Genomic DNA, 56186 nt, shown 5'->3' with positions numbered 1-56186 from the left:
TTGGGATTTGTCTGAAGGACCCTGGGTATCCATACGATCTGTAGTGAGCGGGCTTGCCCCGCGCTGGGTGGCGAAGCCGCCCCAATACAGTCGCCGCCGATTTACAGATAAAACCGAGTCGCCTGGTTTGGGGCGGCTTCGCCCCCCAGCGCGGGGCAAGCCCGCTCACTACACCACGATGTGTCCGGTCCATACACGCGGTGTAAAAGGCACGCGGCGTTGGTGTAGGCTCAGCGGCCCGAACGCCGCTGAAAGCACAAGGAATGCCCATGACATTGACCGTCAAAACCCTGCTCGACCTGGCCATGGCCAACCCGATCAACGCCCAAATCACCGCGCGTTTGCCGGACCTCGGCGTGGACCAGTGCTTTCTCACGGCGGGCTGTCTGTTCCAGGCGGTGTGGAATCATCAGTCGAACCTGCCGGCCGCCCATGACGTCAAGGACTACGACGTTTTCTACTTCGATACCGACCTGTCCTACGAGGCTGAGGACGCCGTGATCCGCGCAGCCGATGCACTGTTCCAAGACCTGGGCGTCAACGTCGAAGTGAAGAACCAGGCGCGGGTCCACCTCTGGTATGGCGAGCGGTTTGGCCGTCCGTATCCGCAGTTGCATACGGCCAAGCAGGGGATTGATCGTTACCTGGTAGCGGGTACGTGCATCGGCTTGGAGATTGCCACGGGTGAACTGTATGCGCCGTATGGCTTGGAGGATGTGGCGCAGGGCGTGCTGCGCATCAACCCGCTGCATGCGGAGCCTGCGTTGTTTGCGCAAAAGGCGCGCAGTTACCAGGCGCGTTGGCCTTGGCTGAAGATCATCGAGCCGGGTTCAGCCCAGTAACCCTCCCACTGCGCCGCAGCCGGCCACGACCAGCCAGGGCGGCAGCCGCCCAACGGTCAACGCTGCCAGGGCGATCAGCGCCAGGGCGAAGTCCGCCACGCTAAAAATCGCGCTGGTCCACACCGGCTGGTACAACGCCGCGAGCAAGAGCCCCACCACCGCCGCGTTGACCCCGGCCAGTGCGGCTTGGGTGCGTGGGCTGCGGCGCAGGGTAGCCCAGAAGGGCAGCGCGCCCATCACCAGCAGAAACGACGGGGCAAAGATCGCCAACAGGCCAATCACGCCCCCCAGCCAGCCCGTCGGCGCATGATTCATCGACGCGCCGAGGAAGGCGGCGAAGGTGAACAGCGGGCCCGGCACGGCTTGCGTGGCGCCATAGCCGGCGACGAATACATCATTGCTCACCCACTGCGGTGTCACCACTTCGGTTTGCAGCAGTGGCAACACCACATGGCCGCCGCCGAATACCAGCGAACCGGTGCGATAGAAAGCATCCACCAAGGCCAGGGTCGGGTTGGGCAGCCAACCGGCCAGGATCGGCAGGCCCGCCAGCAACAGCGCAAACAGCCCCAACCACAAGGCGCCTGCGCGGCGGCTGATGGCGATCGGCAGCGCGTCATGCTCGGTACTTGGCGCTGGCTTAAACAGCAGCAGACCGGCGAGGCCCGCAAGGGCGATTACCCCGACCTGGCCCCAGGCGGACGGTTCCAGCAGCGCCGCGCAGGCCGCGATCAGCATCAGCGTAATACGCACCACGCCCCGGCACAGGTTGCGCGCCATGCCCCAAACGGCCTGGGCTACCACCGCCACGGCCACGACTTTAAGACCGTGCAGCACGCCGGAGGGAATAGCGTTGCCGTAATGGGAAAGGCCCGTGGCGAACAGGATCAAGGCAATGGCTGACGGCAGTGTAAACCCGGCCCAGGCAGCAGCCGCACCACCGTAACCCGCGCGGGACAGGCCCAGTGCAATGCCCACCTGGCTGCTGGCCGGGCCGGGCAAGAATTGGCACAGCGCGACCAGGTCCGCGTAGCTGCGTTCGCTGAGCCAGCGCCGCCGGGTCACGAACTCGGCGCGAAAGTAGCCCAAATGGGCGATGGGCCCGCCGAACGAGGTGAGGCCCAGACGCAGGAAGATAAGGAACACCGACCAAGGGCTGTTGGAGGAGGAGGCGAGCGGGTTGGCCAAGGTTGGATCTCGGGTAGAGGGCTAAGCTGTGGGAGGGCTTCCCGGCACCATAACCAATTTTGATGACGCGCAGAAGAGATGGCATTTTTTCGGCCTTCATTGAATTTTTGCGCTCGGGTTCGAGTCATTCAAGCAGAGCGTTGCTTTCTAACTACTTCACCTCAAGGACTGACGATGACCTTTTTTATCTTCCTGCTCGCCTGCGCCGCCGCCGCCAGCACCGGCATTATCTTCAAGCCGGGTGCCTGGTATGAATCGTTGGCCAAGCCCAGCTTCACCCCGCCCAATTGGCTGTTCCCGGTGGCCTGGACGATCATCTACTTGCTGCTGGCCTGGGCCGGTTATCGCCTCAGCCTGATCCCGGGCAGCCAGATCGTGTTGGCCTTGTGGGCGGCGCAGATCGCCTTGAACACACTGTGGACGCCGGTGTTCTTCGGCGCTCATCGCGTCCTCGCGGGGATGGTGATTATTACCGTACTGTGGCTTACCGTGGCGGCGATGGTGGTGTTGGCGGTGCGCCTGGACCTGATCACCGGTTTGATCCTGTTTCCTTACCTGGCGTGGTTGTGCGTTGCGGCGGCGCTGAATTTCTCGATCCTGCGAAATAACCGTTAATGGCCTTCACGCCCTGGCCCGCCAGTGAGCCCGAACTGGCCCAGATGCGCCGCTTCAACCAGACACTTGCCTGGTTGCCGCGCTTCAAGATCCGCAATCGCGTCACGCCGCGTTTGATCCAGGCGCTGTTGCGTGCCAGCCAAACCATCAAGCGCGCACCTGCGGTGGAAATAAAGCGGGTGAACGGGGTTCCGGTGCGGATCCTGCGGCCGGGTGGCAGGCCCAAGGGGGTTGTGCTGGACATCCACGGCGGCGGCTGGGTGATTGGCAATGCGCAGATGGATGACGACCTCAACCTGGGCATGGTCAACGCATGCGATGTAGCGGTGGTGTCGGTGGATTATCGGCTGGCGGTCGACACGCCGGTCGAAGGGTTGATGGAAGACTGCCTGGCGGCCGCGCGGTGGTTGCTGACCGCCGATGAGTTCGCCGACCTGCCGGTGTTCGTTGTTGGCGAATCGGCTGGCGGGCACCTGGCGGCGGCGACCTTGCTGGCCTTGAAACAATGGCCCGAACTGCTCAAACGGGTAAGCGGGGCGGTGTTGTATTACGGCGTCTACGATCTGACCGGCACACCCAGCGTGCGCACGGCGGGGCCGCAGACGCTGATGCTGGATGGGCCGGGCATGGTCGAGGCGCTGCGGATGCTGACGCCGGGGTTGAGTGACGACGAGCGTCGCCAGCCGCCGTTGTCGCCGCTGTATGGCGATTTTTGCGGGTTGCCGCCGGCGTTGATGTTTGTGGGTGAACTGGATCCGCTGAAGGATGACACGCTGTTGATCGCCGAACATTGGCCAGAGGCAGAGGCGCATCTGTTGCCGGAGTCGGCGCATGGGTTCATCCATTTTCCGGTGGCGATGGCAGCCAGTGTGCTCGCCTGCAGCCACACATGGATAGCGCAGCGGATGCTCCTGATAAACGTGTAGTGAGCGGGCTTGTCCCGCGCTGGGCGTGAAGCGGCCCCAAAACCAGGCGCCATAATTTTACCTGACACACAGCGGCGGTCCGATTGGGGCGGCTTCGCCACCCAGCGCGGGGCAAGCCCGCTCACTACAGGGAGATTTGTCAGCCCTTGACGAAGGTATAACCGCAGGAATCGGATAGCCGCAGGTGTCCGGGATCCCGCCTTATAGCGGCTCGCCAAGCGTGGGTGTTTCTCGGGCCGGGTAGACCGGGCATAGGGCAATTGAACTTAAAAGTTGATCACTTGGTCAGCTAATTAAGCAGCTCCGTTTCCCTTATCAGGACTTTTCCATGCGCGATTACACGCTCAACTACCTGTTCAACGGCGAACCCCGTACCCACACATTCGGGCTCAAGCAACCCGAGTTGCCCGTGCATGAGGCGGCGTTGCACTTGCTGCAATTGCATTTGGGCGATGCGGAGAATGGATTGGTCCTGCCTCCTGCGGATGCGACGCCGGAGGAAGTTTTGCAGCAGGCGCGGGTGATGGGGATAACCGAGATCGAGGTGCTATAACGAAAGGCCCAGCACCTGCTGCAGATATCAAGGCAACAGCGATCAAATGTCGGAGCGGGCTTGCTCGCGAATGCGGTGTATCAGTCAATAATTAATCAACTGATCGACCGCTTTCGCGAGCAAGCCCGCTCCCACATTGGATTTTTGGTGTTTTCGTAAGCGTGCGCTAGTTAGGGCGCAACCGCAGTATCTGCGCCCCATCGAACGGGTCTGTGAGGTAGTGAGCCTGCACGCCAAACGTCTGCTGCAGCCGTTGCGGCGTCAGCACCTCCAGCGGCTGACCCAGCGCCACCAGCCGGCCGTGATCCAAGACTGCCAGCCGGTCACAGGTCAGCGCCTGGTTCAGATCATGCAGCGCAACCAAGGTGGTCACCGGCAACCCCTGTATCCCCTTCAATATCCCCAGTTGATGTTGGATATCCAGATGATTGGTCGGCTCATCCAGCAGCAGGATCTGCGGGCGTTGCGCCAGCGCGCGGGCGATGTGCACGCGCTGGCGTTCGCCGCCGGAGAGGCTGCGCCAGGCGCGCTGGCTCAGGTGGGTGGCGTCGACGTCATGCAGGGCCTGGTTGACGATGGCGTCGTCCTCGCTGGACCACGGGCTCAGCGCCGACAGCCACGGCGTGCGCCCCAGTGCCACGGCATCAAAGACACGGATCGCATCGTCGGTGTCGGCCTGTTGCTCCACCACCGCCAGTGTCTGCGCGATGGCGCGACGGGACAGCTCGCCCAATCGCGCACCGCCCAGCCGCACCTCACCGCAGGCCGGCGTACGCAAGCCGGCGAGCAGTTTGAGCAGGGTGGATTTGCCGGAGCCGTTCGGCCCGACGATGCCCAGGGTTTCACCCAAGTGCACGTCCAGGTGAATATCACGCAGTAGTTGGGCTTCACGCACCTTGAAGCCCAGCCCGCTGCAACTGAGTACCGTCATCGCGCGTTCCTCCGGCCGATCAGGATCAGCGCGAACACCGGTGCGCCGACCAGTGCCGTGACCACACCGACCGGAATCACTTGGCCCTTGATCAGCGTGCGCGACAGCACATCCGCCGCGATCAAAAACAGCGCGCCACCCAACGCACTGGCCGGCAGCAGGCGCGAATGCCCGGTGCCGAGCAACAGGCGCACGGCGTGGGGAATGACCAGCCCGACAAAACCGATGGAGCCGACAATCGACACCATCACCGCCGTCACCAGGGCCGCGCAACCCACCAGCACGAACTGCACGCGCCGCACGGGAATACCGAGGGACGCCGCCGAGTCGCTGCCGAAGGTAAACGCGTCCAACGCCCGACGGTGCCACAGGCACACCGCCAACCCTGCGACCGCCACCGGCACCGCCAGCCACACCGAGGGCCAGCGCACGCCGCTGAGGTTGCCCAGCAGCCAGAACAGGATGCCGCGCGCCTGTTCGGAACTGGCGGACTTGGTGATCAGGAACGCGGTGAGCGCATTGAACAGCTGCGAACCGGCAATGCCGGCGAGGATGATCTGGCCGGTGCCGCTGGAGGAACCGCTGGCGCGCGCGAGCAGGATCACCAGGGCGAATGCCGCCATTGCCCCGGCAAACGCACCGGCCGACAGCGACACCAGCCCGCCACCGACGCCCATCAATGCCACCAGCACCGCGCCGGTCGAGGCGCCGGCGCTGATGCCCAGCAGGTACGGATCGGCCAGCGGGTTGCGCAACAACGACTGCAGGATCACCCCGCACGTCGCCAGCCCGGCACCGCAGGCGGCGGCGACCAGCGTGCGCGTCAGCCGATAGTTCCACACCACGCCTTCATCGATGGGGTCCAGCACATAACCGGCAGCCCATAGTTTGTTGGCGAGTACCTGCAGCACCACTTGCGGCGAGATGGCGGTTTCGCCGATGGCCACGCCGGCGAGCACAGCGATCAGCAGCAAGGCCAGGGCGAGTAGGGCGCGGATCATTTGCGCAGGTCGTAGCCGTCGATGGCGGCCGCCAATTGTTCAAGGCCGTCGAACGTGCGAATGCTGGCCTGCAACGCCATGGCGTCGAGAATGATGATGCGGTTGTTTTTAACCGCGTCCATGTTGCGCGTCACCGGATCGCTGCGCAAAAAAGCGAGTTTCTTTTCATGATCGTCAGCGGGGTAGCGGCGGCGGTCCATGCGTGCGATCACCAGGAAGGTCGGGTTGGCCTTGGCAATGGTTTCCCAGCCGACGGCGGGCCACTCTTCATCGGACTGCACCACGTTGTGCAAGCCCAGCGTCTGCAGCATGAATTCGGGAACGCCTTTATGGCCGGCCACGTACGGGTCGCTGGCCATTTCGGAACTGGAGAACCACACCAGTGCGCTGGCGTGCTTGAGGCCTTTGTTTTGCACGGTGGCGATGGACTTGGCCAGACGCGCCTTGAGTTCGTCATTTAACTGCTGGCCGCGATCCTGTACGTCGAAGATCTGCGCCAGTTGGCTGATGCTTTTGTAAATGGTCTCGATGCGAAACGGCTGCAGTCGCGTGCCGTCGGCGCCCACCAGGTTGTCCTTGCCTTCGCAGTCGGAAGGCAACAGATAGGTCGGGATCTTCAGTTCATGGAATTGCTCGCGCGTACCCACTACACCGTGCGCGCCGACCACCCATTCCAGCTCGGCGGCTACCAGTTGCGGGCGCTTGGCGATCACCGCTTCGAAGCTCGGCTCGTTGTTGGCCAGGCGCTCGATGGTGTCGTTCTGCGTCTTGAACTGCGGCAATACGCTGTTGAACCACAGCGACGTGCCGACCACTTTGTCGCCCACGCCCAAGGCATACAGCATCTCGGTAGCTGCCTGGCCGATGGTCACGCTGCGGGCGGGCGCTTGCTGGAAGCTGAGGTGGCTGCCGCAGTTTTCCACGCTCAGCGGGTAGTGGGTGGGCGCGGCGTGGGCCAGGGCACAGAAGCCGATGCCGGCGAGCAGGGCGGTAACGCGTGGCAGCATGGAGCGATCTCCGGGTGAACCGTACGTGGAACTGGGGAGGTACGGTATTGGAAATAGACGCTCGAGCGCTGTGGTACAGGCAGGCAAGAATGTCCTTCCCGGACACCCCGCCGGTTAGTGATAGAGCTTGCGCCGGCAGGTCTCCTGACTGATGCGTCGTCGCCACGCTCCAGCCTTCCCGGACGGGTCCAGTGGCATCAAGGAGCAGGCTCGGCACCTACAGTTGCGGGGGCAGTTCCGATTGGCGCGGGTGTACCGCGCTTCGGATTCCCTATTAGTCCCGTTTGGGAACCGGCGCGGTATGGTAGTTGATTAGCGCCTGGCGAAATAGCCCAAGGCGCGTCCCGTCAGAGACGAATGTCGTCCGGGCCCTGGATCAGCGCTTCGATGCGCGTGCCGGTGGCGCGCTCTTCGTTGCTGAAGCCGTCGTAGTCGGCCAGGTTGGCGAAACGGATGCCGGTCAGGCGTTCGATCTGGATCACGCTGCGCTGGTAGGTCCTGAGCTGGCCGAACATCAGGTCGAGCTGGCCCAGTTCGCGGCTCTGGTCAATCATGTAGGCGCTGGCGGAGGGTTTGCCATCATCGCTGAGGTAAGCGACGACTTTCCAGAACGCCTTGGGGATCTTGACGCCCCGGTACACCCGGTCGTCGTCGCTGAACACCGGGCCGGTAAACACCGTTGCGCGGGCTTTCCAGCGTTGGGTGTTATCGAGGATGTAGTCCTCGAGTTCCAGCCAGGTCTTCTGGTTGAACCCGCTCATCTGCGGCGAGCAGTTGGTGAAGTGGAAGGTGTCGAAGTTGGCGGTCTTCGCCTCGTCGCCCCAATTGGGGTCTTGCCGGCGTACCAGGTGGCCGCGATCCAGACCGTTGCCAGCGTACAGGTCCTCGCCCACCTGTGCGTCGATCGGCAGGCGACCGTCGTAGGCCCAGGTGTCGTTGCTGCGGGCCACGTCCACATGCTGCGCGCCATCGATGTTGGCGCCTACATACAGCGCCAGCCGCCGCGAACGTGACATCGTTACCGAGAAGTGCGTGTAGTCCAGGCGTTCGCCGCCGTTTTTCTGCGTCTGTACATCGCTCGCAAGGCGTTGCTCGACCGTGGGCCAGGGCACCGCGAAGCCGCCGAGGAAATCCTCGGCATAGCCGCGCCGGTCCTTGAGGTCCTTGGCGGCGGTGACGCGGGGCGTCGCCGCCCTGGCCTCCAGCAGGGCAGGGCTGGGCGCGAGCAGCGGGTGCAGGTCGGCGAGCCTTGGGCGGTGCGAAAGATCAATCTTGGCTTTACGTGCTGGCATCGGTAAGTCCTCCTTGAATAAACACGACTGCAACATAGCTTAATGACAATTGATGAGGCGCATTGAACCCGGGAAGCTATCCTGAATCGATTACTTGGACGTTGTCACATGCCAAAGGGAGTCAGCCCATGTGTGTTCGCCAGCCTCACCGTCATCCGATTTTCTGCCTGATCCCGCCGTACATGCTCGACCAGATCGCGCGCAACGGCGATAAAACCCAACGCGACGTTGCATTACGCACCCGCGCCAAGGACAGCACGTTCCGCTCACTGCGCATGGTCGCGGTGCCGGCCAAAGGGCCCGCGCACATGGCCCTTGCGATGGGCGCCGGCAAGCGTCGCTCGATCTACAGCGCCGAGGGCACCGACAGCCTGCCGGGCACGCTGGTGCGTGGCGAAGGGCAGCCCGCCAGCGGTGACGCAGCGGTGGACGAGGCCTATGATGGCCTGGGCGCCACCTTTGATTTTTTCGAACAGGTCTTCGACCGCAACTCCATCGACGATGCCGGTATGGCGTTGGACGCCACGGTTCATTTTGGCCAGAACTATAACAACGCGTTCTGGAACTCCAGCCAGATGGTGTTCGGCGATGGCGATGAGCAACTGTTCAACCGCTTCACCATCGCCCTCGACGTGATTGGTCATGAATTGGCCCATGGCGTCACCGAGGACGAGGCCAAGCTGATGTATTTCAATCAGTCCGGGGCGCTGAACGAGTCGCTGTCGGACGTGTTCGGTTCACTGATCAAGCAATATGCGTTGCAGCAATCGGCGCAGGACGCCGACTGGTTGATCGGCAAGGGTCTGTTCACCAAAAAGATCAAAGGCACCGCGTTGCGTTCGATGAAAGCCCCCGGCACCGCGTTTGACGACAAGCTGCTGGGCAAGGACCCTCAGCCTGGGCACATGGATGATTTTGTCCAGACTTACGAGGACAATGGCGGGGTGCACATCAATTCGGGCATTCCCAACCATGCGTTTTACCAGGTGGCGACGAAGCTCGGCGGGTTCGCCTGGGAGCGCGCCGGGCGTATCTGGTACGACGCGTTGCGCGATGCGCGGCTGCGCCCGAACTCCGGGTTCCTGCGCTTTGCACGCATCACCTATGATATTGCCGGTCGACTCTACGGCGTGGGCAAGGAAGAGCAGCAGGCGGTCAAGGACGGTTGGCAAGCGGTCGGCATTACGGTCTGACGTGAGGAACAACCATGCAAATTTCGCTCAAGGAAAACGGCGGGCCTGGGTTTTTCCCAGGCTTGGCCAAGCCACGTACCCTGACGCTCGATGCACTACCGGAACCCGACCAGCAGGAGTTGCGGCAGCTGATAGAGGCGTCGGACTTCTTTCAGTTGCCGCAAAGTGAAGCGCCGGCTCCGGGTAACCCCGGCCAGGTGCATTACACCCTGACCGTGACGGAAGGCGAGCAGGCGCATACCGTTTGCGTGCTGGCGCCGGTGAAGTCCCAGGCGCTGGACGGGCTGGTGCAGTGTGTGCGGCGGCATGTGCGCTGCTGAGTCTGTTGGTGAGCGGGCTTATTGTGGCAAGCCCGCTCGCCACAGAGGCCCCCACAATTGATCTCCGGTGTTTTCAGTTCTTTTTTGGCTTACTTACGATCCAGCCACACGGTCTGCGCATTGCAGAATTCGCGTACGCCGAAGTGCGACAGCTCGCGCCCGAAACCGCTCTTTTTCACGCCACCAAACGCCACACGAGGGTCGGAAACGCTGAAGGCATTGACGAAGATCCCGCCGGTTTCCAGCTGATCGGCAATGTCGCGTGCCTTGGCCGGGTCTGTGGTGAAGATGCTTGCGGTGAGGCCGAACTCGCTGTCGTTCGCCAGGGCTACGGCGTGGTCGGCGTTGCGCGCGGTGATAATCGACGCCACGGGACCGAATAGTTCCTGTTTGAACGAGGTCATCTGGTCGGTGACGTTGGCCAGCACCGTAGGCTCGTAGTAGTTGCCGGCGCCGGGCACTTTGTTGCCACCCAGCAGCAGCGTCGCGCCTTCTTCCAGCGTGGCCTGGACCTGGCCGTGCAGTTCGTCGCGCAGGTCGAAGCGCGCCATCGGGCCGATGTAGGTGGAGGCTGAAGTCGGGTCGCCCATCACCAGGGCACGGCTGGCTTCAAGGAATTTGGCGGTAAAGGCTTCCACCACACCCGCTTCGATGATCAGGCGCTTGGCGGCTGCGCAGACCTGACCACTGTTCTGGAAACGGCCGATCAGCGCGGCTTGCACGGCGGCGTCGAGGTCGGCGTCGTTGAGCACGATGAACGGATCGGAGCCGCCCAGTTCCAGCACACATTTTTTCAGCGCGGCGCCGGCCTGGGAACCAATGGCAATGCCGGCACGGACGCTGCCGGTCAGGGTGACGGCGGCGATGCGCGGGTCGGCAATGGCCTTGGACACGCCGTCGTTGGCCACGTTGATCACTTCGAACAGGCCTTCGGCGAAGCCGGCTTTGTGGAATGCCTGCTGGATCAGGTAGGCGCTACCCATCACGTTCGGCGCATGCTTGAGCACGTAGGTGTTACCGGCCAGCAGGGTCGGCACGGCGCCGCGCAGCACTTGCCACACCGGGAAGTTCCACGGCATCACGGCGAGGATCGGGCCCAACGGGCGGTATTCGATGCGGGCGCTGCCGTTGTCCACCAGGGTTGGTTCCGAGGCGAGCATGGCCGGGCCGTGGGCTGCGTACCATTCGCTCAGTTGCGCGCATTTTTCGATTTCGGCACGGGCCTGGGCGATGGGCTTGCCCATTTCCAGGGTGATGGTCTGGGCCATTTCTTCTGCCTGCTCACGCAAGGCGCTGGCCAGGCTCAGCAGCAACTCGGCGCGCTGGCTGACCGGCTGGCGGCGCCAGGTGCGGAAGGCTTGGGTGGAACGCTCAAGGGCGGCGTCCAGTTGAGACGCGTTTTCGTAGGCGTAGCTGGCAACCGTTTCGCCATTGGCGGGGTTGATCGACAAGGCGTGGGTCTGGTGGGAAATAGCGTTCATGGCACCGTCCGGCTGAATGAATGAGATGGACCCAGCCTACGGGGCTGTATCTTTTCTGGAAACTGAATAATATTAAGCGATACATTCACGATTGGAGAATGACTTGGACCTGGTGCAGCTGGAAATCTTCAAGGCCGTTGCTGAGCAAGGCAGCATCAGCGCCGCCGCGCAGTTGATTCATCGCGTGCCGTCGAACCTGACCACGCGCATCAAGCAACTGGAGCAGGATCTGGGCGTGGAGTTGTTTATCCGCGAGAAAAGCCGCCTGCGCCTGTCACCGGCCGGCTGGAATTTCCTCGGCTATGCGCGGCGTATTCTCGACCTGGTGCAGGAAGCCCGAGCCACGGTGGCGGGGGAGGAGCCCCAGGGCGCGTTCGCCCTCGGTTCGCTGGAAAGCACGGCGGCCGTGCGCATTCCAGCCTTGCTGGCGGCGTACAATCAGAAGCACACCAAGGTCGAGCTGGACCTGAGCACCGGGCCTTCTGGCACGATGATCGAAGGCGTGCTGTCGGGACGCCTGACCGCGGCCTTTGTCGATGGCCCGGTGCTGCACTCGACGCTGGAGGGCGTGGCCGTGTTCGAGGAGGAAATGGTGGTGGTCGCGCCGCTGCACCACGCGCCGATCACGCGCGGGCAGGACGTGAATGGCGAGAATATCTATACGTTTCGCTCGAACTGCTCATACCGGCACCACTTTGAACGCTGGTTTTCACAGGATGGCGCGGCGCCTGGCAGGATTTTCGAGATCGAGTCCTACCACGGCATGCTCGCCTGTGTCAGCGCCGGGGCGGGTTTGGCCTTGATGCCGCGCAGCATGCTGGAAAACATGCCGGGCTTTGCGGCGGTGAGTGTGTGGCCGTTGGCCGACAGTTACCGCGTGTTGAACACTTGGCTGATCTGGCGCCGGGGCACGGTGTCGCAGAGTTTGAACAGCTTCGTGAAACTCCTGGAGGAGCGCGATCTGGTAGCGCCATAGATCCAATGTGGGAGCTGGCTTGCCTGCGATAGCATCAGCCGGGTTTGCCTGATACACCGAGGTGCTGGCATCGCAGGCAAGCCAGCTCCCACAGTTTGTGGCCTTATCAGCCGCCGAATTGCAGGGTGCCCATGGCTAACTTGGCCATGATCGCCGTCGCGCCCAGTTGCACCAACCACAGCGCCAACCCACCCAAAAACACCCCCAGCGCCACTTGCAGCACCAGGCTTTTCTGGCGCTTGGCTTGCGGCGCGCGTGGGGTGAAGTGGTCCAGTTCGTCGCGGTCGGCACGCAGGTCCAGGTCGTCGTTTCTCATAGGGTTCTCACAGCAAAGGGGCGGTCGAGGTTCAGTCTAGGGGCTGGACACGAAAAAGGGGAAGCCATCGGCTTCCCCTCCTTGTGCCACCGCTACCGTTTACAGCACCTGAACGATTGCCTGTGTGACCGCATTGATGTTCGACTGGTTCAACGCCGCCACGCAGATACGTCCGGTATCCAAGGCGTAGATGCCGAATTCGCTGCGCAAGCGGGTGACTTGCTCAACGGTCAGGCCGGAGTAGGAGAACATCCCGCGCTGGCGGCCGACAAAGCTGAAGTCGTGGCCCGGCGCAGCCTTGGCCAATTCGGCGACCATCTGCTCACGCATGGCACGGATGCGCAGGCGCATCTCGGCCAGCTCGGCTTCCCACTGGGCACGCAGCTCTGGGCTGTTGAGCACCGCCGCGACGATGGCCGCGCCGTGGGTCGGCGGGTTGGAGTAGTTGGTGCGGATCACACGCTTGACCTGGGACAGGATGCGCGCGCTTTCTTCCTTGGAGTCGCCGACGATGGACAGCGCACCGACGCGTTCGCCGTACAGGGAGAACGACTTGGAGAACGAGCTGGACACAAAGAAGGTCAGGCCGGACTCAGCGAACAGGCGCACCGCAGCGGCGTCCTCGTGGATACCGTCGCCAAAACCCTGGTAGGCCATGTCGAGGAACGGCACGAGGTTTTTGGCCTTGACCACGTCCAGCACGTTTTGCCAGTCGGCCGGGCTCAGGTCGACGCCGGTCGGGTTGTGGCAGCACGCGTGCAACACCACGATGGACTGTGGCGGCAGGGCGTTGAGGTCTTCGAGCAGGCCGGCACGGTTTACGTCGTGGGTGGCGGCGTCGTAGTAGCGGTAGTTCTGCACCGGGAAACCGGCGGTTTCGAACAGGGCGCGGTGGTTTTCCCAGCTCGGGTCGCTGATGGCGACGACGGCGTCTGGCAGCAGTTGCTTGAGGAAGTCGGCGCCCAGCTTCAGCGCGCCGGTGCCGCCAACGGCTTGCACGGTGACGACGCGGCCGGCTTCGAGCAGGGGCGATTGCGCGCCGAACAGCAGGGTTTGCACAGCCTTGTCGTAGGCCGCGATGCCGTCGATCGGCAAGTAGCCCCGGGCGGCGTGTTGCGCTACGCGAATGGCTTCCGCTTCGGCAACGGCACGCAAGAGTGGAATCTTCCCCTCCTCGTTGCAATAAACGCCCACGCCAAGGTTGACCTTGGTGGTTCGTGTGTCGGCGTTGAATGCTTCGTTGAGGCCCAGGATTGGATCGCGTGGTGCCATTTCGACAGCGGAGAACAGGCTCATTTTTGCGGCAGCTCTATGGGGGAAGGGAGGGACGTGTCGCGCTCCAGCCGAATGCACTAGAGCGGTGCACAAACGGGGAGCTAGTATAGAGGCCATCACCGCCGAGGGCGACAGCCTAAACGGCTTTTCGGCCAAGTTTTTCGGTTTATTTGCCGACCGTTAGTCTTATTGCAATAGAGATCGGACAGGGCACGTAGGACGATTACCTTGAAACCCGACACATCCGCCACCACTTCTATGGCTATCATGGTTTTTTCCTACTGCCCGCTTTGGATTTTCGCGGGCGGTGGTCTATTTCGTCCTCGACGGGTTTACAGTCCGGGGGTGATTACACGAGGTACGTTATGTCGGATTTCCAACTCGTCACCCGCTTTGAACCCGCTGGCGATCAGCCGGAAGCCATTCGCCAGATGGTCGAAGGCATCGAGGCCGGCCTGGCCCACCAGACGCTGCTCGGGGTGACCGGTTCGGGCAAGACCTTCAGCATCGCCAACGTGATCGCGCAGATCAACCGTCCCACGCTGGTGCTGGCACCGAACAAGACCCTGGCCGCGCAGCTGTACGGCGAGTTCAAGGCGTTCTTCCCGAACAACGCGGTGGAATACTTCGTTTCCTATTACGACTACTACCAGCCCGAAGCCTACGTGCCGTCCTCCGATACCTTTATCGAGAAGGATGCGTCGATCAACGACCACATCGAGCAGATGCGGCTGTCGGCGACCAAAGCGTTGCTGGAGCGCAAGGACGCGATCATCGTCACCACGGTGTCGTGCATCTACGGCCTGGGCAGCCCGGAAACCTATCTGAAGATGGTGCTGCACGTCGACCGCGGCGACAAACTCGACCAGCGCGAGCTGCTGCGCCGCCTGACCAGCCTGCAATACACGCGCAACGACATGGACTTTGCCCGCGCCACGTTCCGCGTGCGGGGCGATGTGATCGACATTTACCCGGCCGAATCCGACCTGGAAGCGATCCGCATCGAGCTGTTCGACGATGAAGTCGAGAGCCTGTCGGCCTTCGACCCGTTGACCGGTGAGGTGATCCGCAAACTGCCGCGCTTCACCTTTTATCCGAAAAGCCACTACGTGACCCCGCGCGAAACCCTGATGGGCGCCATCGAGGGCATCAAGGCCGAATTGGCCGAGCGCCTGGAGTACCTGCGCGCCAACAACAAGCTCGTCGAAGCCCAGCGCCTGGAGCAGCGCACGCGCTTCGACCTGGAGATGATCCTGGAGCTGGGCTACTGCAACGGCATCGAAAACTACTCGCGCTATCTCTCGGGCCGCGAATCCGGCGCGCCGCCGCCGACCCTTTATGACTACTTGCCGCCCGACGCGCTGCTGGTGATCGACGAGTCCCACGTCAGCGTGCCGCAGGTCGGCGCCATGTATAAGGGCGACCGTTCGCGTAAAGAGACGCTGGTGGAGTACGGCTTCCGCCTGCCGTCGGCGCTGGATAACCGGCCGATGCGCTTCGATGAGTGGGAAGCCATCAGCCCGCAGACCATCTTTGTGTCGGCGACGCCCGGCAACTACGAGGCCGAACATGCCGGCCGGGTGATCGAGCAACTGGTGCGCCCGACGGGCCTGGTGGACCCGGAAATCGAAATCCGCCCGGCGCTGACCCAAGTCGACGACCTGCTCTCGGAAATCGGCAAGCGTGTTGCCCTCGGGGAGCGGGTATTGGTCACCACGCTGACCAAGCGCATGTCCGAAGACTTGACCGACTACCTGGCCGACCACGGCGTGCGCGTGCGTTACCTGCACTCGGACATCGACACCGTGGAGCGCGTGGAGATTATCCGTGACCTGCGCCTGGGCACCTTTGACGTGTTGGTGGGGATCAACCTGCTGCGCGAAGGCCTGGACATGCCGGAAGTGTCGCTGGTGGCGATTCTCGATGCGGACAAGGAGGGCTTCCTGCGTTCCGAACGCTCGCTGATCCAGACCATCGGTCGCGCGGCACGTAACCTCAATGGCCGCGCGATTCTCTACGCGGACCGCATCACCGGCTCCATGGAGCGCGCGATTGGCGAGACCCAGCGCCGTCGCGACAAGCAGATCGCGTTCAACCTGGAGAACGGCATCATCCCCAAGGGCGTGTTCAAGGATGTCGCCGATATCATGGAAGGCGCCACCGTGCCTGGTTCGCGCAGCAAGAAGCGCAAGGGCATGGCCAAGGCCGCCGAGGAGAGCGCCAAGTACGAAAACGAACTGCGCTCGCCGAGTGAAATCACCAAGCGTATTCGGCAACTGGAAGAGAAGATGTACCAGTTGGCGCGGGACCTGGAGTTCGAGGCGGCGGCGCAGACGCGTGATGAGATTGGCAAGTTGCGCGAGCGCCTTCTGGCTGTTTGATTGCGCTGACCTTGCTGGCCCCTTCGCGAGCAAGCCCGCTCCCACATTTGACTGCATTCCAACTGAATGAACGCGATCAAGTGTGGGGGCGGGCTTGCTCGTGAATGCAGGCGCCTCGGTCTCCCGGAATCACCCAAGCTGGTGTTACCATCCGCCCCTTGTTTAAATTTTTCAGTTATATCGCCCATTCGAGACCTGCCATGACCACCGTCCGCACGCGCATCGCGCCATCGCCTACTGGGGATCCCCACGTCGGCACTGCTTACATCGCCTTGTTCAACTACTGCTTTGCCAAGCAGCACGGCGGTGAGTTCATCCTGCGGATTGAAGACACCGACCAGTTGCGCTCCACCCGCGAGTCGGAACAGCAGATTTTCGATGCCCTGCGCTGGCTGGGCATTACCTGGGCGGAAGGCCCGGACGTCGGCGGCCCCCACGGCCCGTATCGCCAGAGCGAGCGCAGCGACATCTATAAGCAGTACACCCAGCAATTGGTTGATATGGGCCACGCCTTCCCGTGCTTCTGCACCGCTGAAGAACTGGACCAGATGCGCGCCGAGCAGATGGCCCGTGGCGAAACCCCGCGTTACGACGGCCGCGCGTTGTTGCTGTCGAAAGAAGAAGTGGCGCGGCGCCTGGCCGCCGGCGAGCCCCACGTGATCCGCATGAAAGTGCCGAGCGAAGGCGTTTGCGTGGTGCCGGACATGCTGCGCGGCGACGTCGAGATCCCGTGGGACCGCATGGACATGCAAGTGCTGATGAAGACCGACGGTCTGCCGACGTACTTCCTGGCCAACGTGGTCGATGACCACCTGATGGGCATTACCCACGTACTGCGTGGCGAAGAGTGGCTGCCATCGGCGCCGAAACTGATCCTGCTCTATGAGTACTTCGGCTGGGAACAGCCGCAGCTGTGCTACATGCCGCTGCTGCGTAACCCTGACAAGAGCAAGCTGTCCAAGCGCAAGAACCCGACCTCGGTGACCTTCTACGAGCGCATGGGGTTCATGCCGGAAGCCATGCTCAATTACTTGGGCCGCATGGGCTGGTCGATGCCGGACGAGCGCGAGAAGTTCTCGCTGCAGGAAATGGTCGATAACTTCGACCTGTCCCGCGTGTCCCTGGGCGGGCCGATCTTCGATATCGAGAAGCTGTCCTGGCTCAACGGCCAGTGGCTGCGTGACCTGCCGGTGCAGGAGTTCGCCAGCCGCGTGCAGCAATGGGCGTTGAACCCCGAGTACATGATGAAGATCGCACCGTTGGTGCAGGGCAGGGTGGAGACCTTCAGCCAGGTCGCACCGTTGGCCAGCTTCTTCTTTGCCGGTGGCGTGAACCCGGATGCCAAGCTGTTCGAATCCAAGAAGCTCTCCGGTGATCAGGTCCGCCAGTTGATGCAGCTGATCCTGTGGAAACTGGAAAGCCTGCGCCAGTGGGAGAAGGAGGCGATCACCGCGACGATCCAGGCGGTGGTGGAGTCCCTGGAGTTGAAGCTGCGCGACGCCATGCCGCTGATGTTTGCCGCGATCACCGGGCAGGCCAGTTCGGTGTCGGTACTCGATGCGATGGAAATCCTCGGCCCGGACCTGACCCGTTTCCGTCTGCGCCAAGCCCTTGATTTGCTGGGTGGTGTGTCGAAGAAAGAAAACAAGGAATGGGAAAAACTGCTGGGCGCTATCGCTTAAGCAGGCCGTCGTAACGGTGAAACCCCGGTTTTCCGGGGTTTCACCGGTAAGTGATTGTTATCCCGGCAAAAAATTTTGGAAATTGTTGAAAATAAATTTGACACACTTCCAAACCGCCATTAAGATTCGCCCCGTCCTCACCGATGAGGGGCTATAGCTCAGCTGGGAGAGCGCTTGCATGGCATGCAAGAGGTCAACGGTTCGATCCCGTTTAGCTCCACCAATCTACAGGTTCAAGGCCTGGCCACACCGGCCTTGAATCGATCAGTTCTCAGCGCTGATCCGTTGTACAGAAGGTTTTGTCCCCTTCGTCTAGTGGCCTAGGACACCGCCCTTTCACGGCGGTAACAGGGGTTCGAGTCCCCTAGGGGACGCCAGTTTCAACAAGCAGCTCGAAAGGTCTGCTGCGTCGCGAGACGAAAAATCCGGGGCTATAGCTCAGCTGGGAGAGCGCTTGCATGGCATGCAAGAGGTCAACGGTTCGATCCCGTTTAGCTCCACCAATTTACAGGTTCAGGGTCTGGCCACACCGTCCTTGAACAGATCAGGCCTTGCTTGATCAGGTTGTACAGAAGGTTTGTGTCCCCTTCGTCTAGTGGCCTAGGACACCGCCCTTTCACGGCGGTAACAGGGGTTCGAGTCCCCTAGGGGACGCCACGATTACCCGCTCTGCGGGATTTTTAAGGGTCATTCAATTATTGAATGGCCCTTTTGTTTGTCTGGCGTTTGGCCAATTCTTCTTCTCCCTCTGCATGTTCTCTTCTGACCAATGGTCATGCCTGTCGCTTGCTAAATATTATTATGGTAATAATATTCAACCCATGAGAAACGGAGGCTTTGATGAGCGATAAAAAAGCGCAAACCCGCGAACGTATCCTGCAGGCCGCCAGTGCCGCGTTGGTCCAGCGTGGCCCGGCCGAACCGAGCGTGGGTGAGGTCATGGGCGCGGCGGGGCTGACGGTCGGTGGCTTCTACGCGCACTTTGAAAGCAAGGACGCGCTGATGCTCGAGGCGTTCACCCAATTGCTGGCCAAGCGTCGTGCGTCGATCGATGACATGGACTCACAGCTGACCGGTGAGGAGCGTAGAAGCCTGGTGGCGGCGTTTTATCTGTCGCGCAAGCACCGTGACTCCACGGCCCAGGCCTGCCCGATCCCGGCGACCGTCGGCGAGATGAGCCGTTTGCCGGATACATTCCGCCAGGCGCTGAACGAGCACTGCGAACTGATGGCCGCGCAGCTCGCCGTCAGCCCTGAAGACACCGACAAAGCCCTGGCTGACATGGCGCTGATGATCGGTGGCCTGGCGTTGGCCCGCGCATTGGGGCCGGGTGAATTGTCTGACCGCGTGCTGCGCGCCGCCAAGTCCGCCGTACGCTAGAAGAGGGCTCTGCTGATGGGCACGCTGACCTGGATTCGTCGCATCAACGGCACACTGGGGCATCTGGCCCCGCAAACCGTGGCCAACAAAATGCGTCGTGTCTTCATGACGCCGCGCACGTTGCCGCCGCGTGACTGGGAACTGCCGCTGCTGGCGCAATCGGAGCGCATCACCTTGCGTTTCGGCTTGTCGGCCTTGCGTTGGGGGCAGGGGCCCACCGTGCTGTTGATGCACGGTTGGGAAGGCCGGCCCACGCAGTTCGCCAGCCTGATCACCGCGTTGGTCGACAAGGGGTATTCAGTGATTGCCCTGGACGGCCCCGCCCATGGTCGTTCGCCGGGGCGCGAGGCGCATGTATTGCTGTTCGCCCGCGCCATGCTGGAGGCCGCCGCCGAGTTGCCGCCGCTGCGCGCCGTGATCGGCCACTCCATGGGCGGCGCCAGCGCGATGCTGGCGGTGCAGTTGGGTTTGCGCACCGAGGCGTTGGTGAGTATCGCCGCGCCGTCGCGCTTTCTGGATGCGCTGCGCGGCTTTACCACGATGGTCGGTTTGCCGGCGCGGGCGCGTTCAGCCTTTATCCGGGAAGTCGAGATGACCTTCGCAATGCCGCTCAAACATTTGGATGTGGCTCACTATCAGATGAATATCCCCGGCCTGATCGTGCATGCCGAAGACGATACCTTCGTCCCGGTCAAAGCCTCTCAAGCCATTCACGAAGCCTGGTTCGACAGCCGCCTGCTGCGCCTGGAGCAGGGCGGCCACCAGAAAGTGCTGGCCGACCCACGGGTGATCGACGCGACGCTTTCGCTGCTGGCCGGCTGTGGTTTACAGACGCTGCAAACGGCCTGATACACTCTCCCCGCCGACATTAATCGACGGGGAGCAAGGCATGGGCTGGGATTTGGCAACGCCGTTTATCATCGATCTGCAGGTTGCGCCTGAAGACATCGACGGCTTGGGGCACGCCAATAACGCGGTGTATGTGTCCTGGCTGGAGCGCTGCGCCTGGCGCCACTCCCAGCGCCTGGGACTGGACCTTACCGAGTATCGCCGCCTCGACCGTGCCATGGCGGTGGTGCGCCACGAGATCGACTACCTGGCCGCAGGCTACGAAGGCGATGAACTGCAACTGGCCACCTGGATCGTCGACTGGGACCAGCGCCTGAAGATGACCCGACGCTTCCAGCTGTTGCGCCCGCGGGATGGGGTCACCTTGCTGCGCGCGAACACCACCTTTGTCTGCATAGAACTGTCCAGCGGCAAGCCCAAGCGCATGCCGCCTGCGTTTCTCGACGGTTATGGCCCTGCCCTGACAGGGGGTTAACGGTTGTTGTGGGAAACCCAGTAAACTGCGCCACGATTTTTGTTGAGTGTTTCCCATGCAAATTGCTTTGGCGCCCATGGAGGGGTTGGTCGACAACATCCTGCGGGACGTGCTGACCCGCGTGGGGGGTATTGACTGGTGCGTGACCGAGTTCATCCGCGTCAACGACCGCCTGCTCACCCCCGCGTACTTCCACAAGCTCGCCCCGGAACTGCTGCACGGCGCCCACACCGCCGCCGGCGTGCCGCTACGTGTGCAATTGCTGGGTTCCGACCCGGTGTGCCTGGCGGAAAACGCCGCCCTGGCCTGCGAGCTGGGCTCGCAAGTGATTGACCTGAACTTCGGTTGCCCGGCCAAGACCGTCAACAAGTCCCGTGGCGGGGCGGTGCTGCTCAAGGAGCCGGAGTTGCTCAACCAGATCGTCGAACACGTGCGTCGCGCGGTGCCGGCCCATATTCCGGTGACCGCCAAGATGCGCCTGGGCTTCGACAGCCCGGACGGTGCCCTGGTCTGCGCCACCGCCCTGGCCGAAGGCGGCGCGGCGCATATCGTGGTACATGCGCGCACCAAGACCGATGGTTACAAACCGCCGGCCCACTGGGAGTGGATCCCACGGGTGCAGGACGTGGTCAAGGTGCCGGTGTTCGCCAATGGCGATATCTGGAGCGTCGAAGACTGGAAGCGCTGCCGCGAAATCAGCGGTGCCGAAGACATCATGCTGGGCCGTGGCCTGGTGGCGCGTCCGGACCTGGCGCGGCAGATTGCTGCGGCGCGGGCGGGCGAAGAGGTGGTCGAGATGACCTGGGCGCAGATGCAGCCGATGCTCCAGGATTTCTGGACCCAGTCGGTGGCGCAACTGACCGAGCGTCAAGCGCCGGGGCGCTTGAAGCAATGGCTGGCGATGCTGACACGCAATTATCCTGAAGCGGTGGAACTGTTTACGTTGATGCGCAGGGAGACTGATCTGGAACAGGTCGCTCGCTTGCTGGGCATGTCCGGTCAGCGCGAGCGGCCGGGGGCATTGCAAGATTAGGTTTACATATATAAATGTTTCATCCTCTTCTGTAACGGGCGCCGAAAGGCGCCTTTTTCTTGTCCGAAAGATTACGTGTGCGTTGACGGCGTGCTGTTGGGGTTGGCTTAGTTGATTGTCGACTTCAGATGAAAGTTGGGTTGTTGCGCAATATATGCAAGTAATCATGAGTGTCCGGCTGGATTGCTACGAGGTTTTAGTGTGCTGGAAAGTTAGTGGGTTATCCAGGTAGTCGTGCGCGCCCACTAACATAAGTTGTAGTTGCCAAACAGGTTCGTTGTTTTTCTCAAGTTGCCTTTGTGCTGGGTTGTTGCCTTAAGTGTCTTATTTCAGTGCGCTTGCAGCGCCCGTAAGGCCTGGGTCTGCAGATAAATGTCCATAGGCGAACATCGCAATCGGTTATTTGGTTTCCTTATATAAGCTCGGATTTTTCGGAACTCATCGCCGTTACGCCCCACGAACCTTGCGAGTTTGTAGAGCTCACTGTTGTTCCCAAACCCTAAACCAAAAGTGCTTTCTTCTGTTTTGTGCGGAAGTTAGGCGCTGCTTGAGGAAATAAAATATGTCTAATGTGTCGACCCAACAGTTCGTGCCGATGAATACGAATTATGCACCCCTTAATCAACCCTCAGTGCAAGTGACTAAGCCGCTCAAAGCTTCTGCGTCGACGGACCGTGTAAATCAATTTCTGAAGGACAGTAGTTCGACGCCAAAAGAACACAATGGGACGGTGAACAAGGAGTCCCTGGAAAAGCTGTTTGCCATGTTTGAGTTCGCGGTAAAGGCGATGCGTAGCATGCTCGCCGGCATGGGGGTACTGCCCAAGTTGCCCGGCGAACTGGATGCCCAGCCCCAGGCCAACCCAGGGCTTGATGCCAAGGTCGTTGCGCAGCCCAACGTTAAACCTGGGGGCGAGTCGCAAACGGATGCCAGGACACAGGTGAAGCCGGGCCCTGATCCCAAAGTGATTGCGGACACCCGCGTTAAACCCGGGATCGAGCCGCAAACGGACGCTGGGACACAAGTCAAACCTGGCCCTGATCCCAAGGTCGTTGCCTATACAGACGTCAAGCCCAAGGTCGAGTCGCAGACGGACAGCAAGCCCCAGGTCAAGCAAGGCCCGGAAGTGAAAGTCACCCCCGACGGACGTGCCCACGTGACCCTCACACCGCAAGCCAAGCTCAGTCCCAAACCGGCGACAACCGCGCTCACTGATAGGGCACGCAATGACAAGCTGCCGGCTGATATCAATGTGACGGTGCAGGTCCAGAGCTGCCATTGCCCGCATACAGGCGAAAAAATGGCGCGCGAGCCGGGGCTCACGCCAAGGACCGACGTTCAGCCCGCGATACCGGTCGTCGTGGCGCCACCCGTCGAAAAACATCCGTCGCCGACGTCAACGGTCATTCCAAAGCTCGATGCCTCGCCATCGCTGCAGCCTCAAGTTTCCCCAACGACCCTTCACACGCCAGAACCCAAGCCGCCCGTAAAACCGGATGCGCCTGCCTCGACCACGGTGCTTCCAAAACCTGAGGCCCGAACCACTCCAGACCTTACGTCCCCCGCACCTGATGAACGAATCGGCACTTTCCATGGGCTCTCCCGGGGCTCATCCGAAGAACGTTGTGCTCCCAAGCCAAGCCTGCGCCAACGCTTCTGAGCCTGTCGTCTTGAGACGTTGAACCTGAATGTTCGCTCCCTGGCCCTGCGGTCAGGGAGCACTCAATGAGAGTTGATACATGCCATTGATAAGCCTTAGCCCTTACGCGCGGCCAACCACTGACCCTTTCCGAACGCCTGACTGTTCGGCCCGTGCGTCGTCGGTTCCTGAATACCGGGACACCTTTCGTACCGCGCCACCTTCCTCAGGCTCGCGCGTCGAGCCCGATAGCTTCGGTAACACCCTCGAACCTGTCGCCTTGATCAGCATGCTGACTGACCTGTTCAAGCAGTTCTTCAATCAGTTGCAGAGTCTGCTGAGCAGAGACATTCAGCCGCCGGCGCCGAGACGCGACGACTTACCGCTACCGCGCGTGCAGCCCGCGCCCGATCCGGCAGTCATCGATAAACCAAAACAACCCATTCCTGGGCTGTCCAGTAAGCGTAACGGTGCGAAGCCCGGCAATATCTGGAACGGTTTTCGGCAGGGAAGGCGAGGCAATTGCGTAACGATTTCGGCCATCAAGGCAGCGATGGCGAAGTTCGGCCAAAGCCCGACGGATATCTACAGGTCTGTCGAGAAAGTCGCGGATGGTTATAAGGTCGTCATGCGCGATGGCTTCGAGTTGCAGTTGAAGCAGTCCGAGTTGGATCAGGCCATTCGCGGTGCCGACTTCGTTCTGTTGAATGACCCTGAAATGCTCAAGGACGCGCACTTTCTTTTTGCATGTTCCGCCAAGCGTGCGCAGATAGAAAACAACGATGGATGGGCGAGCAGAAGTCTGGATGCCGCCATACAAAGTCTTAATAACGGTGAGGATGAGCGGGGCCCAGGGGAGGGCTTCAAGCGCCTGGGATTGAAAGATCATATGGCGCGCGTCTCGGCACTGGCCTTCGCTGACAAGTCGTTGATCGGCATGGTCAACAGGCGCGGCCACTCGGTTGCTGTGGTGGATGGAAGCGAGGAGATCTATGGCAAAAAACGCGGACGGCCCACAGGTGGGCAAGCGATTGCGTTGATCTAACACCGTTTGCGCCGAGTTTGCTCCCACGGACTCGTCCAACTCTTTCATAAACGAGTTAACGCTATGTCTACTTATGAAATTGGATCTTTTTCCCGCTTGGATCCCATGACGGAACAGCTGTGGGGCCCTCCATCAAAAGATCCGTCCGGTATCCCCGCTTTTGAAGCGTCGCAGCGTCGTTTCGGTGAGCATTTCAATGCCAGCTCGCACAGCGCAGTCATCAAACTCATGATGCTGACGTTTGGCGCGCACCCCGGCGATATGTTCAACGAGGTACAGGGCAATGGCGACGGTTATGACGTGACCATGAAGGACGGTTACCGGGTGCATGTTTCCAGGCAGGAGTTGCAACAGGCAGCCGCTGCGTCACGTTTTACCGGCACTGACAGTGAGGCACTGAGCAGTGCCCATTTCGCGTTGGCGGTGTTCGTCAAGCGCAAACAGCTGCGCAGCGGCAACGCCGATGATCTGTCGGGTTTCGAGTCGGCCTTGACCCGGTCGTTGCAGGGCGAAACCACCTTTAACATGCTCAAGGGCATGGGGTTGTCCGGCCATCTCCAGTACGGACCCACTGCGACGGTGGTCGGCACTGGCGCAACGGGGGTGGCAGACAGCTACGATTTTGGCTCCGCGCTGATTCATGCCGGCCAGGCGCATCTTTTCGGCAGGCAGGGTTCGCCGGATCGTAGCTATACCTACACGTTGGTGAAGGATGGCGCGCCGCAGCCTCGCATCCTACCGGCCCCCGTAACGCCTCGCATCGTGCCCATGGTTGAACCGACCACGACGCAGGTACGCCCAGAGGCTGCCGAGATTTTGCCGGGTTTCACGGCGCCATCGCGAAAGTTCGGCGAAGCGTTCGACCTGAGCAGCCATACCGCAGTGATCAAGATGATGATGCTCAGGTTTGGCCCGTCCCTCTCCGATATGTTCGAGCACGTCGAGGCCACTGAGGAGGGACACAGCGTCACCATGAAAGATGGTTTTGAAGTGACAGTCTCCACGCAGGAGCTGCAGCGCACGACCGAAGCCTCGCGATTTACCGGTTCTGACATACAAATGGTCAAAGACGCCAATTTCATGCTGGCGGCCTTTGCCAAGCGCAAGGCGGCAGAGGGCAATGTCCCGTTTGACGCGGCGTTGTCGAGCACTTTGCGCGGAGAGTCTACTTATAACGCCTTGAAGGGGATGGGGCTGGTCGGTTTTCTACGGGTTGCGCCGCCCGACAAGCTAGGCGCGCCAGGCAGCGTCGCCGTGACCTCCACCTTTAACTATTCAAGCGCGTTGGTGGTGGATGGCATCAAGCATGGTGGCGGCGAGCAAGCGCCCATCGTCAAAGACTACGGCTTTCAGCTTGCCGCAGACATTCCAGTCGAGCCGGACGCCAGGCCCGCGCAGTTCCCGGCGGCACCCATTGGCGTCAAACCTGCCGATATCTGGCGTGGCTTCTATCAGGGCGTGGAAGGTAACTGTGTCACGGTATCGGCAATCAAGGCCGCCATGATGAAGTATGGGCAAAACCCCTTAGGCATCTTCAAGCACGTCACGGAAGCGGCGGACGGTTACACCCTCACCATGCGTGACGGTTGCACGGTTCGGCTGACCCATGATGAGCTGAAAGCGGCGCGCACGGCTGCCAACTTCCATGGCGCGGATAAAGGCCTGATTGACGATGCGGTGTTTCTTTACGCCGCGAGCGCCAAGCGTGCCCAGTTGGAGAATCACGAATTTCGCGCCGGTGCCGGCTTTGATGTGGCCCTGCAAACGCTCAACGATGGTGAGGTCCCCGGCGACGCATTGCGCCGTCTTGGCCTGTACGCCTTTACTCGCAAGAGCAGCGTGCAAGAGCTGGCCTCAGGCGTGCCAGGCACCCTGGCGAATTTCGAACATTCGGTGGCCGTGGTCGAGGGCGCCTACGATGACTATGGCGCCAAGCGCGGTCTGAACGGCTCGCACTGGATGCATCAGCGCGGCCGCGCACTCAAATTGGTGTAGGGCCTGCCCTCGCGCCAATCAAACGCTCCCGAAACCCGATCAAGGGTAACGGCCGGCTGTGCAGATACCCCTGGTACAAATGGCAACCCAGGCCCTGCAGAAAGGCCAGTTGCTCCAGGGTTTCCACACCTTCGGCAATCACCTCCAGGTTCAGGCTGCGGGCCATGGCCACAATGGCGCGGATGATTTCTGCGTCGTTGGGGTCGTGGGTGGCGTCACGCACGAAGGATTGGTCAATCTTCAGTGCATCCACCGGCAAACGCTTGAGGTAAGTGAGCGATGAATACCCGGTGCCAAAGTCATCCATCGCAAAGCTGACGCCGAGTTTTTTCAGGCGGCGCATTTTGCTGATGGTGTCGTCCAGGTTCTGGATCACGATGCCTTCGGTAATTTCCAGTTTCAGCAGGCTGAACGGCAGTTGGTGTTGCTTGAGGCTGCGTTCCACCCGTTCCACGAAGTCGTTCTGGCGAAACTGCCGGGGGCTGATGTTCACACACAGGCTGAAATTCAACGGGTCGACCAAGCCTTCCGCGATCAACAGTTCAAAGGCGGCGCAGGCTTCATCGAGGATCCACGTGCCGACTTCAAGGATCAGGCCGCTGTCTTCAAGCACCTTGATAAATTCGGACGGCGATTGCGCGCCCAGTTGCGGATGCTGCCAGCGCACCAGGGCCTCGGCGCCGACTATCTTGTCGCCACGTGCATCCACTTGCGGCTGGAAGTGCACGCTGAACTCACCACGCGACAGGGCCAGGCGCAAGTCGGTCTCCATGCGCAGGCGTTCGCTGGCGGTTTTCTGCATGCTGTTGTGGAACATCTGCGTGGTATTGCGCCCTGAGTCCTTGGCGCGGTACAGGGCAATGTCGGCGCGCTTGAGCAAGTCGGCCGGCGTGGAGCCGTGATCGGGAATCAGCGCCACACCGATACTCGGCGTAACCTGCAGGCGGTGACCATCGAGAAACATCGGCTCCGAGAGCAGCTCGCGCAGGGTATCGGCCAGCCCCTGCACCTGGCGGCTGACCGCCATGCGCGAGCCCTCCAGGCCGCTGAGCAGCACCACGAATTCATCGCCGCCCAGGCGTGCCACGGTGTCTTCCATGCGCACGCTGGCTTCCAGGCGTGCGGTGACGATCTTCAGCACCGTGTCGCCCACCGGGTGCCCGAGGGAGTCGTTGATATGCTTGAAATGGTCAAGGTCAAGGAAAAGCAGCGCGCCGCGCAGGTTGTGACGCTTGAGCAGGGCGATCTGCTGGCTCAGGCGGTCCATCAGCAAGGCACGGTTGGGCAGGTTGGTCAGCGGGTCGTGGTAGGCCAGGTGGCGGATCTGCGCCTGGGCATTTTTCAGCAGGCTCACGTCCCGCGCGGTCAGCAGCAGGCACGGGGTTTCATTGAGGGTGATGGGCTCCACCGAAACTTCCACCGCCAGCAACTCGCCGCGCTTGTTATGCCAGAGCATTTCCAGGTGGTTGATACGGCCTTTGATCTGCAATTGGGCCAATAAGGCGGCGCGTTGGTTTTCATCGGCCCAGATGCCGATCTGGTAAAAGGTCAGGCCAATGGCTTCCTCGGCGCGGTAGCCGGTCAGGCGGCAAAAGCCGTCGTTGACCTCCACATAACGGCCGGTGTCGCGCTCGGTAATGGAAATCGCGTCGGGGCTGGAATGGAAGGCCTTGGCGAACTTCTCTTCGCTGGCCTTCAGGGCGGCTTCCGAGCGTTGTTGCTGGGTGATGTCCCGCAGCGTGGTGACAATGCACGGCTGGTCGCCGACCTTGATCAGGCGGCTGGAGATCACACAGGTAAGGCTCTGGCCGTCCTTGTGGCGCACCACAAGCGCCACATTGCTCAGCGCCTGCTCGCGGATGACCCGCTCGATCCGTTGCAGGCGCTTGCTCGACTCGTCCCACAGGCCGATCTGCTCGGCGCTTTTGCCGATCACCTCGGCGGCTGTCCAGCCAAAGGTCTGGGTAAAGGCGGGGTTGATCTCGATAAACGCGCCGTTGTCCAGGCAGGTCACACAGATCGGGTCGGGGCTGGCCTGGAACAGGCTGGCGAATTTCTCTTCGGAGGCGATCAGGCGCTGTTCGCGCTCCACCTGGTCGGTGATGTCCAGCAAGGTGCCGGCCATGCGCAGCGGTGCGCCGCGTTCATCGCGGTACAGGCGCGCACGGCTTTCGAGGTAGCGCGAACTGCCGTCTTCCATGGGCACGCGATAAGTCAGCTGGTAGCTGCCGGCCGGGCCCTCGCGCAGAGTGCGGTAGGCGTTGCGCATGTTTTCGCGCTCTTCGTCGGGCATGCCTTCGAAAAATGCCTCGAAGGATTCATGGAACGGTTCCGGCGGCAGGCCGTGCAGTTGGGCGGCGCGTGCCGAGCCATAGAGCATGCCAGTGGGGATGTGCCAGTCCCAGGTGCCCAGTTGCGCCGAATCCAGGGCCAGGTCGAGGCGCTCCTGACTGTCCTTGAGCGCCTGCTCGGCGTTCTTGCGCTGGGTAATTTCGCGGATCACGCCAATCATTCGGCGCCGGCCGGACTTGTCGGGCGCCAAGCTGCCGCTGATCTCCAGCCAGTGCTGGGTGCCATCGGGCCAGGCAATGCGGTGGTGCATGGCGTGCTCGGTCGGCTCGCCCGCCAGCACCGCGTGAAACGCCCGCACCACCCTGGCCCGGTCCTCCGGCGCCAGCAGATCGAGGTAGTCCAGGTCCTTGGGCAACGGCTGGCGCGGGTCGAAGCCGAACAGCGCCTGGGTGCCCCGCGACCAGCTGATCCGGCCGGTGTCGATTTCCCAGCACCATGCGCCCAGCCGCGCAGCATTGAGCGCGGCCAGCAATTGCGGGGCACTTTCCCAGCTTTGTTCCGCCTCTTGAGGGTCCAGGGCGTAGATACGCGGCAGGGGCGGTACGGAATCGACGGGGTTGGGCATTATCACAGGGCCTTGGCTCGATGGGCGTTCGGCGCGGCTTTAATCAAGCCTTGAGGCCGCACGGTGTCATGCCGGTATCCGTGGCAGATCGACCTGTGCATCCAATAGGCTCATGAAAGCCCGCGCAGCGTTCGACAGCGTCCTTTCGGTGTGCACGATATAGCCTAGCTGGCGACTGAGCTGTATGCCCGGCAAAGCGATGCTTGCCACCTGATCATCGAGCATGGTGCGCGGCAATACGCTCCAGGCCAGGCCGATGGACACCATCATCTTGATGGTTTCCAGGTAGTTGGTGCTCATTGCAATGTTCGGGGTTAGGCCTTGGGCCTCGAACAGCCGGCGGACGATATGGTGGGTAAAGGTGTTGCCGCCGGGGAAAACCGCCGGGTGCCCGGCAATATCGGCCAGGCTGATATTGCCATTGCTGATCAGGCTGTGCTCCGGCGCCACCACGAAATCCAGCGGGTCGTCCCACACCGGGGTGGCGCGCACAAGGTTGTGAGGATCCGGCGCGAGGGTGATGACTGCCACTTCGGCACGGCCATGGAGGATTTCTTCGTAGGCGACTTCTGAATCGAGGAACTGGATATCCAGCGCCACGTTCGGGTATTGCCGGGTAAAGGTACGCAGCACCGGCGGCAGGCGGTGCAGGCCGATGTGGTGGCTGGTGGCCAGGGTGAGACGCCCGCTGACTTCGCCGGTGAGATTGGTGAGGGCCCGGCGTGTATCGTCCAGCACGTTGAGGATCTGATAAGCCCGCGGCAGCAGGGCGCGTCCAGCTTCGGTCAAGCCTACTTCACGACCCAGGCGGTCGAACAATCGCACCTTCAATTGTTGTTCCAGGCCGGCAATGCGCTTGCTGATGGCGGGCTGGGTCAAGTGCAGGCGCTCGCCGGCGCCAGAGAAGCTGCCGGTCTCGGCGATGGCGATAAAAGCATTGAGGTTGGCCAAGTCCATTGAGGTATTCCAGTTGGTAATCCAAAGCATAAAAAATATGAATTTGAGTTATTTAATGTAGCGCCATACCATCAGCCTCACAAGCCAAAGGGTTATTGAATGTTTCAAGGCCCCGGGCATAGAAAGACCTGTGATGAGGACCAACTGATGGCCGGCAAAACGCTTTACGACAAGCTTTGGGATTCCCATGAAGTGAAACGGCGCGACGATGGCTCGTCGCTGATCTATATCGACCGTCACATCATCCATGAAGTGACCTCGCCCCAAGCGTTCGAAGGCCTGCGGCTGGCCGGGCGCAAGCCTTGGCGCGTCGACTCCATCATCGCCACCCCGGACCACAACGTGCCGACCACCCCGGAGCGCAAGGGCGGCATCGACGCCATCGCCGACACCGTGTCGCGTCTGCAGGTGCAAACCCTCGACGATTATTGTGACGAATACGGCATCACCGAATTCAAGATGAATGACGTGCGCCAAGGCATCGTCCACGTGATCGGCCCGGAGCAGGGCGCCACCTTGCCGGGCATGACCGTGGTCTGCGGCGACTCCCACACCTCCACCCACGGTGCGTTCGGCGCCCTGGCCCACGGCATCGGCACCTCCGAGGTGGAGCATGTGTTCGCCACCCAGTGCCTGGTGGCCAAGAAAATGAAGAACATGCTGGTGCGCGTTGAAGGCAAGCTGCCGTTCGGCGTGACCGCCAAGGACATCGTCCTCGCCGTGATCGGCAAGATCGGCACCGCCGGCGGTAACGGCCATGCCATCGAATTCGCCGGCAGTGCCATTCGCGACCTGTCCATCGAAGGCCGCATGACCATCTGCAACATGTCCATCGAAGCCGGTGCCCGCGTGGGCATGGTGGCAGCGGACCAAAAGACGGTTGAATACGTTAAGGGCCGCCCATTCGCACCCGCAGGCGCCGATTGGGATGCCGCGGTAGAAGCCTGGAAAGACCTGGTGTCCGACGCCGACGCGGTGTTCGACACCGTGGTCGAACTCGACGCTGCCCAGATCAAGCCGCAAGTCAGCTGGGGCACGTCGCCGGAAATGGTGTTGGCCGTCGACCAGAACGTGCCGGACCCGGCCCAGGAAACCGACCTGGTCAAGCGCGGTTCCATCGAGCGCGCCCTGAAGTACATGGGCTTGAAAGCCAACCAGGCAATCACCGATATCCAGTTGGATCGCGTGTTCATCGGCTCCTGCACCAACTCGCGGATCGAAGACCTGCGCGCCGCGGCGGTGATCGCCAAGGGCCGCAAGGTGGCGTCGACCATCAAGCAAGCCATCGTGGTGCCGGGTTCGGGACTGGTCAAGGCGCAAGCCGAGGCGGAAGGTCTGGACAAGATCTTCCTCGAAGCCGGTTTTGAATGGCGTGAGCCGGGCTGCTCGATGTGCCTGGCGATGAACCCGGACCGTTTGGAGAGCGGCGAGCACTGCGCGTCCACCTCCAACCGTAACTTCGAAGGGCGTCAGGGCGCCGGCGGGCGTACCCACCTGGTCAGCCCGGCCATGGCTGCGGCGGCTGCCGTCAACGGTCGTTTCATCGACGTTCGCGAATTGATCTGAGGAATACCCGATGCGTGCTTTTACACAACACACAGGTTTGGTTGCGCCGTTGGACCGTGCCAACGTAGACACCGACCAGATCATCCCCAAGCAGTTCTTGAAGTCGATCAAGCGCACCGGTTTCGGCCCGAACCTGTTCGACGAATGGCGCTACCTGGACGTGGGCTATGCCTACCAGGACAACTCCAAGCGCCCGCTGAACAAGGATTTCGTGCTCAATGCCGAGCGTTACCAGGGCGCCAGCGTGTTGCTGGCCCGGGAAAACTTCGGCTGCGGTTCCAGCCGTGAACACGCGCCGTGGGCCCTGGAAGAATATGGCTTTCGCAGCATCATCGCGCCGAGCTATGCCGATATCTTCTTCAACAACAGCTTCAAGAACGGCTTGTTGCCGATCATCTTGACTGACGAAGAAGTCGACGAGCTGTTCAAGCAGGTGGAAGCCGAGGTTGGCTATCAACTGACCGTGGATTTGGCCGCGCAAACCGTGACCCGACCGGATGGCAAGGTGTATCACTTCGAGGTGGACGCGTTCCGTAAGCACTGCCTGATCAACGGCCTGGACGATATCGGCCTGACCTTGCAGGACGGCGATGCGATTGCGGCGTTTGAGGCCAAACACCGGGCGAGCCAGCCTTGGTTGTTTCGTGATGCCTGAATCTTTGTAGGCCGCACTGGCCCCTTCGCGAGCAAGCCCGCTCACACATTCGACCGAGTTTCTTCAATTGAAATGCAATCAAATGTGGGAGCGGGCTTGCTCGCGAAGACGGCAGTAAAAACACCCCAAGCCCCAAGGAAAGCCACCATGACCACCACCGCCCACACCCAAGTCGTGCAAAAACAATTCGGCGAACAGGCCGCGGCCTACCTGAGCAGTGCCGTGCACGCCCAGGGCACCGAATTCGCGCTGCTCCAGGCTGAACTGGCCGGGCAGGGCAGCGCACGGTTGCTGGACCTGGGCTGCGGCGCCGGTCATGTGAGTTTCCATGTGGCGCCGTTGGTAAAAGAAGTGGTGGCCTACGACCTGTCCCAGCAGATGCTCGATGTGGTAGCCGCCGCTGCGCAAGATCGCGGTTTCACCAATATCGGCACCGTAAACGGCGCCGCCGAACGCCTGCCGTTCGCCGACGGTGAATTCGACTTTGTGTTCAGCCGCTATTCAGCCCACCACTGGAGCGATCTCGGCCTGGCCCTGCGCGAGGTGCGGCGGGTGCTCAAGCCGGGTGGCGTGGCGGCGTTCGTCGACGTCTTGTCACCGGGCAGCCCGCTGTTGGACACTTACCTGCAAACGGTCGAAGTGCTGCGCGACACCAGCCACGTGCACGATTACTCCGCCGCCGAGTGGATGCGCCAGCTCAGCGAAGCCGGCTTGCACGTGCGCAACAGCAGCCGCCAGCGCCTGCGCCTGGAATACACCTCGTGGGTCGACCGCATGCGCACGCCAGAGGTATTGCGCGCCGCCATCCTTGAGCTGCAAAGGGCGATGGGCCAGGAAGTGCGCGATTACTACGAAATCCAGGCCGACGGCACCTTCAGCACCGATGTGCTGGTGGCCTTCGCCGAACGCTGATTGAATTTTTCCGACCTGCCCGCGGGCAGGTCGCTCGATGAAATGAGGAACCCATGAGCAAGCAGATTCTGATTCTCCCTGGCGACGGTATTGGTCCTGAAATCATGGCCGAAGCGGTCAAGGTGCTGGAACTCGCCAACAGCAAGTACAGCCTGGGCTTCGAGCTGAGCCATGACGTGATCGGCGGCGCGGCCATCGACAAACACGGCGTGCCGCTGGCCGACGAAACCCTGGACCGCGCCCGCGCCGCCGACGCCGTGCTGCTCGGCGCCGTGGGCGGGCCGAAGTGGGACAAGATCGACCGTGACATCCGCCCCGAGCGCGGCCTGCTGAAGATCCGCGCGCAACTGGGCCTGTTCGGCAATCTGCGCCCGGCCATCCTCTACCCGCAGCTGGCCGACGCCTCAAGCCTCAAGCCGGAAGTCGTGGCAGGCCTGGATATCCTGATCGTGCGTGAGCTGACCGGCGGTATCTACTTCGGCTCGCCACGTGGTGTGCGGGAGTTGGAAAATGGCGAGCGCCAGGCCTACGACACCCTGCCGTACAGCGAGAGCGAAATCCGCCGGATCGCCCGTGTCGGTTTCGACATGGCGCGCGTGCGGGGCAAGAAGATCTGCTCGGTGGACAAAGCCAACGTACTGGCCTCCAGCCAACTGTGGCGTGAAATCGTCGAAGAAGTGGCCAAGGACTACCCGGACGTCGAACTGAGCCACATGTACGTTGACAACGCCGCCATGCAACTGGTGCGCGCACCGAAGCAGTTCGACGTGATCGTCACCGACAACCTGTTCGGCGACATCCTGTCCGACCAGGCCTCGATGCTGACCGGCTCCATCGGCATGCTGCCGTCGGCGTCGCTGGACACCCACAACAAGGGCATGTACGAGCCTTGCCACGGCTCGGCGCCGGACATTGCGGGGCAGGGCATTGCCAACCCGCTGGCGACCATTTTGTCGGTGTCGATGATGCTGCGTTACAGCTTCAACCTGGCGGATGCGGCGGACGCGATCGAGAAAGCCGTAAGCCTGGTGCTCGATCAGGGCTTGCGCACCGGCGACATCTGGTCGCAGGGTTGCACCAAGGTCGGTACGCAAGAAATGGGCGACGCAGTAGTCGCCGCGCTGCGGAATCTGTAATCTCTCGGGCCCGCTTGCAGTTGTTGCTGCAAGGCGGCCCACTTTTTAACAAGGTGTAGTTGCGATGAAACGTGTAGGTCTGATCGGTTGGCGCGGTATGGTCGGTTCCGTGCTCATGCAGCGGATGCTGGAAGAGCAGGATTTCGATCTTATTGAGCCGGTGTTTTTCACCACCTCGAACGTGGGTGGCCAAGGCCCGTCCGTGGGCAAGGACATTGCCCCGCTCAAGGACGCCTACAACATCGATGAGCTCAAAACCCTCGACGTGATTCTGACCTGTCAGGGTGGCGACTACACCAGCGAAGTCTTCCCCAAGCTGCGCGAAGCCGGGTGGCAGGGTTACTGGATCGACGCCGCATCGAGCCTGCGCATGCAGGACGATGCGGTGATCATCCTCGACCCGGTCAACCGCAAGGTCATCGACCAGCAACTGGACGCCGGTACCAAGAACTACGTCGGCGGCAACTGCACTGTCAGCCTGATGCTGATGGGCCTGGGCGGCTTGTTCGAAGCCGGCTTGGTCGAGTGGATGAGCGCCATGACCTACCAGGCGGCCTCCGGTGCCGGCGCGCAGAACATGCGCGAGCTGATCAAGCAGATGGGTGCGACTCACGCGGCCGTTGCCGATCAACTGGCCGACCCCGCCAGCGCGATCCTCGACATCGACCGCCGCGTGGCCGAAGCCATGCGCAGCGATGCCTACCCGACCGAAAACTTCGGTGTGCCACTGGCCGGCAGCCTGATCCCGTGGATCGACAAAGAGCTGCCCAATGGCCAGAGCCGCGAAGAGTGGAAGGCCCAGGCCGAGACCAACAAGATTCTTGGTCGTTTCAAGAGCCCGATCCCGGTGGACGGCATCTGCGTGCGTATCGGCGCGATGCGCTGCCACAGCCAGGCGCTGACCATCAAGCTGAACAAAGACGTGCCGATCGCCGATATCGAAGGGCTGATCAGCCAGCACAACCCGTGGGTCAAGCTGGTGCCGAACAACCGCGATATCAGCATGCAGGAGCTGAGCCCGACCAAGGTCACCGGCACCCTGAATGTACCGGTGGGCCGTCTGCGCAAGCTGAACATGGGCAGCCAGTTCCTTGGTGCGTTCACGGTTGGCGACCAACTGCTGTGGGGCGCGGCTGAACCGCTGCGTCGCATGCTGCGGATCCTGCTGGAGCGTTGATCGCTTGAGGCAATGGGAGAAACCCGCGTACTGGTAACAGGCGCGGGTTTTTTATTGGTTTCAGGACCCTTTCGCGAGCAAGCCCGCTCCCACATTTGACCGAGTTCGATCTTTGGAATGCGGTCAAATGTGGGAGCGGGCTTGCTCGCGAAGAGGCCATCAGCGATACCCCATATCTCAGCTTAATTGCCTCACCCCCCAGCCACCCGGTAAAGTGCCGCTCCCCCCGCAATGCCCGAGGCAGCCCCATGACCCAGACCTTTGATATCGCCGTGATCGGCGCCACCGGTACCGTTGGCGAAACCCTGGTGCAGATCCTCGAAGAGCTGGCTTTCCCGGTGGGCACCCTGTATCTGCTGGCGGGCAATAACTCGGCTGGCGCATCGGTGCCGTTTCGCGGCAAGAACGTGCGGGTCAAGGAAGTCGATGAATTCGACTTCAGCAAGGCGCAACTGGCGTTTTTCGCGGCGGGGCCCGCGGTGACCTTGAGTTTCGCCGCGCGTGCGACGGCGGTGGGCTGCTCGGTGATCGACTTGTCCGGCGCGCTGCCGGCCGAGCAGGCGCCGCCCGTGGTGCCCGAAGCCAACGCCCATGTGCTCGATGGCCTGGAAAAACCGTTCCGGCTCGGCAGCCCAAGCCCATCGGCGACCAACCTGGCCGTGGTGCTGGCGCCACTGCGGGGCCTGCTGGATATCCAGCGCGTGAGCGTCACCGCCAACCTGGCGATGTCGGCCCAGGGACGAGAGGCGGTCAGCGAACTGGCCCGGCAAACCGCCGAGCTGCTGAATATGCGCCCGCTGGAACCGACGTTCTTCGATCGGCAGGTCGCCTTCAATGTGCTGGCACAAGTCGGCACGCCGGACAGCCAAGGTCATACCGCCCTGGAGAAGCGCCTGGTACACGAGTTGCGCGCAGTGCTGGAATTACCTTTACTAAAGATTTCCGCAACTTGCGTTCAAGCCCCGGTGTTTTTTGGCGATAGCCTGACTGTGTCGCTGCAGCTGGGCGCACCGGTCGACCTCGCCGCCGTGAACCGCGCACTCGACGCAGCGCCGGGCGTAGAGCGTGTGGAGGAGGGCGACTACCCAACCGCCGTGGGCGATGCGGTAGGCCAGGACGTGGTCTATGTAGGACGGGTTCGCGCAGGCGTGGATGACCCGGCGGAACTAAATCTGTGGCTGACGTCAGATAACGTACGCAAAGGCGCCGCACTCAATGCCGTACAGCTGGCGCAGTTGTTGATAAAAGGCCTTGCGTAAAAGATACTTGGCGGCAATTTGTAGATTGATTCTAACCAGGCGCTATGCTTGGCCCAAAGCAGAACAGAAGCGCGTCGGTAACCTATCGGCTCGCCATGCCTTATGGCAGCGGTTACCAACCTTCTCGCAGGCCGGGGAGTGTTCAAACAAAGGATGAGGCTATGGTTCAAGTTCGCAAACTGGTGTTAGCAATAGCGGCCGCCTCGGCGCTGTCCTCCGGTATGGCGCAGGCGCTGCAGCTGGGGGAGATGACCCTCAAGTCGAAGTTGAACCAGCCGTTGGCGGTGGAAATCGAATTGCTCGATGTCGGCGGCCTCACCGCTTCCGAGATCACCCCGAGCCTGGCCTCGTCCCAGGCGTTCGTGGATGCGGGCGTTGATCGCCAGGCGTTCCTCGATGACCTGACGTTCACCCCGGTGGTCAACCCCAACGGCCGCAGCGTGGTGCGTGTCACCTCCAGCAAGCCGCTGCCGGATTCCTACGTACGCTTCCTGCTGCAGGTGCAATGGCCCAACGGTCGTCTGATGCGCGACTACAGCGTATTGCTCGACCCGGCCAAATTCGACCAGCCTGCACCCACCAGCGCCGCGCCCGCACCACGCCTGGCCGCGCCGGTCACTACCGCGCCGACTGCGAGCAAGGCCGCGCAGCACACCACCACATCCCGCGATACCCTGTGGGAAATCGCGGCGAAGAACCGCAACGGCGGCTCCGTCCAGCAAACCATGCTGGCGATCCAGGCGCTGAACCCCGGCGCATTTGTCGACGGCAATATCAATCGCCTGAAAACCGGCCAAGTCCTGCGCCTGCCGGATACCGTACAAAGCACCGCGCTGCCGCAACCCCAGGCGATTGCGGAAGTTCGCGCGCAGAATGCCGCCTGGCGCCAGGGCCGCCGTGCCGCCACCAATCCGGCGGCGGGCAAGCAGCAGTTGGACGCCACCAAGCGCAACCAGGCTGGCAACGCGCCAGCCAGCACCAATGCCAACGACAACCTGAGCCTGGTGTCGGCCGAAGCGGCCAAGCAGGGCGTCAAAGGCAAGGCGGGCGACAGCGCGGCGCTGAGCGACAAACTGGCGATGACCCAGGAGCAACTGGACACCACCCGTCGCGACAACGAAGAGCTGAAAAGCCGCGCGGCGGACTTGCAGAGTCAGCTGGACAAGCTGCAGAAACTGATTCAACTGAAAAACGATCAACTCGCGCGTTTGCAGGCAGAAAAAGGCCTCCCGGTCGCGCAGGCGACAGCCGCAATGCCCGCTCAGTTGGCAGGCGAGCCGGCTACCGCCGCTGCAACGCCGGATGCCGCGACCGCTGTTCCTGCGCCCGCCCCTGAGCCAGTCAAGGCGCAGGAGCCTGCACCGGCGAGCACCGAGGGCAAGTTCAACGAGCTGCTGACCAACCCGGTCGTGCTTGGCGTGCTCGGTGGCGCCGCGCTCTTGTTGGTGCTGCTGCTCCTGCTGCTGTGGGCGCGCCATCGCAATGCCCGCCGCGAAGAGGAAAAGCACCTGCGCATGGCGCGGGCCCTGGCTGAAGAGCCAGAATTCACCTCCAACATTGACCACGACCTGCCACCGGACAGCTTCGAAGGCCTGGAAGTGCCGCTGCCCAACGTCAAGCTGGCCGCCGCGCCCGTACCGGCTCCAGCGGTAGAGCCGGCAGTTGTCGTGCCCACCGTGGCTTCCGTGCTTGCGCCGCTGGCGGTTGCCGTCGCTCCGGTGAACTCCAGCGATGCGCTGGCCCAGGCTCAGTCTCATATCGACCGGGGCCACCTGAACCAGGCCGCCGATGTGCTGGAGCAGGCGATCAAATATGAGCCCAAGCGCAGCGACCTGCGTTTGAAGCTGATGGAAGTCTACGGCCTGCAGAACGACAAGGACGGCTTTGTCACCCAGGAGCGTCAACTGGTGGCCAATGGTGAAAACCACGCCCAGGTCGAGCAACTCAAGAGCCGCTTCCCGGCGATGGCCGTGTTGGCGGCGGGCGTGAGTGCTGCGGTTGCCGCCGCTGCCCTGGACGCTCAATACGTCAAGGAATTGCTCGAAGACAAACCGGCCGCCGCGACGCCAGAGGCCTTCGACACCGATTTCGATTTGAGCCTGGACGAGCTGGAAGAAGCTTCCCCGGCCAAAATCGAGGACGATCAGCAGACATTCGAATCGTTGCTGCAGCAGCAGACCGAAGCCAATGCCAAAGCGGATGACCTGTCGGACTTCGACCTGGACCTGCAACTGGATGCCCCGGCGTCGGCGCAATCCGATGACGACTTCCTTTCCGGCCTGGAAGAGCAGATGAAGGACGTGCCTGCCGTCGAACCGCCGACCCTGACCCCGGCTGCAGCGGATGACTTCGACCTGCCCGAGGATTTCGACCTGTCCCTGGCCGATGAACCGCAAGAGGCCGCCAAGCCCGATGCGTTTGCCTCGGAGCTGGATGATGTCAACGCCGAGCTGGATCGCCTGTCCCAGAGCCTGGAGCATCCGCCCATCGAGCCCTCCTTTACCGCAGAAGACGCGGCATTGGGGGATGATGAGCCGGAGTTCGATTTCCTGTCCGGCACCGACGAAGTGGCCACCAAACTGGACCTGGCCCAGGCCTACATCGACATGGGCGATGCGGACGGCGCACGGGACATCCTTTCCGAAGTGCTGACCGAAGGGGACGAGACCCAGCGTGGCGAGGCCAAAGAGATGCTCGGCCGGCTGGTGTAACCGCCAACCTTTAGCGCAGCGGCGACCTTCGGGTCGCCGTTTTGCTTTGTGTGGGAGCTGGCTTGCCTGCGATAGGGTCACCTCAGTTTGGCTGGAGGACCGAGGCGCCCGCATCGCAGGCAAGCCAGCTCCCACACAATCCGGCATAATGCCCGCCTTTGCGCAACCCATCAGGCTCTCAGTTCTTGGCAAATATAGATAACGCGGCCGCCGAAATGGCGGCCGCAGGCTTTAACCGCATCGCCCTGGGCGTGGAATACAAAGGCTCGCGCTATCGCGGCTGGCAGCGTCAGGCCAGCGGCGTGCTGACGGTGCAGGAAACCCTTGAAAACGCGCTGTCGAAAGTCGCCGACTCTCCGGTATCGCTGATGTGCGCCGGGCGTACCGATGCGGGTGTGCATGCCTGCGGCCAGGTGGTGCACTTCGATACCCAGGCTGAACGGTCGATGAAGGCTTGGGTGATGGGCGCTAATATCAATTTGCCCCATGACGTCAGCGTCACCTGGGCCAAGGTCATGCCGGCGCACTTTCATGCGCGCTTCAAGGCCATCGCCCGGCGTTACCGCTATGTGATCTACAACGACCAGATCCGCCCGGCGCACCTCAACCAGGAAATCACCTGGAACCACCGCCCGCTCGACGCCGAACGCATGGCTCAAGCTGCCCAGCATCTGGTGGGCGTGCACGATTTCAGCGCCTTTCGTGCCGGCCAGTGCCAGGCCAAGTCGCCGATCAAGGAAGTCCACCACCTGCGAGTGACCCGCCACGGCAAGATGATCGTGCTGGATATCCGTGCCGGCGCCTTCCTGCATCACATGGTGCGTAACATCGCCGGGGTGCTGATGACCATCGGCACCGGCGAGCGCCCGGTGGAGTGGGCCAAGGAAGTGCTGGAAAGCCGCGTGCGTCGCACCGGCGGGGTCACGGCGCATCCGTTCGGTCTGTACCTGGTGGATGTGGAGTACCGTGACGAGTTCGAGCTGCCGGAGCGTTTCATCGGGCCACATTTCCTGACAGGTTTCAGCGAACTTGGCGGCTGACGCCTGGAAAAGCTTTTGTTACCATCCGGGACTTTCTCGGCCCAACACCTGAGGTTCCCACGACATGTCAGCCGTTCGCAGCAAGATTTGCGGGATTACCCGCATAGAAGACGCGCTGGCGGCAGTCGAGGCCGGTGCAGATGCCATCGGCCTGGTGTTTTATGCCAAGAGCCCGCGAGCGGTGAATGTGCTGCAGGCGCGGGCGATCATCGCCGCACTGCCGCCGTTCGTCACCACCGTGGGCTTGTTCGTCAACGCCAGCCGCTGCGAACTCAACGAAACCCTGGATGCCGTACCGCTGGACATGTTGCAGTTCCATGGCGACGAAACGCCGGACGAATGTGAAAGCTACCAGCGTCCCTATATCAAGGCGTTGCGCGTCAAGGCCGGCGAAGACATTGCGGCTGCGTGCGCAGCCTATGCGGGTGCTCGCGGGATTCTGCTGGACACCTATGTAGAAGGCGTGCCCGGCGGTACGGGCGAAGCGTTCGATTGGTCGCTGATTCCCGCGGGCTTGACCAAGCCGATCATCCTGGCCGGCGGGCTCGACCCGGCCAATGTCGAAGCGGCGATCAAGCAGGTGCGACCGTACGCCGTGGATGTGAGCGGTGGGGTAGAGCAGGGCAAGGGCATCAAGGACCACGGCAAGATTCGCGCATTCGTGCAGGCCGTGCGCAACAGCTGTGGTGGGATGTGACGGCTGGCAGTCTGCCGCCGTCCATAACTACCACTGTGTAAAACAGCCTGGCGCCGCCTGCGGGTGGCCCGGAAACGAAGTGGCAACCCTGCGCTGGCAGGTTGTCTGGAAGGCTGAGGGATACGTGCGGGAAAAGGCCGGTCGAACGTCTGACCCCGTCCAGCATGTGTCATCGCCACATATGAATTTAGCTCAAGGGCATACGCGGGGCTGTGTTCAAGCCACCGGTACTGGAGAAAGAAAGCATGAGCAACTGGTTAGTAGACAAACTGATCCCTTCGATCATGCGTTCCGAGGTGAAGAAAAGCTCGGTTCCTGAAGGTCTGTGGCACAAGTGCCCATCCTGCGACGCGGTGCTGTACCGCCCGGAGCTGGAAAAGACCCTGGACGTTTGCCCCAAGTGCAACCACCACATGCGTATCGGCGCCCGCGCCCGCATCGACATCTTCCTTGACGCCGAAGGCCGCAACGAGCTGGGCGCCGACCTGGAGCCGGTGGACCGTCTCAAATTCCGCGACGGCAAGAAGTACAAGGACCGCCTGACCGCTGCACAAAAGCAGACCGGCGAGAAAGACGCGCTGATTTCCGTCAGCGGCAAGCTGCTGGGCATGCCGGTTGTGGTGTCGGCGTTCGAGTTCTCCTTCATGGGCGGTTCCATGGGCGCCATCGTCGGCGAGCGCTTCGTTCGCGCCGCCAACTACGCCCTGGAAAACCGTTGCCCGATGATCTGCTTCGCGGCCTCCGGTGGCGCGCGCATGCAGGAAGCCCTGATTTCGCTGATGCAAATGGCCAAGACCTCTGCGGTACTGGCACGTCTGCGCGAAGAAGGCATCCCGTTCATTTCCGTGCTGACCGACCCGGTCTACGGCGGCGTATCCGCCAGCCTGGCGATGCTGGGCGATGTGATCGTCGGTGAGCCGAAAGCGTTGATCGGTTTTGCCGGCCCGCGCGTGATCGAGCAGACCGTGCGCGAAAAACTGCCGGAAGGCTTCCAGCGCAGCGAGTTCCTGCTGGAGCACGGCGCGATTGACCTGATCATTCCGCGCGGTGAACTGCGTCCACGCCTGGGCAGCCTGCTGGCCCAGATGATGGGCTTGCCGACCCCTGTGTACGTCGCGCCTAAAGTTGAGCCGATTGTCGTGCCGCCGGTGCCTGCAAACCTATGACCCAGCGGACCCTGGGCGAATGGCTCGCCTACCTTGAGCAGTTGCATCCGTCCGCCATCGACATGGGCCTGGAGCGCTCGCAACAGGTAGCGGCCCGCCTCGGGTTGGGCCGGCCGGCACCGCGCGTGATCACGGTGACTGGCACCAACGGCAAGGGCTCCACCTGTGCCTTTGTCGCGGCGCTGCTGCAGGCTCAAGGCCTGAAAGTCGGCGTCTACAATTCCCCGCACCTGCTGCGTTATAACGAGCGGGTGCAACTCAATGGCAGCGAAGCCACCGATGAGCAGCTCTGCGAAGCGTTCGCCGCGCTGGATGCGGGCCGAGGCGAGATATCCCTGACGTACTTCGAGATGGGCACCCTGGCAGCGTTCTGGCTGTTCGAGCGTGCACAACTGGATGTGGTGGTGCTGGAAGTCGGCCTGGGCGGGCGCCTCGACACGGTCAACGTGGTGGATGCCGACCTGGCGCTGGTCACCAGCATTGGTGTGGATCACGCCGATTACCTGGGTGATACCCGCGAGTCCGTGGCCTATGAAAAAGCCGGTATCTTCCGCCAGGGCCGACCTGCGCTCTGTGGGGACCTGGACCCGCCGCAGACCTTGCTGGACAAGGTGCGCGAGCTGAATTGCCCGTTTTTCCTGCGCGGGCGTGAATTCGGTCTTGAGATCGACGGGCAGCACTGGCACTGGCGTGGACGCGATGCCCGCGGCCAGGTCGTGGAGCTTCGCGGCCTGCCGCTGCTGAACCTGCCGATGGAAAACGCCGCGCTCGCGCTGCAGGCGTATCTGCTGCTGGATCTGCCGTGGAACGCCGCGCAGATTGCTGCCACCCTGCTGGCAACGCGCGTGGCGGGGCGCCTGGACCGTCGCGAGGTCGAATGGCAGGGTAAACGCTTGAATCTGTTGCTGGATGTGGGGCATAACCCCCACGCGGCCGAGTACCTGGCGCAACGCTTGTCGCGCACGCCGCCGGTTGGTCGTCGTCTTGCCGTGTTCGGCCTGCTGGCCGACAAGGACCTGGAAGGTGTGATCGCACCCTTGCTGGACACTGTCCAGGCGTGGGCCGTGGCACCGCTGGATACACCGCGCAGCCGTCCTGTCGCGGAACTGGCGATGTTCTTGCAGAACCTTGGCGCGCCCGTGGCGTCGTATGCAAGCGTGATCGATGCCCTTCAAGCGCAGTGCGCCGTTGCCACGCCCGACGATGAGATTCTGTTGTTCGGGTCATTTTATTGTGTTGCCGAGGCGCTCGAGTGGTTGGCCCGGCGCTCCACGGAGGAAGCTGCACATGGCATTACTCGATAGCGCATACAAGCAGCGAATGGTTGGAGCCCTGGTCCTGGTGGCGTTGGCGGTGATTTTCCTGCCGATGCTGTTCTCTCGCCAGGATGAAGAGCGCCAGGTCGTGGTCGAGGCCCCGGCCGCTCCACAGGCGCCCGCGGTGCCCCAGGTACAGGTTGAGCCGGTGGTGGTGCCTGAGCCGCAGGCGTTGCCGGAAGAAGAACCTGTGCCGACCGATGACGAGGTGGCCGCTCAGCAAGCGCCGTCGATGCCGGTGCAGCCAAGCGTGCCGGTCGTCAAGCCGGTTCCGGCACCGACCGTAGCGGCCAAGCCCGCCGCCCCGGCGCCGGCACCCAAGCCGGTAGCGCCGCAACCTGCCGCACCGGGCAAGCCGGACGTGGGGCAGAGCCGTATCGACCCGAATGGCTTGCCGATCAGTTGGTCGATTCAAGTGGCCAGCCTGGGTAATCGCGAAGGCGCCGACGCTTTGCAGAAGAAACTGCGTAGCCAGGGTTATAACGCCTATATCCGCAGCGCCGACGGCAAGAACCGGGTGTTTATCGGGCCGCTGATCGAGCGTGCCGAAGCGGATCGCCTGCGCGACTTGCTCGATCGCCAGCAGAACCTCAAGGGTTTCGTGACGCGTTTCCAGCCTGAGCGTGGTTGAACAATTGCCAACTCCGGTTGGCAATGCGATCTAAATGTGGGAGCGGGCTTGCTCGCGAATACGGTCTATCAGTCAATATACTTAGTGACTGACACGCCGCCTTCGCGAGCAAGCCCGCTCCCACATTCGTTTTGGGGTGGGCTTGAAATGCACCGTGCTTGCCACAAACTATTGATTTGCAAAGCAGCCGCAATCACCGCTTACCGATAGCCCGACGCTCTGCTAAAATGCGCCGCCTCATCCGTCCGTAGGCTCAAACGTGCCATTTACCTGGGTTGATTGGGCGATTGTTGCAATCGTCGCCATCTCCGCTTTGATCAGTCTAAGCCGCGGCTTCGTAAAAGAAGCATTGTCGTTGCTGACCTGGATCATCGCAGGAGTCGTAGCCTGGATGTTTGGCGGTTCATTGTCGGTCTACCTGGCCGGGTACATCGAGACGCCCTCGGCCCGCGTCATCGCGGGCTGCGCCATCATGTTCATCGCCACGCTGCTGGTGGGGGCAATGGTCAATTATCTTATTGGCGAGTTGATACGTGTCACCGGCCTTTCCGGGACCGATCGATTCCTCGGTATGGTCTTCGGCGCTGCGCGTGGCGCCTTGCTGGTCGTCGTGGCGGTCGGGCTGTTGAGCCTGGGGCCGGTACAGCAGGATGCATGGTGGCAAGAGTCGGTACTCGTGCCAAAATTTCTATTGGTTGCAGATTGGTCCAAGAACCTCATTCTGGGGTGGAGCAGTCAGTGGCTGGCCAGCGGAATCAGCGTACCCGCTGATCTTCCGTTCAAGGAGCACCTCTTACCGGCCAAAACGCCTCAGTAAGCTGTGTTCAGTCAAGATTCATTAAGTAGGGGTTGCGTCGCATGTGTGGCATCGTCGGTATCGTCGGTAAGTCGAACGTGAATCAGGCGCTGTATGACGCGCTAACCGTCCTCCAGCACCGCGGCCAGGACGCTGCCGGTATTGTGACCAGCCACGACGGCCGGTTATTCCTGCGCAAGGACAACGGGTTGGTCCGTGACGTGTTCCACCAACGTCACATGCAGCGCCTGGTCGGGCACATGGGTATTGGCCATGTGCGTTACCCGACTGCCGGTAGCTCGACATCGGCCGAAGCTCAACCGTTTTACGTCAACTCGCCTTATGGCATTACCCTGGCGCACAACGGCAACCTGACCAACGTTGAACAGCTGGCCAAGGAGATTTACGAGTCCGACCTGCGCCACGTCAACACCAACTCCGACTCGGAAGTGCTGCTCAACGTGTTCGCTCACGAGCTGGCCCAGCGCGGCAAGCTGCAGCCGACCGAAGAAGATGTGTTCGCCGCCGTCACCGACGTGCACAACCGTTGCGTGGGTGGTTACGCCGTGGTGGCCATGATCACCGGTTATGGCATCGTCGGCTTCCGTGACCCGCACGGCATTCGCCCGATCGTGTTCGGCCAGCGTCACACCGACGAAGGCGTCGAGTACATGATCGCTTCCGAAAGCGTGTCCCTGGACGTGCTGGGCTTTACCCTGATCCGCGACCTCGCGCCGGGCGAAGCGGTGTACATCACCGAAGACGGCAAGCTGCACACGCGCCAATGCGCCGTCGCGCCGAAACTCACCCCGTGCATCTTCGAACACGTCTACCTGGCGCGTCCGGATTCGATCATCGACGGGGTTTCGGTGTACAAGGCGCGCCTGCGCATGGGTGAGAAACTGGCCGATAAGATCCTGCGCGAGCGTCCCGAGCACGATATCGACGTCGTAATCCCGATTCCCGACACCAGCCGTACCGCTGCGCTGGAACTGGCCAACCACCTGGGCGTCAAGTTCCGCGAAGGCTTCGTGAAGAACCGCTACATCGGGCGTACCTTCATCATGCCGGGCCAGGCTGCACGCAAGAAATCGGTGCGCCAGAAGCTCAACGCCATCGAGCTGGAATTTCGCGGCAAGAATGTGATGCTGGTGGATGACTCCATCGTGCGCGGCACCACCTGCAAGCAGATCATCCAGATGGCCCGCGAAGCCGGTGCGAAGAATGTGTATTTCTGTTCCGCGGCGCCTGCGGTGCGTTACCCGAACGTGTACGGTATCGACATGCCGAGCGCCCACGAGCTGATCGCTCACAACCGCTCGACCCAGGACGTTGCCGACCTGATCGGCGCTGACTGGCTGATCTACCAGGACCTGCCGGACCTGATCGAAGCGGTCGGCGGTGGCAAGATCAAGATCGACCAGTTCGACTGCGCCGTGTTCGACGGCAAGTACGTGACCGGTGATGTCGACGAGGCCTACCTGAACAAGATCGAGCAGGCGCGCAATGACTCGTCCAAGATCAAGACCCAGGCGGTCAGTGCGATCATCGATCTGTATAACAACTGAGTGACAACCGGCCCTGAGGGGCCGGTTTTGTATCTTAAATAAAGAATTGAGTAAGGAGGGGCAGCATGAGTCAGGAATGGGATGCCGGTCGGTTGGACAGCGACCTCGATGGCGTAGCTTTCGATACCCTGGCTGTGCGCGCCGGCCAGCACCGCACCCCGGAAGGTGAGCACGGTGACCCGATGTTCTTCACCTCCAGCTATGTGTTCCGCACGGCCGCCGATGCGGCTGCGCGCTTTGCCGGTGAAGTGCCGGGCAACGTCTATTCGCGCTACACCAACCCGACCGTGCGCGCGTTCGAAGAGCGTATCGCGGCGCTGGAAGGCGCCGAGCAGGCGGTCGCTACGGCGACCGGCATGGCGGCCATCCTGGCGGTGGTGATGAGTCTGTGCAGCGCCGGCGACCATGTACTGGTGTCGCGCAGCGTGTTCGGCTCGACCATCAGCCTGTTCGAGAAATACTTCAAGCGCTTTGGCATTGAAGTGGACTACGTGCCGCTGGCAGACCTGTCCGGTTGGGATGCCGCGATCAAGACTAACACCCGCTTGCTGTTCGTCGAATCGCCGTCCAACCCGTTGGCCGAGCTGGTGGATATCGCCGCGTTGGCCGAAGTGGCCCATGCCAAGGGCACTATGCTGGTGGTCGACAACTGCTTCTGCACCCCGGCGCTGCAGCAGCCGCTGAAGCTGGGCGCGGACATCGTCGTGCACTCGGCCACCAAGTTCATCGACGGCCAGGGTCGCTGCATGGGCGGCGTGGTCGCGGGGCGCAGCGAGCAGATGAAGGAAGTGGTTGGCTTCCTGCGCACGGCTGGCCCGACCTTGAGCCCATTCAACGCCTGGATCTTCCTCAAGGGCCTGGAAACCCTCAGCCTGCGCATGAAAGCCCATTGCGCCAATGCCCAGGCCCTGGCCGAGTGGCTGGAGCAGCAGGACGGTATCGAGAAGGTGCACTACGCCGGCCTCAAGAGCCACCCGCAACATGCATTGGCCCAGCGCCAGCAGCGTGGTTTCGGTGCCGTGGTGAGCTTCGAAGTGAAGGGCGGCAAAGAGGGTGCCTGGCGCTTTATCGATGCGACGCGCCTGATCTCCATCACCGCCAACCTGGGCGACAGCAAGACCACCATTACCCATCCGAGCACCACCTCCCACGGGCGCCTGGCGCCTCAGGAGCGTGAGGCGGCGGGTATCCGTGACAGCCTGATCCGCGTTGCAGTGGGCCTTGAAGACGTGGCTGACTTGCAGGCCGACCTGGCTCGCGGGCTGGCCGCCTTGTGATCGAGTGGTCCATGGAAGCCGCGGCAGCCAGTAACGGGCGTGTCGCGCTGGTGACCGGCGCGGCGCGGGGCATTGGCCTCGGGATCGCGGCGTGGCTGATCAGCGAAGGCTGGCAGGTGGTGTTGACCGACCTGGACCGCGAGCGCGGCGCCAAGGTGTCCAAGGTGCTGGGCGAAAACGCCTGGTTTATCACCATGGACGTGGCTGACGAGAAACAAGTGGCTCAAGGTGTCGCCGAGGTATTGGGGCAGTTTGGCCGCCTCGACGCATTGGTGTGCAATGCGGCGGTGGCCGACCCGCACAACATCACCCTGGAAAGCCTGGACCTGGCCTACTGGAACCGGGTGATGGCGGTCAATCTCAGCGGTCCGATGTTATTGGCCAAGCACTGCGCGCCGTATCTGCGCGCCCATGGTGGTGCCATCGTCAACCTGGCGTCGACCCGGGCGCGTCAGTCGGAGCCGGATACCGAAGCCTATGCGGCGAGCAAAGGTGGCTTGCTGGCCCTCACGCATGCGTTGGCGATGAGCCTTGGGCCCGAAGTGCGGGTCAATGCCGTCAGCCCTGGCTGGATCGACGCACGTGATCCTGCAGCCCGTCGCGCCGAGCCGTTGAGCGACACCGATCATGCCCAGCATCCGGCAGGCAGGGTAGGTACCGTGGAGGACGTGGCGGCGATGGTGGCGTGGCTGCTGTCGCGCCAAGCGGGGTTTGTCACCGGGCAGGAGTTTGTCGTGGACGGCGGCATGAGCAAGAAGATGATTTACAGCGAGTAGGGCAGGGAGCGGTCTTGAAGCAAATTTGTCTTTTTCAGAAAAACTTCAAGCGGGCTATTGACTTAGGTCCGCTACCTGCGTAAATTTCGCGGCCTCAACGAAGCAAAGGGTGATTAGCTCAGCTGGGAGAGCATCTGCCTTACAAGCAGAGGGTCGGCGGTTCGATCCCGTCATCACCCACCACTTCTTGAGAGTTTTGCCCCAGGGCAAGACGCAACGTTAAAGGTTGCACCGACGCGCAGCGGTAGTTCAGTCGGTTAGAATACCGGCCTGTCACGCCGGGGGTCGCGGGTTCGAGTCCCGTCCGCTGCGCCATATTTCCAGGTTCGATTTATCGGGCTTGAGATTGAACAGCAAAAGCTGATCGATCAGATGTTCAAGGCGGTTGAGAGTTTAGGCTCAGCCGGTCAAGCGATACGCAGCGGTAGTTCAGTCGGTTAGAATACCGGCCTGTCACGCCGGGGGTCGCGGGTTCGAGTCCCGTCCGCTGCGCCATATCTGCCTCAAGGCCCGCTGAACGCCTTGAAGCACAAAGAAAGCCATTGGCTACTTTGATCCGATAGCAAATACCCTGGTCGAGAGACCGGGGTTTTTTGTGTCCGCGATTTGAGTCCAAGTCAGGCGCGGTCAATGTGGGAGCTGGCTTGCCTGCGATAGGATCGACGCGGTCTCATTGGGATTCGCGTCTGCGCATCGCAGGCAAGCCCTTGCACCATCAGAACCCGAGTTTATCCCGCAACCCGTAATACCAGGCGCCCAGCGCTGCAAACGGCGTACGCAGCATTTGCCCGCCCGGGAACGGGTAGTGCGGCAGGTCGGCAAACGCATCAAAACGTTCCGCCTGCCCTCTGAGCGCCTCCGCCAGTACCTTGCCAGCCAAATGTGTATACGTTACGCCATGGCCGCTGCAGCCTTGCGAATAGTAGATGTTGTCGCCCAGGCGACCCACTTGCGGCAAGCGCGACAGGGTCAGCAGGAAATTGCCAGTCCAGGCGTAGTCAATCTTCACGTCCTTGAGCTGCGGGAAGGCCTTGAGCATCTTCGGGCGGATGATCGCCTCGATGTTCGCCGGGTCGCGCGCGCCGTACACCACGCCACCGCCGAAGATCAGGCGCTTGTCGCGGGTGAGGCGGTAGTAGTCGAGCAGGTAATTACAATCTTCGACGCAGTAATCCTGCGGCAGCAGTGTCTTCGCCAGCTCATCGCCCAGGGGCGCCGTCGTGATCACTTGCGTGCCGCAGGGCATCGACTTGGCCGCCAGCTCCGGCACCAGGTTGCCCAGGTACGCATTGCCCGCGACGATGATGAACTTGGCCCTGACCCGGCCCTCGGCAGTGTGCACCACCGGGTTGGCGCCGCGCTCGATACGCACCGCCGCCGATTGCTCGTAGATCGTACCGCCCAGGGATTCCACCGCTGCCGCTTCGCCGAGCGCCAGGTTAAGCGGGTGGATATGCCCACCGCTCATGTCCAGCAAGCCGCCGACGTAATTGTCGCAGGCAACCACCTCGCGAATACGGCGTTCGTCCAGCAACTCCAGCTGCGTATGGCCGTAGCGTTCCCACAGGCGTTTCTGCGATTCCAGGTGGCCCATGTGCTTGCTGTTGAGGGCGGCGAATACACCGCCGTCCTTCAAGTCGCACTGGATCTGATACTTGGCCACTCGCTCGCGAATGATCCGGCCGCCTTCAAATGCCATCTGCCCCAATAATTGCGCCTGCTGGGGTCCGACACTGCGCTCGATCACGTCGATATCACGGCTGTAGCTGTTGACGATCTGCCCGCCGTTGCGGCCCGAGGCGCCAAACCCCACCTTGGCGGCCTCCAGCACCGTCACGCGAAAACCGTTCTCCAGCAGGAACAGCGCGCTGGAGAGACCGGTATAACCGGCGCCGATCACGCACACATCGGTTTCAACCTCGCCTTGCAACATCTGCCGAGGTGGAACGGCATTCGCGGAAGCGGCGTAATACGACTGGGGATAGGGGGTGTTCGCCATCCTGGAACCTCTGTTTTATATTTTTTACGAGTGCACCGATCCTACCTGAGTTGAAAATTGCCTGCCAGCCGCCCGAAAATCAACGGGCATGCCCGATGCAAATAAATAATTCGCATATTCATAGGGTTAGCTGCAAAAAAGATGTTGACACCCCACCGGAATTCCGTAGAATGCCGCCTCACAGCAGGCACGTAGCTCAGTTGGTTAGAGCACCACCTTGACATGGTGGGGGTCGTTGGTTCGAGTCCAATCGCGCCTACCAAACAAAATCCGCTCTGCTGGGCGGTCTAGAAGGGCTCACCGAAAGGTGAGCCCTTTTTTGTTGGCTGCGATTTGCAAAACATTTGCAAATCGCTCACCTGGTAAATAGCGCCGATCTCACGGGGAGCTTCAGCCCCCGCCGCCAAAAAATACCTGCAGCAGCACCCATTCAAGCACTGCCACCAGCAGCAGAAACATGACGAATCCGAATGAGAACGCGCGTTTTCGCCGGGGTGGGGTGTAGTCGCTGGCGACCTCCAGAAACCTGAGTACCACGTCGATCAGCTTCCAGATCAGCTCGAAAAATTCGCTCATCAGAACGAATTACTTGGCTTTGGCGCTCTTGATATCGCTGATCATCTGCTTGGCAATCGCCTGCACCTGTTTCTGCGTCATGGCCGAGGCAATGCCTTCCCAGGCGGACGATGAGGTGTCGTAAGTACGCGATCCAAGCGGCGCGCCGGATTTGAGGTCGGAGTAGTCGGCGCGGGAGAACACCCAGGCATTACCGACCAGCGCGCCGGCCACGTACCGCGAGCCTGGTTCGATGTAGCGGAACTTGCTGACGTTGATGCTGATGCCCACGCCGTCTTCACCGCTTGGGGTCACTGCGGGACTTTCCGTGACGTTGAAGCCCGCCTGGCGCGCTTCGACCTGGAGCGCGTTGTTCCAGTCGCGCTTGAGCAGGTTCCAATCCGGATTCTGCTCCACCTGTCCTTCGCCTTTGATGCTGACCACCAGGTTGTGTTTGGCGGAGTCCGGGATGGCCAGCGCGGCGCTGCCCCCGCTTTTTACCTTGGCGGCGCAACCACCGAGCATGGACAAAGCAACGGCGCAGGAGAGAGCGATCAGGACCTTTTGGGTTTTCATTGAATTTCCATATCCACAACAGTATTGAAGGAGGCGTGCTCAAGTCACCCGCGCACGCCTGATAAACGGGCGGCACTAAGATGCGTGAATCCCCTTTGATCTGTCCACATCTCGTTACGTGCGCACTGTGCAATCACTCACAAAATTTATTGGTTCGCAGCAACAATTTTTCTTGTTGGACACCCCCCGTCCCCAGGCAGCAAAGTTGCCGCCACTGACGCTCGACCTTTCGGGTCAACAATAAAAAACCGAGCCGACTGCACGCCACTTCCTGCTGTGAACCCTTTGTTCACATCCTGCTGTAATGGCGCCGCAGCGCGCACTAAAGGACCTCACCGCCATGCAAACTGTTGTGAACTTATGGCCGTTGATCGGCGTACTCGTGATCGTGGTTGGCTTTGTTCTACGCATCAACCCTTTATTGGTGGTCACCGCCGCCGCTATGGCCACCGGATTCGCCGCCCATTTTTCGTTGGAAAAAATCCTCACCACCATGGGCGATGGTTTCCTTCAGACCCGTGCCCTGCAATTGATCCTGTTGTTGCCCCTCGCGGTCATCGGCCTGCTGGAGCGCCATGGGCTGCGCCTGCATGCGCAGAACTGGATCGCACGGTTTGAGCGCGCCACGGTCGGGCGCTTGTTGATCATGTATCTGTTTGTGCGCGAGACCACGGCCGCCATGGGCTTGACCAGCCTGGGCGGGCACCCGCAGATGGTGCGCCCGCTGCTGGCACCGATGGCCGAGGGCGCTGCGGAAAAACGCTACGGCAAACTGCCGGACAAGTTGCGCCATAAAGTATTGGCCATGTGCGCCGCGACGGATAACGTCGGTCTGTTTTTTGGTGAAGATATCTTCGTGGCCTTTGGTGCGATCGCATTGATGCACACCTTCCTGCTTGGCTCGGGGATTGATGTGGAACCGCTGCACATTGCGGTGTGGGGGATTCCGACGGCAATTTGCGCGTTTATCATTCATGCGATCCGCCTGCATCGATTTGACCGAAGACTCACCCGCGAGATGACGCCTGCCGCCGCCCGTGGGGAGATCGCGCAATGATCATTTCGATTCAATACCTGTACTGGCTGGCCGGGGTCCTGCTGCTGATCACCGCGGGCATGATCTTGCTGGACCGAACCCATCCCAAGCGCTGGTCGAGTGCGCTGTTCTGGCTGTTGTTCGCCCTTCCGTTCCTGATCGGTGAGCGGCTGCCGTCGGTGGCCATTGGGGCTGGCCTCGTGGTGATGGCATTGATCGCCGGTATGGGCGGTGTCGGTCGTGGCAAGCATGCCGAGCTGCATGACAAGGATTCCCGTGCCAGTGCCGGTCGGCTGGGCCATAAGTTGTTTATCCCGGCGTTGGCCATTCCCTTGGCTACCGTGATCGGCTCGGTATTGCTCAAGCACACCGAGATCGGCGGCGTACCGCTGCTGGACCCGAAGAACACCACCTTTGTCTCCCTTGGTATCGGCTGCCTGATCGCCCTGGGCCTGGCCTGTTGGCTGACCCGTGACACGCCGGTGCAAGCCTTGCGCGAGTCCCGTCGGCTCACCGAAGCCCTGGGCTGGGCCATGGTGCTTCCGCAGATGCTGGCAATGCTTGGCTTGTTGTTTAACGAAGCCGGGGTCGGCACGGCCGTTGCCCATGTCACTACCACCTATATCAACCTGGATTTCAAGTTGGTGGCGGTGATGGTCTATGTGCTGGGCATGGCGCTGTTTACCGTGATCATGGGGAACGGTTTCGCGGCGTTCCCGGTGATGACCGGCGGCGTCGGCGTGCCGGTGCTGGTGGGTATCTACGGCGGCAACCCGGCGGTAATGGCGGCGATCGGCATGTTCTCGGGCTACTGCGGGACCTTGATGACCCCGATGGCCGCCAACTTCAATATCGTGCCGGCGGCGTTGCTGGAGCTGCCGGACAAAAACGCAGTGATCAAGGCCCAACTGCCGACGGCTTTGATGATGCTGGTGGTTAATATTGTCCTGCTTTACCTGTTGATGTGAGGCCGAGAGTGCGCACTGTACTGCTGACGGGCTTCGAGCCCTTTGATCAAGATTCGGTGAACCCGTCCTGGGAAGCGGTGCGCCAACTGGACGGTGTGCAGTTGGACGATGATGTGCGAATTGTTGCGCATCGACTGCCTTGCGCGTTTGCCTCCGCGGGTGAGTGCCTGGCCCGACTGATCGATGAATTGCACCCGGCCATGGTAATTGCTACCGGGCTGGGCCCGGGGCGCAGCGATATCTCGTTCGAGCGGGTGGCGATCAATATCAACGATGCCCGGATTCCGGATAACCTGGGCGAGCAACCCATTGATACGGCAGTCGTGACGGACGGTCCGGCGGCGTACTTCACGACACTGCCGATCAAGGCGATGGTCAAGGCCGTGCGCGAGGCGGGCATCGCGGCCTCGGTATCGCAGACGGCGGGGACGTTTGTGTGCAACCAAGTGTTTTATCTGTTGCAGCACGCCCTGGCCGGGACGTCCGTGCGCAGTGGGTTCATCCACGTACCGCTTCTGCCGGAGCAGGTGACGGAAGCGCAGCGGCCCTCGATGGAACTGCATACGTTGGTGGCGGGATTGCAGGCAGCCGTACTGGCCGCGTGGCATACACCCGTGGATGCAAAAGAGGCGGGCGGGCAGGTCAGTTGACCTGCCCGATTCACCTCAGGTTGCGAACAGTCGGGTGAGCCCGAAGGTAATGGCGCAGGCCAGACCTGTCATCGCGAATGCGGTTGCCACGTACCACTTGATGAGATTCAGTTCAGTGGTAGCCAGGTCTGCCCTGGAAGCGAAGTGCTTATCCATGGAATCTGCCCTGCTCGAAACGGTGATCAGCTTTTCGTTCATTTCAGCCAGCCCCTTTTCCAGTAAACCTAATCGTATTTCCATTCTCGAATCTCCGTTATTCCCGTTACCGGCTCTGCCTTGAGCCGCTTGGGAACCGAGAATAGTGTGGCCTCAGCCCAACGTTAAGAGACAAACCTTTGCAAAATAACACCAGGCGTCTGGTGCCGCCTGTTCAGTCCTCCCGCCGCGGAAAGAACAATTCAAAACACGTCAACCCAGCGTCACTGCTCACGCTGTACCGCCCGTTATGCAACTGCATGATGGTGGCTACAATCGACAGCCCCAACCCATTTGACTGCGCCGAGCGTTCCCGCGACTCATCGACCCGGTAAAACCGTTCGAACAGGCGCGGCAGATGCTCGGCAGCAATGGTTTCGCCGCGGTTGCTGACCCTGAGGTTTATGCCGTCCGTCGTGGGCACCGCCTGGATCATCAACTCGGTGCCCGGCGCACCGTATTTGATGGCGTTGGCACACAGGTTGGCCAGGGCACGGCGCAGCAGCATCGGCTCGGCCCAGATCACGCCGTCTCCGCTGGCATGAATGCGGATGTCCACGTCGCCCGCCAAGCCTTCAAAGTACTCGGCGATTCGTTCCACCTCATCCGCCGCACTGAGCGCCTGGCGTTGACGCAGCGCGCTGGCCGGGTCGGTGCGGGCCAGGAACAGCATGTTGTCGAGCATTCGCGCCAGGCGTTCAAGCTCTTCGACATTCGACGCCAGCAGTTGCTGGTAACTCTCGATGCTGCGGCTCTGTTGCAGGGCGACCTGGGTTTCTCCCAGCAGGTTATTGATAGGCGTGCGCAGTTCGTGGGCCATGTCGGTGGACACTTGGCCCAGCTGTACAAAACCCTTGGCCAGTCGTTCGAGCATGGTGTTGAACGAATCAATCATCGGCAGCAGTTCTTTTGGCGCGCCTTGGCTGTCGAGGCGTTCGGCGAGGTTGCCGACGCCGATACCCTGGGCGTGGCGGGCCAGGCGTCGCAACGGCAGAAGCCCGCGATAGACGAGCAGGTAGCCGACCACGGCCAGCATGATTGCGGCGATGCCTGCCAGGATATAAACGCTCAACCGATAGCTGGCGAGCACCGCGGTGCGTTCGGTCATCAGGCGCCCGCTGGTGACTTGGAGGCTGCCAAGGTCACCGGAATCGATGGAGGCGGCGACGGTGGAGAAGGGCACGCCGTTGACGCCAGGCAGATGGTGTACGTCGGCAAGGCTCAGCGCATGGTCTTTCGCGACGGGTGGCACGGA

The 56186-nt window shown here is 61.7% G+C and carries 50 protein-coding genes, 8 tRNA genes and 1 riboswitch (1 of these 59 cut by a window edge); of the genes, 43 read left to right on the top strand and 15 right to left on the bottom strand.

Going from position 1 to position 56186, the window contains the following annotated elements:
• Positions 1 to 269: 269 nt before the first annotated feature.
• Positions 270 to 842: a nucleotidyltransferase family protein gene (locus H0Z09_RS18180; protein ID WP_186692070.1), complete on the top strand. Its 573-nt coding sequence runs from the start codon at positions 270 to 272 to the stop codon at positions 840 to 842.
• Here the strand turns inward: H0Z09_RS18180 and chrA are convergent.
• Entirely contained in the window at positions 831 to 2030 is a 1200-nt protein-coding gene (chrA, locus tag H0Z09_RS18175; protein ID WP_186692069.1) for a chromate efflux transporter, read from the bottom strand. The two genes, H0Z09_RS18180 and chrA, sit on opposite strands and share 12 nt — an antisense overlap.
• A gap of 174 nt (positions 2031 to 2204) precedes the next feature.
• On the opposite strand from chrA, the gene H0Z09_RS18170 reads away from it, so the two are divergent.
• The 3 genes from H0Z09_RS18170 (at position 2205) to H0Z09_RS18160 (ending at position 4124) form a co-directional block, all read left to right on the top strand.
• Positions 2205 to 2645, top strand: a complete 441-nt coding sequence (locus tag H0Z09_RS18170) for a TspO/MBR family protein (protein WP_186692068.1) — start codon at positions 2205 to 2207, stop codon at positions 2643 to 2645.
• Positions 2645 to 3571 carry an alpha/beta hydrolase fold domain-containing protein gene (locus tag H0Z09_RS18165; protein WP_186692066.1) on the top strand — a complete coding sequence of 309 codons (927 nt, stop codon included), beginning with the start codon at positions 2645 to 2647 and terminating at the stop codon, positions 3569 to 3571. Before H0Z09_RS18170 ends, H0Z09_RS18165 begins: the two co-directional genes overlap by 1 nt.
• A gap of 328 nt (positions 3572 to 3899) precedes the next feature.
• The gene (locus H0Z09_RS18160; protein WP_186692064.1) at positions 3900 to 4124 is read left to right on the top strand and encodes a hypothetical protein; all 225 of its coding nucleotides are present in this window, start codon (positions 3900 to 3902) and stop codon (positions 4122 to 4124) included.
• A 166-nt stretch (positions 4125 to 4290) separates the two neighbouring features.
• Here the strand turns inward: H0Z09_RS18160 and H0Z09_RS18155 are convergent, their stop codons facing one another.
• The 4 genes from H0Z09_RS18155 to H0Z09_RS18140 all read right to left on the bottom strand — a co-directional run bounded on the left by H0Z09_RS18155 (position 4291) and on the right by H0Z09_RS18140 (position 8355).
• The gene (locus H0Z09_RS18155; protein ID WP_186692062.1) at positions 4291 to 5055 is read right to left on the bottom strand and encodes an ABC transporter ATP-binding protein; all 765 of its coding nucleotides are present in this window, start codon (positions 5053 to 5055) and stop codon (positions 4291 to 4293) included.
• Positions 5052 to 6056 carry an iron ABC transporter permease gene (locus H0Z09_RS18150; protein ID WP_186692060.1) on the bottom strand — a complete coding sequence of 335 codons (1005 nt, stop codon included), beginning with the start codon at positions 6054 to 6056 and terminating at the stop codon, positions 5052 to 5054. Before H0Z09_RS18150 ends, H0Z09_RS18155 begins: the two co-directional genes overlap by 4 nt.
• Entirely contained in the window at positions 6053 to 7063 is a 1011-nt protein-coding gene (locus H0Z09_RS18145; protein WP_186692058.1) for an ABC transporter substrate-binding protein, read from the bottom strand. The genes H0Z09_RS18150 and H0Z09_RS18145 overlap by 4 nt, the downstream gene beginning before the upstream one ends.
• A gap of 116 nt (positions 7064 to 7179) precedes the next feature.
• Positions 7180 to 7374: riboswitch (cobalamin riboswitch) on the bottom strand.
• Between the two features lie 36 nt (positions 7375 to 7410).
• Positions 7411 to 8355, bottom strand: a complete 945-nt coding sequence (locus H0Z09_RS18140) for a DNA/RNA non-specific endonuclease (RefSeq protein ID WP_186692054.1) — start codon at positions 8353 to 8355, stop codon at positions 7411 to 7413.
• Between the two features lie 128 nt (positions 8356 to 8483).
• Here H0Z09_RS18140 and H0Z09_RS18135 point away from each other — a divergent pair, with 128 nt between their 5' ends.
• Positions 8484 to 9548: a M4 family metallopeptidase gene (locus H0Z09_RS18135; RefSeq protein ID WP_186692052.1), complete on the top strand. Its 1065-nt coding sequence runs from the start codon at positions 8484 to 8486 to the stop codon at positions 9546 to 9548.
• Between the two features lie 14 nt (positions 9549 to 9562).
• On the top strand, positions 9563 to 9868 hold the full coding sequence (locus tag H0Z09_RS18130) for a protealysin inhibitor emfourin (protein ID WP_186692050.1): 306 nt from the start codon (positions 9563 to 9565) through the stop codon (positions 9866 to 9868).
• Positions 9869 to 9957: 89 nt separating this feature from the next.
• Here the strand turns inward: H0Z09_RS18130 and H0Z09_RS18125 are convergent, their stop codons facing one another.
• The gene (locus tag H0Z09_RS18125) at positions 9958 to 11349 is read right to left on the bottom strand and encodes an aldehyde dehydrogenase family protein (RefSeq protein ID WP_186692048.1); all 1392 of its coding nucleotides are present in this window, start codon (positions 11347 to 11349) and stop codon (positions 9958 to 9960) included.
• Positions 11350 to 11452: 103 nt separating this feature from the next.
• Between H0Z09_RS18125 and H0Z09_RS18120 the strand changes: the two genes are divergently transcribed.
• Positions 11453 to 12325, top strand: a complete 873-nt coding sequence (locus H0Z09_RS18120) for a LysR family transcriptional regulator (RefSeq protein WP_186692046.1) — start codon at positions 11453 to 11455, stop codon at positions 12323 to 12325.
• Positions 12326 to 12431: 106 nt separating this feature from the next.
• Here H0Z09_RS18120 and H0Z09_RS18115 read toward each other — a convergent pair whose 3' ends face one another.
• Together H0Z09_RS18115 and H0Z09_RS18110 are read right to left on the bottom strand one after the other, a co-directional pair.
• Positions 12432 to 12641, bottom strand: coding sequence for a hypothetical protein (locus H0Z09_RS18115; protein WP_017847720.1), 210 nt, complete (start codon positions 12639 to 12641; stop codon positions 12432 to 12434).
• A gap of 99 nt (positions 12642 to 12740) precedes the next feature.
• Positions 12741 to 13937, bottom strand: coding sequence for an amino acid aminotransferase (locus H0Z09_RS18110; protein ID WP_186692044.1), 1197 nt, complete (start codon positions 13935 to 13937; stop codon positions 12741 to 12743).
• A 344-nt stretch (positions 13938 to 14281) separates the two neighbouring features.
• Here H0Z09_RS18110 and uvrB point away from each other — a divergent pair, with 344 nt between their 5' ends.
• From uvrB to H0Z09_RS18045, 13 genes are all read left to right on the top strand, one after another.
• A complete protein-coding gene (uvrB, locus tag H0Z09_RS18105; RefSeq protein WP_186692042.1) occupies positions 14282 to 16297 on the top strand; it encodes an excinuclease ABC subunit UvrB in 2016 nt (671 codons plus the stop codon).
• 200 nt (positions 16298 to 16497) lie between these two features.
• Positions 16498 to 17979, top strand: a complete 1482-nt coding sequence (gene gltX, locus H0Z09_RS18100; RefSeq protein ID WP_076953510.1) for a glutamate--tRNA ligase — start codon at positions 16498 to 16500, stop codon at positions 17977 to 17979.
• Between the two features lie 147 nt (positions 17980 to 18126).
• Positions 18127 to 18202 (top strand) — tRNA-Ala (locus tag H0Z09_RS18095).
• Between the two features lie 78 nt (positions 18203 to 18280).
• Positions 18281 to 18356 (top strand) — tRNA-Glu (locus H0Z09_RS18090).
• 50 nt (positions 18357 to 18406) lie between these two features.
• A tRNA-Ala gene (locus H0Z09_RS18085) sits at positions 18407 to 18482 on the top strand.
• Positions 18483 to 18560: 78 nt separating this feature from the next.
• A tRNA-Glu gene (locus tag H0Z09_RS18080) sits at positions 18561 to 18636 on the top strand.
• A 183-nt stretch (positions 18637 to 18819) separates the two neighbouring features.
• A complete protein-coding gene (locus tag H0Z09_RS18075; protein WP_076953512.1) occupies positions 18820 to 19359 on the top strand; it encodes a TetR/AcrR family transcriptional regulator in 540 nt (179 codons plus the stop codon).
• A 15-nt stretch (positions 19360 to 19374) separates the two neighbouring features.
• Positions 19375 to 20208, top strand: coding sequence for an alpha/beta hydrolase (locus H0Z09_RS18070; protein WP_186692040.1), 834 nt, complete (start codon positions 19375 to 19377; stop codon positions 20206 to 20208).
• A 40-nt stretch (positions 20209 to 20248) separates the two neighbouring features.
• The gene (locus tag H0Z09_RS18065) at positions 20249 to 20683 is read left to right on the top strand and encodes a thioesterase family protein (RefSeq protein ID WP_076953515.1); all 435 of its coding nucleotides are present in this window, start codon (positions 20249 to 20251) and stop codon (positions 20681 to 20683) included.
• Positions 20684 to 20738: 55 nt separating this feature from the next.
• Entirely contained in the window at positions 20739 to 21716 is a 978-nt protein-coding gene (locus H0Z09_RS18060) for a tRNA-dihydrouridine synthase family protein (RefSeq protein ID WP_186692038.1), read from the top strand.
• A gap of 562 nt (positions 21717 to 22278) precedes the next feature.
• Positions 22279 to 23376, top strand: coding sequence for a hypothetical protein (locus tag H0Z09_RS18055; protein ID WP_186692036.1), 1098 nt, complete (start codon positions 22279 to 22281; stop codon positions 23374 to 23376).
• A 268-nt stretch (positions 23377 to 23644) separates the two neighbouring features.
• Positions 23645 to 24400: a hypothetical protein gene (locus H0Z09_RS18050; protein WP_186692034.1), complete on the top strand. Its 756-nt coding sequence runs from the start codon at positions 23645 to 23647 to the stop codon at positions 24398 to 24400.
• Positions 24401 to 24406: 6 nt separating this feature from the next.
• Positions 24407 to 26395 carry a hypothetical protein gene (locus H0Z09_RS18045; RefSeq protein ID WP_238340269.1) on the top strand — a complete coding sequence of 663 codons (1989 nt, stop codon included), beginning with the start codon at positions 24407 to 24409 and terminating at the stop codon, positions 26393 to 26395.
• Here the strand turns inward: H0Z09_RS18045 and H0Z09_RS18040 are convergent.
• Together H0Z09_RS18040 and H0Z09_RS18035 are read right to left on the bottom strand one after the other, a co-directional pair.
• Positions 26382 to 29312 carry a GGDEF domain-containing phosphodiesterase gene (locus H0Z09_RS18040; protein WP_186692032.1) on the bottom strand — a complete coding sequence of 977 codons (2931 nt, stop codon included), beginning with the start codon at positions 29310 to 29312 and terminating at the stop codon, positions 26382 to 26384. The genes H0Z09_RS18045 and H0Z09_RS18040 overlap by 14 nt on opposite strands.
• 66 nt (positions 29313 to 29378) lie before the next feature.
• Positions 29379 to 30269, bottom strand: a complete 891-nt coding sequence (locus tag H0Z09_RS18035; protein ID WP_186692030.1) for a LysR family transcriptional regulator — start codon at positions 30267 to 30269, stop codon at positions 29379 to 29381.
• Positions 30270 to 30416: 147 nt separating this feature from the next.
• On the opposite strand from H0Z09_RS18035, the gene leuC reads away from it, so the two are divergent.
• From leuC to H0Z09_RS17940, 19 genes are all read left to right on the top strand, one after another.
• Entirely contained in the window at positions 30417 to 31835 is a 1419-nt protein-coding gene (leuC, locus tag H0Z09_RS18030) for a 3-isopropylmalate dehydratase large subunit (RefSeq protein WP_186692028.1), read from the top strand.
• Between the two features lie 10 nt (positions 31836 to 31845).
• Complete coding sequence (gene leuD / locus H0Z09_RS18025) at positions 31846 to 32490, top strand: 3-isopropylmalate dehydratase small subunit (protein WP_186692026.1); 645 nt, start codon at positions 31846 to 31848, stop codon at positions 32488 to 32490.
• 147 nt (positions 32491 to 32637) lie between these two features.
• Positions 32638 to 33402 (top strand): class I SAM-dependent methyltransferase, encoded by a 765-nt coding sequence (locus H0Z09_RS18020; RefSeq protein WP_186692024.1) that lies wholly within the window; start codon positions 32638 to 32640, stop codon positions 33400 to 33402.
• A 53-nt stretch (positions 33403 to 33455) separates the two neighbouring features.
• Positions 33456 to 34538, top strand: a complete 1083-nt coding sequence (gene leuB, locus H0Z09_RS18015) for a 3-isopropylmalate dehydrogenase (protein WP_076953532.1) — start codon at positions 33456 to 33458, stop codon at positions 34536 to 34538.
• 64 nt (positions 34539 to 34602) lie between these two features.
• Positions 34603 to 35715 (top strand): aspartate-semialdehyde dehydrogenase, encoded by a 1113-nt coding sequence (gene asd / locus H0Z09_RS18010; protein ID WP_186692022.1) that lies wholly within the window; start codon positions 34603 to 34605, stop codon positions 35713 to 35715.
• A 248-nt stretch (positions 35716 to 35963) separates the two neighbouring features.
• The gene (locus H0Z09_RS18005; protein WP_186692020.1) at positions 35964 to 36974 is read left to right on the top strand and encodes an aspartate-semialdehyde dehydrogenase; all 1011 of its coding nucleotides are present in this window, start codon (positions 35964 to 35966) and stop codon (positions 36972 to 36974) included.
• 161 nt (positions 36975 to 37135) lie between these two features.
• Complete coding sequence (locus tag H0Z09_RS18000) at positions 37136 to 39685, top strand: FimV family protein (RefSeq protein ID WP_186692018.1); 2550 nt, start codon at positions 37136 to 37138, stop codon at positions 39683 to 39685.
• A 215-nt stretch (positions 39686 to 39900) separates the two neighbouring features.
• Entirely contained in the window at positions 39901 to 40725 is an 825-nt protein-coding gene (truA, locus tag H0Z09_RS17995; protein ID WP_076953538.1) for a tRNA pseudouridine(38-40) synthase TruA, read from the top strand.
• A gap of 64 nt (positions 40726 to 40789) precedes the next feature.
• Positions 40790 to 41422, top strand: coding sequence for a phosphoribosylanthranilate isomerase (locus tag H0Z09_RS17990; protein ID WP_186692016.1), 633 nt, complete (start codon positions 40790 to 40792; stop codon positions 41420 to 41422).
• Between the two features lie 245 nt (positions 41423 to 41667).
• The gene (accD, locus tag H0Z09_RS17985) at positions 41668 to 42588 is read left to right on the top strand and encodes an acetyl-CoA carboxylase, carboxyltransferase subunit beta (RefSeq protein ID WP_169376857.1); all 921 of its coding nucleotides are present in this window, start codon (positions 41668 to 41670) and stop codon (positions 42586 to 42588) included.
• The gene (gene folC, locus H0Z09_RS17980; protein WP_186692014.1) at positions 42585 to 43892 is read left to right on the top strand and encodes a bifunctional tetrahydrofolate synthase/dihydrofolate synthase; all 1308 of its coding nucleotides are present in this window, start codon (positions 42585 to 42587) and stop codon (positions 43890 to 43892) included. The genes accD and folC overlap by 4 nt, the downstream gene beginning before the upstream one ends.
• A complete protein-coding gene (locus tag H0Z09_RS17975; protein ID WP_076953546.1) occupies positions 43876 to 44535 on the top strand; it encodes an SPOR domain-containing protein in 660 nt (219 codons plus the stop codon). Before folC ends, H0Z09_RS17975 begins: the two co-directional genes overlap by 17 nt.
• A 259-nt stretch (positions 44536 to 44794) precedes the next feature.
• Positions 44795 to 45352, top strand: coding sequence for a CvpA family protein (locus H0Z09_RS17970; RefSeq protein WP_169376860.1), 558 nt, complete (start codon positions 44795 to 44797; stop codon positions 45350 to 45352).
• Positions 45353 to 45393: 41 nt separating this feature from the next.
• Positions 45394 to 46899: an amidophosphoribosyltransferase gene (gene purF, locus H0Z09_RS17965; RefSeq protein WP_076953551.1), complete on the top strand. Its 1506-nt coding sequence runs from the start codon at positions 45394 to 45396 to the stop codon at positions 46897 to 46899.
• A 65-nt stretch (positions 46900 to 46964) separates the two neighbouring features.
• Positions 46965 to 48176, top strand: a complete 1212-nt coding sequence (locus tag H0Z09_RS17960; RefSeq protein ID WP_076953553.1) for an O-succinylhomoserine sulfhydrylase — start codon at positions 46965 to 46967, stop codon at positions 48174 to 48176.
• 11 nt (positions 48177 to 48187) lie between these two features.
• Entirely contained in the window at positions 48188 to 48952 is a 765-nt protein-coding gene (locus H0Z09_RS17955) for an SDR family oxidoreductase (protein ID WP_076953555.1), read from the top strand.
• Positions 48953 to 49059: 107 nt separating this feature from the next.
• Positions 49060 to 49135, top strand: a tRNA-Val gene (locus H0Z09_RS17950).
• 55 nt (positions 49136 to 49190) lie between these two features.
• Positions 49191 to 49267 (top strand) — tRNA-Asp (locus H0Z09_RS17945).
• Between the two features lie 103 nt (positions 49268 to 49370).
• Positions 49371 to 49447, top strand: a tRNA-Asp gene (locus H0Z09_RS17940).
• A gap of 220 nt (positions 49448 to 49667) precedes the next feature.
• Here the strand turns inward: H0Z09_RS17940 and H0Z09_RS17935 are convergent.
• Complete coding sequence (locus tag H0Z09_RS17935) at positions 49668 to 50951, bottom strand: FAD-binding oxidoreductase (RefSeq protein ID WP_186692012.1); 1284 nt, start codon at positions 50949 to 50951, stop codon at positions 49668 to 49670.
• Positions 50952 to 51136: 185 nt separating this feature from the next.
• Between H0Z09_RS17935 and H0Z09_RS17930 the strand changes: the two genes are divergently transcribed.
• A tRNA-Val gene (locus H0Z09_RS17930) sits at positions 51137 to 51213 on the top strand.
• Positions 51214 to 51341: 128 nt separating this feature from the next.
• On the opposite strand, the gene H0Z09_RS17925 is transcribed toward H0Z09_RS17930, so the two are convergent.
• Together H0Z09_RS17925 and H0Z09_RS17920 are read right to left on the bottom strand one after the other, a co-directional pair.
• The gene (locus H0Z09_RS17925) at positions 51342 to 51527 is read right to left on the bottom strand and encodes a hypothetical protein (RefSeq protein WP_186692009.1); all 186 of its coding nucleotides are present in this window, start codon (positions 51525 to 51527) and stop codon (positions 51342 to 51344) included.
• Positions 51528 to 51536: 9 nt separating this feature from the next.
• Entirely contained in the window at positions 51537 to 52082 is a 546-nt protein-coding gene (locus H0Z09_RS17920; RefSeq protein ID WP_186692007.1) for a DUF4410 domain-containing protein, read from the bottom strand.
• A gap of 340 nt (positions 52083 to 52422) precedes the next feature.
• Between H0Z09_RS17920 and H0Z09_RS17915 the strand changes: the two genes are divergently transcribed.
• Genes H0Z09_RS17915 through pcp form a run of 3 tightly spaced genes read left to right on the top strand, consistent with a single transcriptional unit; the run spans position 52423 to position 54736 of the window.
• The gene (locus tag H0Z09_RS17915; RefSeq protein ID WP_186692004.1) at positions 52423 to 53139 is read left to right on the top strand and encodes a DUF969 domain-containing protein; all 717 of its coding nucleotides are present in this window, start codon (positions 52423 to 52425) and stop codon (positions 53137 to 53139) included.
• On the top strand, positions 53136 to 54086 hold the full coding sequence (locus H0Z09_RS17910) for a DUF979 domain-containing protein (RefSeq protein ID WP_186692002.1): 951 nt from the start codon (positions 53136 to 53138) through the stop codon (positions 54084 to 54086). Before H0Z09_RS17915 ends, H0Z09_RS17910 begins: the two co-directional genes overlap by 4 nt.
• An 8-nt stretch (positions 54087 to 54094) precedes the next feature.
• Positions 54095 to 54736, top strand: a complete 642-nt coding sequence (gene pcp / locus H0Z09_RS17905) for a pyroglutamyl-peptidase I (protein ID WP_186692000.1) — start codon at positions 54095 to 54097, stop codon at positions 54734 to 54736.
• A 15-nt stretch (positions 54737 to 54751) separates the two neighbouring features.
• Here pcp and H0Z09_RS17900 read toward each other — a convergent pair whose 3' ends face one another.
• Entirely contained in the window at positions 54752 to 54976 is a 225-nt protein-coding gene (locus tag H0Z09_RS17900; RefSeq protein ID WP_076953569.1) for a hypothetical protein, read from the bottom strand.
• A gap of 130 nt (positions 54977 to 55106) precedes the next feature.
• Positions 55107 to 56186, bottom strand: partial view of a heavy metal sensor histidine kinase gene (locus H0Z09_RS17895; protein ID WP_186691998.1) — the 3' portion only. 321 nt of this gene lie beyond the right edge of the window; the window shows 1080 of its 1401 coding nt (coding positions 322-1401); its start codon lies off the right edge, out of view — the gene reads right to left on this strand; its stop codon occupies positions 55107 to 55109.

This window comes from Pseudomonas sp. SWRI18, from assembly GCF_014268345.1.
GTDB lineage: Bacteria > Pseudomonadota > Gammaproteobacteria > Pseudomonadales > Pseudomonadaceae > Aquipseudomonas > Aquipseudomonas cedrina.
Note: the sequence above shows the minus strand (reverse complement) of the source record. Positions and strands in the feature narration are given on the sequence as shown.

Excerpts from the sequence above, each read along its gene's own strand:
- folC (WP_186692014.1), top strand. The coding sequence starts at position 42,585 with ATGACCCAGCGGACCCTGGGCGAATGGCTCGCCTACCTTGAGCAGTTG.
- H0Z09_RS18055 (WP_186692036.1), top strand. The coding sequence starts at position 22,279 with ATGTCTAATGTGTCGACCCAACAGTTCGTGCCGATGAATACGAATTAT.
- leuD (WP_186692026.1), top strand. The coding sequence starts at position 31,846 with ATGCGTGCTTTTACACAACACACAGGTTTGGTTGCGCCGTTGGACCGT.
- H0Z09_RS18145 (WP_186692058.1), bottom strand. The coding sequence starts at position 7,063 with ATGCTGCCACGCGTTACCGCCCTGCTCGCCGGCATCGGCTTCTGTGCC.
- H0Z09_RS17960 (WP_076953553.1), top strand. The coding sequence starts at position 46,965 with ATGAGTCAGGAATGGGATGCCGGTCGGTTGGACAGCGACCTCGATGGC.
- H0Z09_RS18035 (WP_186692030.1), bottom strand. The coding sequence starts at position 30,269 with ATGGACTTGGCCAACCTCAATGCTTTTATCGCCATCGCCGAGACCGGC.
- H0Z09_RS18020 (WP_186692024.1), top strand. The coding sequence starts at position 32,638 with ATGACCACCACCGCCCACACCCAAGTCGTGCAAAAACAATTCGGCGAA.
- H0Z09_RS18155 (WP_186692062.1), bottom strand. The coding sequence starts at position 5,055 with ATGACGGTACTCAGTTGCAGCGGGCTGGGCTTCAAGGTGCGTGAAGCC.
- H0Z09_RS18135 (WP_186692052.1), top strand. The coding sequence starts at position 8,484 with ATGTGTGTTCGCCAGCCTCACCGTCATCCGATTTTCTGCCTGATCCCG.
- truA (WP_076953538.1), top strand. The coding sequence starts at position 39,901 with ATGGCGGCCGCAGGCTTTAACCGCATCGCCCTGGGCGTGGAATACAAA.
- H0Z09_RS17900 (WP_076953569.1), bottom strand. The coding sequence starts at position 54,976 with ATGGAAATACGATTAGGTTTACTGGAAAAGGGGCTGGCTGAAATGAAC.
- purF (WP_076953551.1), top strand. The coding sequence starts at position 45,394 with ATGTGTGGCATCGTCGGTATCGTCGGTAAGTCGAACGTGAATCAGGCG.
- H0Z09_RS18170 (WP_186692068.1), top strand. The coding sequence starts at position 2,205 with ATGACCTTTTTTATCTTCCTGCTCGCCTGCGCCGCCGCCGCCAGCACC.
- H0Z09_RS17955 (WP_076953555.1), top strand. The coding sequence starts at position 48,188 with ATGGAAGCCGCGGCAGCCAGTAACGGGCGTGTCGCGCTGGTGACCGGC.
- leuB (WP_076953532.1), top strand. The coding sequence starts at position 33,456 with ATGAGCAAGCAGATTCTGATTCTCCCTGGCGACGGTATTGGTCCTGAA.
- H0Z09_RS17920 (WP_186692007.1), bottom strand. The coding sequence starts at position 52,082 with ATGAAAACCCAAAAGGTCCTGATCGCTCTCTCCTGCGCCGTTGCTTTG.
- H0Z09_RS18180 (WP_186692070.1), top strand. The coding sequence starts at position 270 with ATGACATTGACCGTCAAAACCCTGCTCGACCTGGCCATGGCCAACCCG.
- H0Z09_RS18130 (WP_186692050.1), top strand. The coding sequence starts at position 9,563 with ATGCAAATTTCGCTCAAGGAAAACGGCGGGCCTGGGTTTTTCCCAGGC.
- H0Z09_RS18125 (WP_186692048.1), bottom strand. The coding sequence starts at position 11,349 with ATGAACGCTATTTCCCACCAGACCCACGCCTTGTCGATCAACCCCGCC.
- H0Z09_RS18040 (WP_186692032.1), bottom strand. The coding sequence starts at position 29,312 with ATGCCCAACCCCGTCGATTCCGTACCGCCCCTGCCGCGTATCTACGCC.
- H0Z09_RS18110 (WP_186692044.1), bottom strand. The coding sequence starts at position 13,937 with ATGAGCCTGTTCTCCGCTGTCGAAATGGCACCACGCGATCCAATCCTG.
- H0Z09_RS18050 (WP_186692034.1), top strand. The coding sequence starts at position 23,645 with ATGCTGACTGACCTGTTCAAGCAGTTCTTCAATCAGTTGCAGAGTCTG.
- H0Z09_RS17915 (WP_186692004.1), top strand. The coding sequence starts at position 52,423 with ATGCAAACTGTTGTGAACTTATGGCCGTTGATCGGCGTACTCGTGATC.
- accD (WP_169376857.1), top strand. The coding sequence starts at position 41,668 with ATGAGCAACTGGTTAGTAGACAAACTGATCCCTTCGATCATGCGTTCC.
- gltX (WP_076953510.1), top strand. The coding sequence starts at position 16,498 with ATGACCACCGTCCGCACGCGCATCGCGCCATCGCCTACTGGGGATCCC.
- H0Z09_RS18150 (WP_186692060.1), bottom strand. The coding sequence starts at position 6,056 with ATGATCCGCGCCCTACTCGCCCTGGCCTTGCTGCTGATCGCTGTGCTC.
- H0Z09_RS17910 (WP_186692002.1), top strand. The coding sequence starts at position 53,136 with ATGATCATTTCGATTCAATACCTGTACTGGCTGGCCGGGGTCCTGCTG.
- H0Z09_RS18005 (WP_186692020.1), top strand. The coding sequence starts at position 35,964 with ATGACCCAGACCTTTGATATCGCCGTGATCGGCGCCACCGGTACCGTT.
- H0Z09_RS18070 (WP_186692040.1), top strand. The coding sequence starts at position 19,375 with ATGGGCACGCTGACCTGGATTCGTCGCATCAACGGCACACTGGGGCAT.
- H0Z09_RS18060 (WP_186692038.1), top strand. The coding sequence starts at position 20,739 with ATGCAAATTGCTTTGGCGCCCATGGAGGGGTTGGTCGACAACATCCTG.
- H0Z09_RS18140 (WP_186692054.1), bottom strand. The coding sequence starts at position 8,355 with ATGCCAGCACGTAAAGCCAAGATTGATCTTTCGCACCGCCCAAGGCTC.
- H0Z09_RS18165 (WP_186692066.1), top strand. The coding sequence starts at position 2,645 with ATGGCCTTCACGCCCTGGCCCGCCAGTGAGCCCGAACTGGCCCAGATG.
- leuC (WP_186692028.1), top strand. The coding sequence starts at position 30,417 with ATGGCCGGCAAAACGCTTTACGACAAGCTTTGGGATTCCCATGAAGTG.
- H0Z09_RS18075 (WP_076953512.1), top strand. The coding sequence starts at position 18,820 with ATGAGCGATAAAAAAGCGCAAACCCGCGAACGTATCCTGCAGGCCGCC.
- asd (WP_186692022.1), top strand. The coding sequence starts at position 34,603 with ATGAAACGTGTAGGTCTGATCGGTTGGCGCGGTATGGTCGGTTCCGTG.
- H0Z09_RS18000 (WP_186692018.1), top strand. The coding sequence starts at position 37,136 with ATGGTTCAAGTTCGCAAACTGGTGTTAGCAATAGCGGCCGCCTCGGCG.
- H0Z09_RS18160 (WP_186692064.1), top strand. The coding sequence starts at position 3,900 with ATGCGCGATTACACGCTCAACTACCTGTTCAACGGCGAACCCCGTACC.
- H0Z09_RS18065 (WP_076953515.1), top strand. The coding sequence starts at position 20,249 with ATGGGCTGGGATTTGGCAACGCCGTTTATCATCGATCTGCAGGTTGCG.
- H0Z09_RS17990 (WP_186692016.1), top strand. The coding sequence starts at position 40,790 with ATGTCAGCCGTTCGCAGCAAGATTTGCGGGATTACCCGCATAGAAGAC.
- H0Z09_RS17935 (WP_186692012.1), bottom strand. The coding sequence starts at position 50,951 with ATGGCGAACACCCCCTATCCCCAGTCGTATTACGCCGCTTCCGCGAAT.
- H0Z09_RS17975 (WP_076953546.1), top strand. The coding sequence starts at position 43,876 with ATGGCATTACTCGATAGCGCATACAAGCAGCGAATGGTTGGAGCCCTG.
- H0Z09_RS17925 (WP_186692009.1), bottom strand. The coding sequence starts at position 51,527 with ATGAGCGAATTTTTCGAGCTGATCTGGAAGCTGATCGACGTGGTACTC.
- H0Z09_RS18115 (WP_017847720.1), bottom strand. The coding sequence starts at position 12,641 with ATGAGAAACGACGACCTGGACCTGCGTGCCGACCGCGACGAACTGGAC.
- uvrB (WP_186692042.1), top strand. The coding sequence starts at position 14,282 with ATGTCGGATTTCCAACTCGTCACCCGCTTTGAACCCGCTGGCGATCAG.